This is a genomic window from Streptomyces sp. WAC00040, from assembly GCF_056835925.1.
Map to the genome: position 1 here is coordinate 852,165 of NZ_JAKQZE010000002.1, position 56,535 is coordinate 908,699.

The 56,535-nt window shown below is 70.8% G+C and carries 48 protein-coding genes and 6 pseudogenes (2 of these 54 running past the window's edge); 31 read left to right on the forward strand and 23 right to left on the reverse strand.

What is annotated here, in order from left to right; translation table 11 throughout:
- Positions 1-1,062, reverse strand: the 5' portion of a protein-coding gene (locus MDN94_RS23275) for a PP2C family protein-serine/threonine phosphatase (RefSeq protein ID WP_482727805.1). 279 nt of this gene lie to the left of the window's left edge; only the first 1,062 of its 1,341 coding nucleotides appear in the window; it begins with the start codon at positions 1,060-1,062; its stop codon lies beyond the left edge, outside the window.
- Positions 1,063-1,284: 222 nt separating this feature from the next.
- Between MDN94_RS23275 and MDN94_RS23280 the strand changes: the two genes are divergently transcribed.
- Entirely contained in the window at positions 1,285-1,530 is a 246-nt protein-coding gene (locus MDN94_RS23280; protein WP_482727806.1) for a DUF6332 family protein, read from the forward strand.
- Between the two features lie 66 nt (positions 1,531-1,596).
- Positions 1,597-1,995: pseudogene (locus MDN94_RS23285) on the forward strand (cellulose binding domain-containing protein); the annotation flags it as partial.
- Positions 1,996-2,070: 75 nt separating this feature from the next.
- Here MDN94_RS23285 and MDN94_RS23290 read toward each other — a convergent pair.
- Complete coding sequence (locus tag MDN94_RS23290; RefSeq protein ID WP_482727807.1) at positions 2,071-2,499, reverse strand: YybH family protein; 429 nt, start codon at positions 2,497-2,499, stop codon at positions 2,071-2,073.
- Between MDN94_RS23290 and MDN94_RS23295 the strand changes: the two genes are divergently transcribed.
- A complete protein-coding gene (locus MDN94_RS23295) occupies positions 2,491-3,009 on the forward strand; it encodes a winged helix-turn-helix transcriptional regulator (RefSeq protein ID WP_482727808.1) in 519 nt (172 codons plus the stop codon). The genes MDN94_RS23290 and MDN94_RS23295 overlap by 9 nt on opposite strands.
- Positions 3,010-3,067: 58 nt before the next feature.
- On the opposite strand, the pseudogene MDN94_RS23300 reads toward MDN94_RS23295, so the two are convergent.
- Positions 3,068-3,334 (reverse strand): annotated as a pseudogene (locus tag MDN94_RS23300) (type B 50S ribosomal protein L31); the annotation flags it as partial.
- A 162-nt stretch (positions 3,335-3,496) separates the two neighbouring features.
- Here MDN94_RS23300 and lpdA point away from each other — a divergent pair.
- On the forward strand, positions 3,497-4,897 hold the full coding sequence (gene lpdA, locus MDN94_RS23305) for a dihydrolipoyl dehydrogenase (protein ID WP_482727809.1): 1,401 nt from the start codon (positions 3,497-3,499) through the stop codon (positions 4,895-4,897).
- 82 nt (positions 4,898-4,979) lie between these two features.
- Here lpdA and MDN94_RS23310 read toward each other — a convergent pair whose 3' ends face one another.
- Together MDN94_RS23310 and MDN94_RS23315 are read right to left on the reverse strand one after the other, a co-directional pair.
- Positions 4,980-5,234: a helix-turn-helix domain-containing protein gene (locus tag MDN94_RS23310; protein ID WP_482727810.1), complete on the reverse strand. Its 255-nt coding sequence runs from the start codon at positions 5,232-5,234 to the stop codon at positions 4,980-4,982.
- The gene (locus MDN94_RS23315) at positions 5,234-5,731 is read right to left on the reverse strand and encodes a DUF2975 domain-containing protein (RefSeq protein WP_482727811.1); all 498 of its coding nucleotides are present in this window, start codon (positions 5,729-5,731) and stop codon (positions 5,234-5,236) included. Before MDN94_RS23315 ends, MDN94_RS23310 begins: the two co-directional genes overlap by 1 nt.
- 189 nt (positions 5,732-5,920) lie before the next feature.
- Here MDN94_RS23315 and MDN94_RS23320 point away from each other — a divergent pair, with 189 nt between their 5' ends.
- From MDN94_RS23320 to MDN94_RS23340, 5 genes and pseudogenes are all read left to right on the forward strand, one after another.
- A complete protein-coding gene (locus MDN94_RS23320) occupies positions 5,921-6,250 on the forward strand; it encodes a deoxyxylulose-5-phosphate synthase (RefSeq protein ID WP_482727812.1) in 330 nt (109 codons plus the stop codon).
- The gene (locus tag MDN94_RS23325; protein WP_482727813.1) at positions 6,247-7,080 is read left to right on the forward strand and encodes an SMI1/KNR4 family protein; all 834 of its coding nucleotides are present in this window, start codon (positions 6,247-6,249) and stop codon (positions 7,078-7,080) included. Before MDN94_RS23320 ends, MDN94_RS23325 begins: the two co-directional genes overlap by 4 nt.
- A 128-nt stretch (positions 7,081-7,208) precedes the next feature.
- Positions 7,209-8,057 (forward strand): GNAT family N-acetyltransferase, encoded by an 849-nt coding sequence (locus tag MDN94_RS23330; RefSeq protein WP_482727814.1) that lies wholly within the window; start codon positions 7,209-7,211, stop codon positions 8,055-8,057.
- 219 nt (positions 8,058-8,276) lie between these two features.
- Positions 8,277-8,671: pseudogene (locus MDN94_RS23335) on the forward strand (pectate lyase); the annotation flags it as partial.
- 148 nt (positions 8,672-8,819) lie between these two features.
- Complete coding sequence (locus tag MDN94_RS23340; protein ID WP_482727815.1) at positions 8,820-9,419, forward strand: DUF998 domain-containing protein; 600 nt, start codon at positions 8,820-8,822, stop codon at positions 9,417-9,419.
- A gap of 75 nt (positions 9,420-9,494) precedes the next feature.
- Here MDN94_RS23340 and polX read toward each other — a convergent pair whose 3' ends face one another.
- From polX to MDN94_RS23365, 5 genes are all read right to left on the reverse strand, one after another.
- Positions 9,495-11,222, reverse strand: a complete 1,728-nt coding sequence (polX, locus tag MDN94_RS23345; protein ID WP_482727816.1) for a DNA polymerase/3'-5' exonuclease PolX — start codon at positions 11,220-11,222, stop codon at positions 9,495-9,497.
- A gap of 268 nt (positions 11,223-11,490) precedes the next feature.
- Positions 11,491-12,843, reverse strand: coding sequence for a hypothetical protein (locus MDN94_RS23350; RefSeq protein ID WP_482727817.1), 1,353 nt, complete (start codon positions 12,841-12,843; stop codon positions 11,491-11,493).
- Complete coding sequence (locus tag MDN94_RS23355) at positions 12,843-17,972, reverse strand: AAA family ATPase (protein WP_482727818.1); 5,130 nt, start codon at positions 17,970-17,972, stop codon at positions 12,843-12,845. Before MDN94_RS23355 ends, MDN94_RS23350 begins: the two co-directional genes overlap by 1 nt.
- Positions 17,969-20,008, reverse strand: a complete 2,040-nt coding sequence (locus tag MDN94_RS23360) for a CHAT domain-containing protein (RefSeq protein ID WP_482727819.1) — start codon at positions 20,006-20,008, stop codon at positions 17,969-17,971. Before MDN94_RS23360 ends, MDN94_RS23355 begins: the two co-directional genes overlap by 4 nt.
- 18 nt (positions 20,009-20,026) lie before the next feature.
- Positions 20,027-20,842 (reverse strand): hypothetical protein, encoded by an 816-nt coding sequence (locus MDN94_RS23365; protein WP_482727820.1) that lies wholly within the window; start codon positions 20,840-20,842, stop codon positions 20,027-20,029.
- Positions 20,843-21,412: 570 nt separating this feature from the next.
- Here MDN94_RS23365 and panD point away from each other — a divergent pair.
- From panD to MDN94_RS23380, 3 genes are all read left to right on the forward strand, one after another.
- Complete coding sequence (panD, locus tag MDN94_RS23370; RefSeq protein WP_482727821.1) at positions 21,413-21,835, forward strand: aspartate 1-decarboxylase; 423 nt, start codon at positions 21,413-21,415, stop codon at positions 21,833-21,835.
- Positions 21,836-22,004: 169 nt separating this feature from the next.
- Complete coding sequence (locus MDN94_RS23375; protein WP_482727822.1) at positions 22,005-22,835, forward strand: MBL fold metallo-hydrolase; 831 nt, start codon at positions 22,005-22,007, stop codon at positions 22,833-22,835.
- A gap of 51 nt (positions 22,836-22,886) precedes the next feature.
- Positions 22,887-23,534 (forward strand): aspartate/glutamate racemase family protein, encoded by a 648-nt coding sequence (locus MDN94_RS23380; RefSeq protein WP_482727823.1) that lies wholly within the window; start codon positions 22,887-22,889, stop codon positions 23,532-23,534.
- Positions 23,535-23,901: 367 nt separating this feature from the next.
- Here the strand turns inward: MDN94_RS23380 and gndA are convergent, their stop codons facing one another.
- Positions 23,902-25,344: an NADP-dependent phosphogluconate dehydrogenase gene (gene gndA / locus MDN94_RS23385; protein ID WP_482727824.1), complete on the reverse strand. Its 1,443-nt coding sequence runs from the start codon at positions 25,342-25,344 to the stop codon at positions 23,902-23,904.
- Positions 25,345-25,704: 360 nt separating this feature from the next.
- On the opposite strand from gndA, the pseudogene MDN94_RS23390 reads away from it, so the two are divergent.
- From MDN94_RS23390 to MDN94_RS23400, 3 genes and pseudogenes are all read left to right on the forward strand, one after another.
- Positions 25,705-25,842 (forward strand): annotated as a pseudogene (locus tag MDN94_RS23390) (DeoR family transcriptional regulator); the annotation flags it as partial.
- A gap of 265 nt (positions 25,843-26,107) precedes the next feature.
- Positions 26,108-27,376, forward strand: a complete 1,269-nt coding sequence (locus MDN94_RS23395) for an ROK family transcriptional regulator (protein ID WP_482727825.1) — start codon at positions 26,108-26,110, stop codon at positions 27,374-27,376.
- A gap of 704 nt (positions 27,377-28,080) precedes the next feature.
- Entirely contained in the window at positions 28,081-29,310 is a 1,230-nt protein-coding gene (locus MDN94_RS23400) for a peptidoglycan DD-metalloendopeptidase family protein (protein ID WP_482727826.1), read from the forward strand.
- On the opposite strand, the gene MDN94_RS23405 is transcribed toward MDN94_RS23400, so the two are convergent.
- Complete coding sequence (locus MDN94_RS23405) at positions 29,191-30,150, reverse strand: DMT family transporter (RefSeq protein WP_482727827.1); 960 nt, start codon at positions 30,148-30,150, stop codon at positions 29,191-29,193. The genes MDN94_RS23400 and MDN94_RS23405 overlap by 120 nt on opposite strands.
- Before the next feature lie 727 nt (positions 30,151-30,877).
- Between MDN94_RS23405 and MDN94_RS23410 the strand changes: the two genes are divergently transcribed.
- On the forward strand, positions 30,878-32,344 hold the full coding sequence (locus MDN94_RS23410) for an SDR family NAD(P)-dependent oxidoreductase (RefSeq protein WP_482727828.1): 1,467 nt from the start codon (positions 30,878-30,880) through the stop codon (positions 32,342-32,344).
- Positions 32,345-32,664: 320 nt separating this feature from the next.
- Entirely contained in the window at positions 32,665-32,835 is a 171-nt protein-coding gene (locus tag MDN94_RS23415; protein WP_482727829.1) for a hypothetical protein, read from the forward strand.
- 80 nt (positions 32,836-32,915) lie between these two features.
- On the opposite strand, the gene MDN94_RS23420 is transcribed toward MDN94_RS23415, so the two are convergent.
- The 3 genes from MDN94_RS23420 to MDN94_RS23430 are packed head-to-tail and all read right to left on the reverse strand — an operon-like array spanning position 32,916 to position 35,685.
- Positions 32,916-34,322: a lipase maturation factor family protein gene (locus MDN94_RS23420; RefSeq protein ID WP_482727830.1), complete on the reverse strand. Its 1,407-nt coding sequence runs from the start codon at positions 34,320-34,322 to the stop codon at positions 32,916-32,918.
- 11 nt (positions 34,323-34,333) lie between these two features.
- Positions 34,334-34,861, reverse strand: coding sequence for a DUF1990 family protein (locus MDN94_RS23425; protein ID WP_482727831.1), 528 nt, complete (start codon positions 34,859-34,861; stop codon positions 34,334-34,336).
- On the reverse strand, positions 34,858-35,685 hold the full coding sequence (locus MDN94_RS23430; RefSeq protein ID WP_482727832.1) for a YndJ family protein: 828 nt from the start codon (positions 35,683-35,685) through the stop codon (positions 34,858-34,860). The genes MDN94_RS23425 and MDN94_RS23430 overlap by 4 nt, the downstream gene beginning before the upstream one ends.
- 143 nt (positions 35,686-35,828) lie before the next feature.
- Here MDN94_RS23430 and MDN94_RS23435 point away from each other — a divergent pair, with 143 nt between their 5' ends.
- Positions 35,829-36,965, forward strand: a complete 1,137-nt coding sequence (locus MDN94_RS23435) for a DUF6777 domain-containing protein (protein WP_482727833.1) — start codon at positions 35,829-35,831, stop codon at positions 36,963-36,965.
- Positions 36,966-37,017: 52 nt separating this feature from the next.
- Entirely contained in the window at positions 37,018-39,090 is a 2,073-nt protein-coding gene (locus tag MDN94_RS23440; RefSeq protein ID WP_482727834.1) for a SpoIIE family protein phosphatase, read from the forward strand.
- A gap of 25 nt (positions 39,091-39,115) precedes the next feature.
- Here the strand turns inward: MDN94_RS23440 and MDN94_RS23445 are convergent.
- Both MDN94_RS23445 and MDN94_RS23450 read right to left on the reverse strand, forming a co-directional pair.
- A pseudogene (locus MDN94_RS23445) lies at positions 39,116-39,853 on the reverse strand (cation:proton antiporter domain-containing protein); the annotation flags it as partial.
- 69 nt (positions 39,854-39,922) lie between these two features.
- On the reverse strand, positions 39,923-40,543 hold the full coding sequence (locus MDN94_RS23450) for a DNA polymerase ligase N-terminal domain-containing protein (protein WP_482727835.1): 621 nt from the start codon (positions 40,541-40,543) through the stop codon (positions 39,923-39,925).
- Between the two features lie 100 nt (positions 40,544-40,643).
- Here MDN94_RS23450 and MDN94_RS23455 point away from each other — a divergent pair.
- Both MDN94_RS23455 and MDN94_RS23460 read left to right on the forward strand, forming a co-directional pair.
- Positions 40,644-41,357 (forward strand): annotated as a pseudogene (locus MDN94_RS23455) (amidohydrolase family protein); the annotation flags it as partial.
- 109 nt (positions 41,358-41,466) lie between these two features.
- The gene (locus MDN94_RS23460; protein WP_482727836.1) at positions 41,467-42,327 is read left to right on the forward strand and encodes an Fpg/Nei family DNA glycosylase; all 861 of its coding nucleotides are present in this window, start codon (positions 41,467-41,469) and stop codon (positions 42,325-42,327) included.
- Positions 42,328-42,372: 45 nt separating this feature from the next.
- Here MDN94_RS23460 and MDN94_RS23465 read toward each other — a convergent pair whose 3' ends face one another.
- A complete protein-coding gene (locus tag MDN94_RS23465; RefSeq protein WP_482727837.1) occupies positions 42,373-43,041 on the reverse strand; it encodes a zf-HC2 domain-containing protein in 669 nt (222 codons plus the stop codon).
- Positions 43,042-43,225: 184 nt separating this feature from the next.
- Here MDN94_RS23465 and MDN94_RS23470 point away from each other — a divergent pair, with 184 nt between their 5' ends.
- The 5 genes from MDN94_RS23470 (at position 43,226) to MDN94_RS23490 (ending at position 47,915) form a co-directional block, all read left to right on the forward strand.
- Complete coding sequence (locus tag MDN94_RS23470; protein WP_482727838.1) at positions 43,226-44,041, forward strand: LytR/AlgR family response regulator transcription factor; 816 nt, start codon at positions 43,226-43,228, stop codon at positions 44,039-44,041.
- Between the two features lie 130 nt (positions 44,042-44,171).
- Complete coding sequence (locus MDN94_RS23475) at positions 44,172-44,441, forward strand: hypothetical protein (RefSeq protein ID WP_482727839.1); 270 nt, start codon at positions 44,172-44,174, stop codon at positions 44,439-44,441.
- Positions 44,442-44,567: 126 nt separating this feature from the next.
- Positions 44,568-44,948 (forward strand): DUF485 domain-containing protein, encoded by a 381-nt coding sequence (locus MDN94_RS23480; RefSeq protein ID WP_482727840.1) that lies wholly within the window; start codon positions 44,568-44,570, stop codon positions 44,946-44,948.
- Between the two features lie 22 nt (positions 44,949-44,970).
- Positions 44,971-46,704 (forward strand): sodium/solute symporter, encoded by a 1,734-nt coding sequence (locus MDN94_RS23485; protein ID WP_482727841.1) that lies wholly within the window; start codon positions 44,971-44,973, stop codon positions 46,702-46,704.
- Positions 46,701-47,915, forward strand: coding sequence for a sensor histidine kinase (locus MDN94_RS23490; protein ID WP_482727842.1), 1,215 nt, complete (start codon positions 46,701-46,703; stop codon positions 47,913-47,915). The genes MDN94_RS23485 and MDN94_RS23490 overlap by 4 nt, the downstream gene beginning before the upstream one ends.
- 12 nt (positions 47,916-47,927) lie before the next feature.
- Here MDN94_RS23490 and MDN94_RS23495 read toward each other — a convergent pair whose 3' ends face one another.
- Positions 47,928-48,443 carry a hypothetical protein gene (locus tag MDN94_RS23495; protein WP_482727843.1) on the reverse strand — a complete coding sequence of 172 codons (516 nt, stop codon included), beginning with the start codon at positions 48,441-48,443 and terminating at the stop codon, positions 47,928-47,930.
- A gap of 84 nt (positions 48,444-48,527) precedes the next feature.
- Entirely contained in the window at positions 48,528-49,145 is a 618-nt protein-coding gene (locus MDN94_RS23500) for a sigma-70 family RNA polymerase sigma factor (protein WP_482727844.1), read from the reverse strand.
- 269 nt (positions 49,146-49,414) lie between these two features.
- Between MDN94_RS23500 and MDN94_RS23505 the strand changes: the two genes are divergently transcribed.
- Complete coding sequence (locus MDN94_RS23505) at positions 49,415-50,617, forward strand: CapA family protein (protein ID WP_482727845.1); 1,203 nt, start codon at positions 49,415-49,417, stop codon at positions 50,615-50,617.
- Between the two features lie 25 nt (positions 50,618-50,642).
- Here MDN94_RS23505 and MDN94_RS23510 read toward each other — a convergent pair whose 3' ends face one another.
- Complete coding sequence (locus MDN94_RS23510) at positions 50,643-51,104, reverse strand: universal stress protein (protein WP_482727846.1); 462 nt, start codon at positions 51,102-51,104, stop codon at positions 50,643-50,645.
- Between the two features lie 150 nt (positions 51,105-51,254).
- Here MDN94_RS23510 and MDN94_RS23515 point away from each other — a divergent pair, with 150 nt between their 5' ends.
- Complete coding sequence (locus MDN94_RS23515; protein WP_482727847.1) at positions 51,255-52,130, forward strand: polysaccharide deacetylase family protein; 876 nt, start codon at positions 51,255-51,257, stop codon at positions 52,128-52,130.
- Here MDN94_RS23515 and MDN94_RS23520 read toward each other — a convergent pair.
- Positions 52,117-52,770 (reverse strand): class F sortase, encoded by a 654-nt coding sequence (locus MDN94_RS23520; protein ID WP_482727848.1) that lies wholly within the window; start codon positions 52,768-52,770, stop codon positions 52,117-52,119. The genes MDN94_RS23515 and MDN94_RS23520 overlap by 14 nt on opposite strands.
- 311 nt (positions 52,771-53,081) lie before the next feature.
- Between MDN94_RS23520 and MDN94_RS23525 the strand changes: the two genes are divergently transcribed.
- The gene (locus MDN94_RS23525) at positions 53,082-53,870 is read left to right on the forward strand and encodes a hypothetical protein (RefSeq protein ID WP_482727849.1); all 789 of its coding nucleotides are present in this window, start codon (positions 53,082-53,084) and stop codon (positions 53,868-53,870) included.
- A gap of 141 nt (positions 53,871-54,011) precedes the next feature.
- Here MDN94_RS23525 and MDN94_RS23530 read toward each other — a convergent pair whose 3' ends face one another.
- Entirely contained in the window at positions 54,012-54,533 is a 522-nt protein-coding gene (locus MDN94_RS23530; RefSeq protein ID WP_482727850.1) for a hypothetical protein, read from the reverse strand.
- Positions 54,534-55,271: 738 nt separating this feature from the next.
- On the opposite strand from MDN94_RS23530, the gene pip reads away from it, so the two are divergent.
- Both pip and MDN94_RS23540 read left to right on the forward strand, forming a co-directional pair.
- Entirely contained in the window at positions 55,272-56,234 is a 963-nt protein-coding gene (pip, locus tag MDN94_RS23535; protein WP_482727851.1) for a prolyl aminopeptidase, read from the forward strand.
- 216 nt (positions 56,235-56,450) lie between these two features.
- Positions 56,451-56,535, forward strand: partial view of an SCO0930 family lipoprotein gene (locus MDN94_RS23540; RefSeq protein WP_482727852.1) — the 5' end (the start) only. 884 nt of this gene lie beyond the right edge of the window; the window shows 85 of its 969 coding nt (coding positions 1-85); it begins with the start codon at positions 56,451-56,453; its stop codon lies off the right edge, out of view.

Consider the following 56,535-nt stretch of genomic DNA (forward strand, 5'->3'; position numbering starts at 1 on the left):
CAGTCCCGGCTCCGCGAGCAGGTACTCGGGCCGGCCGTCGGGGTGCAGCAGCAGGGGAGCGACATGGCCGGCCGAACTCCAGTGCAGCCTGTACCCGTCGTCCCGCGTCTCGATGCGCGCCAGGCAGGCGGTCGTGAGCGGGAGGTCGGTGATGGCTTCGAGGGTCTCGTCCAGCTGTCTGAAGATCTCGCTCGGCGGTGTGCGGCGGTCGTACAGCAGGGCGCGAAGCATGTTACGGGTCTGGGCCATGGCGGCGGCGGCCTGTATGTCGTGCCCGAGTACGTCTCCGATGACCGCGGCGCAGGTGTCGTCGGGCAGCATGATCGCGTCGTACCAGTCCCCGCCCAGCCGGCCCGGGTCGGCCGCGGGCCGGTAGACGGCCGCGCCCTGGAAGGGGCCGAGGTCGGGCAGCGTGGGCAGGAGCAGGCGCTGGAAGTGTTCGGCGGAGTCGCGGACACTCCCGTACGGGCGGGCGTTCTCGATCGCGATGCCCGCGGCGCCGGCGAGCGAGACGATGACGGCCTCGTCCTCGGGGTCGAACGGTCGGCCGTCGCGGCGTTCCGAAAGGTACAGGTCGCCGTAGATCTTCCCCCGGACGCTGACGGCCACCCCGAGGAGCGTGCCCATGTGGGGATGCCCCGGCGGGAAGCCGACCGATGAGGGGTGTGCGGCGATGTTCTCGACCCGCAGCGGCTCGGGATGGTGGATCAGGTGGCCGAGCACCCCGCGGCCGCGCGGGAAGTCGATCCCGGCGAGCCGTGCGCGCTCCTCGTCGGAGAGACCGGCGGTGATGAACTGCTCAAGGGAGCGGCCGGACCGGTGCAGCACGCCCAGCGCGCCGTAGCGGGCACCGACCAGTTCCATGGCGGTGGTGACGATGCGGTGCAGCACCTCCGACAGCTCCAGCTCCCGGCTGATCGAGAGCACAGCGTCCAAGAGACCCTGCATCCGGTCCCTCACGCGCGAGAACTCGCGGAGCTGCGCGGCGATCTCCTCCCCCTGGGCATCCAGCCGGCCCCGCAGCTCGCGCTCCGTCCCCGAGGCTCCCTCGCCTGCCGACATGACGGTCTTCCCTCGCTCCGTACGCCACCACCGGCCGCCGCACCGTGACCGGCAGGATTCCCTCGTCGGGCCCGTCCCTCGGGGCGGCGCCGGCGCCGATGGTCACCGACTCACCCGGTGCGCCACCTCGACCCTCGCACATCCCCGCCGGAAACCGGGGCAAGTGCGGCCGGGCGGGCCGAACTCATGGACCGCGGCGGGACGCAGTGCCATTGTGGACCCATGGCAGCAGGACGGCGGAGCCAGGCCGAACGGGACGACATCACGGTGGAGATCGGCTACGCGCTGCTCAGCGCCTGCTTCCTCGGCGGCGTGGTGTTCGCGGCGGTCGCCGGCCCTGCCGCTGTCTGGTCCTTCCCTCCGGCGGTCGAGAGGTTCTTGTCGGTCACGGGAGCTACGGTCGCCGGCGCCCTCGCGGTGATCCGTGTCGTCCATGTTCTGTGGCGACACGCGGCTCTGCGCCGCTGATTCGACCCGGCAGGCACGGAGCGGCCGCCCCTGCATCCGCCCAACGGCTCTTGACGTGCCCCTGACGTCCTGGCTCGTGGGAGCGCTCCCTCGGCCCGCTCGGCGACGGTTACCTTCACCACCGACGAGTCCGGCACCCCCGGCGCCGGCTGCGCCGTCGGGTACCGCGTCGTCAACGAGTGGCCAGGCGGCTTCCAGGACGAGATCTCCGTACGCAACACGGGCGCTGCCGCGATCAGCGGCTGGACGTTGGTGTTCCGCTTCGCGGACGGCCAGCGCGTCTCCCGCATGTGGGGCGGGACCCCGGCCCAGGACGGCGGCACGGTGAGCGTCACGCCCGCCTCCTACAACTTTGACATCGCTGCCGGCGGTTCGGTGACCGTCGGCTTCACGGCCACCAAGGGCGGCGCCAATTCCGTCCCGACCGCCTTCACGGTCGACGGCACCACGTGCGCCACCGCGTGACCTGACCGTTCGGCCACCGCCGGGTCCGGCTTCCCCGACTGCCGAGCTGAGCGAGCCCTGTTGCCGGGGGGGCGCTCAGCTTCGGGCGGGGTCCCGGACCGGTTCGGTGCTTCGTGCCACCCCGAACGGGTTGTCGATCGCATAGCGCCAGTATCCGTCCGCGCCGCGGCGGGCCACGTCGGTCGCGGTGCCCTCGATACGAACGGGGTCCCCGTCGGGCGTGATGCCGGCGATGACGAAGTCCACGATCAGCAGCGCCAGATCACCGACGACGTATGTGTGACGTGGCGCCACCCGGATCGGGACGCGCAGCCGGAGGAAGTCCCCGTTGGCACGAAGACGACCCGCCCCGGTGACCATGTGTCCGGGCGTCGGCACAAAACCGGCGCCGGGCTCGTAGAGCTGGTCGAGTACCTCTGGATCGAAGGTGTTGAAAGCTCGCTCGAAGGCGTACGGGTGCTCGGCGGCGCTGGTCGCCGGCTGCACACTGGTGGAATGCGTCATGTGGCAAGCGAACAGCCCGCGGAAACAGGTAACCAAACGGAAACCCACGCCGCGTGGGACGTGGAGCTGGTACCCGGCCCGCGCGGCCGTACCCGGCGGCCGGAGGCCGACTGCCCCGTCGAGGTCGCCCTGGCGGCGGTCTCCGGCCGCTGGACCACGCTGCTGCTGCGGGAATTGATGGGCGGCCCTCACGGCTTCATGGAGCTGCGGGCCCTGCTCCCGGAGCTGTCGGCGAAGGTGCTGACCGACCGGCTCCGAGCACTCCAGGACAGCGGCTTGGTGGAGGTGGAACGCAGGCGCGGCTTCCCCGTGCGCACACGGTATGACCTGACGGCCACCGGCCGGGCGCTGCGGCCGCTGCTCATCGAGCTGTACTCCACAGGGGAGGAACTGCTGCGCCTGAGCGGGCAGCGGACGGAGAGCGGACCGGGCCCCGGCCGACCTGCTCGTCGCACCGCGTCCGCCGCCTCTGGCGCGTACCGGTCAGGGAGTCCGCCGGCTCCGGCGTAGTGGTCCGCCTCGGGGCCGCGGCAGGCGGCAACCAAGGGTCTGCGCGACAGGCGCCGTTTCCGCAGGCGCCGTTCTTCTTCCCGGCGCCGCCGTACCGCTGATCGAACTTGGCGATCTGCCCCTGAGGGTCCACGGCGCGGGCCTTGCCCGTATGGAAGGGATGACTCTCCGAGGAGATCTCGACATCGATGACCGGATACGTCTCGCCGTCGTCCCACACGATGGTCTCGTCGCTGCGCGCGGTCGACCTGGTCAGGAACGCGTAACCGGCGGCCCGGTCACGGAAGACCACGGGACCGTAATCAGGGTGCTTGTCCTGCTGCATCGCATCTCCAGCCGTGTCGGGACGCCCCCTGTCACCGTCGCACACGAGCGCCGGGGGTGCAGTGCGACCACTGGTGCGGTGGTGAACGGGGCCCGCAGTGCCCTGCCACAATGCCGCACGGCGATGCGCCGCTCGCGACGCCGACGCCCCTATGGTGCTGGTATGAGTGCACACTTCGATGTCGTGGTTCTCGGGGCAGGTCCTGGCGGCTACACGGCGGCGGTCCGCTGCGCCCAACTCGGAATGTCGGTCGCGGTGGTGGAGGAGCGGTACTGGGGCGGCGTGTGCCTCAACGTGGGCTGCATTCCCTCGAAGGCGCTTCTGCGCAATGCCGAGTTGGCCCATCTGTTCACCCATGAGGCGAAGACCTTCGGTATCCGCGTCGAGGGCCAGGTCTCCTTCGACTACGGGGAGGCGTTCCGGCGCAGCCGGAAGGTGGCCGAGGGACGCGTCAAAGGCGTGCACTACCTGATGAAGAAGAACGGCATCACGGAGTTCGACGGGACGGGTGTCTTCACCGACGCCCACACCATGCGGGTCCGGGGCTCCGACGGGACGGAGCAGACCGTCGATTTCGATCATTGCATCCTCGCCACCGGCGCGACGACGAGACTGCTCCCGGGCACGAGCCTGAGCGAGCGGGTGGTGACGTACGAGGAGCAGATCCTCAGCGACCGGTTGCCTGGGAGCGTCATCATCGCCGGCGCGGGCGCCATCGGCGTCGAGTTCGCGTACGTGCTGCACAACTACGGCGTGCAGGTCACGCTGGTCGAGTTCATGGACCGGGTCGTCCCCCTGGAGGACGAGGAGGTCTCGGCGGAACTGGCCCGCCGCTACCGCAAGCTGGGCGTCAATGTGCTGACGTCCACGAGGGTCGAGGCGATCAACGACGAGGGCCCGCAGGTGCGGGTGCACGTGACGACGGGCGGGCAGCGTCAGGTCCTGGAAGCCGACAAGGTGCTTCAGGCCATCGGCTTCCAGCCGCGGGTGACCGGTTACGGCTTGGAGAGCACGGGCGTACGCCTGACGGATCGCGGGGCGGTCGAGGTCGACGGGCGATGCCGCACGAACGTTCCTCACATCTTCGCGATCGGCGATGTGACGGCACGGCTCATGCTCGCGCACGCGGCCGAGGCCATGGGCATGGTCGCCGCCGAGACCATCGCGGACGCGGAGACGATGGAGCTCGACTACACCATGATCCCCCGCGCCACCTACTGCCAGCCGCAGATCGCCAGCTTCGGCTGGACCGAGGCGCAGGCGCGCGAGCGCGGCTTCGACGTGCAGGTGCAGAAGTTCCCGTACACCGCCAACGGAAAGGCCCACGGACTCGGTGATCCCTCCGGCTTCGTGAAGATCCTCAGCGACGGCCGGCACGGGGAGCTGCTGGGCGCCCACCTCATCGGCCCGGAGGTCACCGAACTGCTGCCTGAACTGACCCTGGCCCAGCAGTGGGACCTGACGGTGCACGAGGTCGCCCGGAACGTGCACGCGCACCCCACACTGGGCGAGGCCGTGAAGGAAGCGGTCCACGGACTGGCCGGTCACATGATCAACATGTAGCCGGCCGTCGAGTCGGGCGTTCCGCTGGCGCCGGCGGTCCCTTCCGCGTCAGCCGCCCGTCGCGTCCGTGCTCCGTTCCGCGTCAGCCGCCCGTCGCGTCGGCGGTCCGCTCCACGCCGGCCGTCGGCGGCGCGTCGGCCTCCCAGCGCAGCAGGTCGCCCGGTTGGCAGTCGAGCGCCTCGCAGAGCGCGGCGAGTGTCGCGAAGCGCACCGCCTTGGCGCGGCCGTTCTTGAGTACCGCCAGGTTGGCGGGAGTGATCCCGACGCGTTCCGCCAACTCGCCCACGGACATCTTGCGTTTGGCGAGCATCACGTCGATGTCGACGGCGATCGGCATCAGATCACCTCGTCCAGCTCGGCCTGCATCCGGGACGCCTCGACATCGCGCGCCACGGCCTGGGCGAGCAGCATCCGCATCACGAGCACGACGAGCGCGACCCCCAGGACCGCCAGGCCGGCTCCGCCCACCAGAAGGACGATGCCGGGGGCGACGGCTTCCCCCGGCGCCAGGACGGCCCCGAACGTGAACACCAGCAGGGCGGCCGCCACGACAGCGGCGATCACTATGTCCACGTATCGGAAGGCGGCATGGGAGAACAGAGTGCCGCGCCGCACCATGGTCACCAGCCGCCAGACGCAGACCAGCACGACTTCGACCGTCACGATACCGAGGACCATGATCACCAGGACCGGGGTGCGCAGGTGTGCGACGTCCGCGTCGAGCTCCCTCATGTCGATGGCCAGCAGGGGCACCATCACCGCCTGCACGAACACCGAACCGGCGAGCAGCGCCACAATCACGGCGCGGAGCGCCAGCACTGTCAACTTTCCCATCGCTTCCCCTTCAATCGAACCGCGATGGAAATCTATCGATAATCGATAGGCGTGACAAGCTGCTCAGGCGTGTTCGGAGTCTTGCGGCTCCTGAGCGCCCCCGGTGCCCCGTCGAGCCCGGCCGGCGGTCACCTTCGCCGGGCCCGGAAAGCTGTCGATCCGACCGGCGCGGACGCCTACTGTGCCTGCATGGCACATGCGAAGACCTCGTACGTCTGCCTGCCCTGCCGCGCTTCGTACAAGCAGCACCACGGCAGTGACCGGCGGCGGATCTGCCCGCGGTGTGCGGAAGAGATGGTCCATGTGGGGTCGGCCTTCGCCACACCGCGACGGCGCGACACCGCGGCGTGGCGGACGCTCGCGGTGCTGCTGAACGCGGGCGTGCGCTTCCACATGAGTTGCTGCGGGGGGCCCGGTTACCGGCCCCGTACCCTGCGCGAGGTACAAGAGCGCACAGCGTTCGCGCAGCGATCCGGCACGACCTTCGCCGAGGCACTCGTACTGCGGGACCTGCCATGACCGGGTGCGGCAGCCTGACGCGGCTCGTGACGCCGCCGGCCGCACCCGTCGACGCCCGTGGCGACTGGACCGCCGCCGAGACCGCGCTGGGCGTTCGGCTTCCCGACGACTACAAGTGGTTGGTCGACACCTACGGACGCGGGGAGTTCTGCGATTTCCTCCACCTCCGGACACCCTTCGGTACCAGCCGCCACAACGGCATCGAGTGGCAGCGCGGTCACCTCTCCGGATCGCCCCGGGACCGAGAGTGTTACCCGTATCCGCTGCACCCCGCTCCGGGGGCGCTGCTGATCTGGGGCGCCACGATCGACGCCGACAGGCTGTGCTGGCTCACCGACGGGCCCTTCGAGGAATGGCCTGTCGTGGTCTGGGACAGGGACGGCCGCTACGAGACGCATCCCCTGGGAGCGGCCGGATTCATCGAGGGCTGGGCCGGCGGACACGTCAGCTCGCGCCTCCTTGGAGAGATGGAGCCGGACCTCGCGCCGTGGTTCAACGCCTCCCGTCGCCGCATCCATCGGTGTCTGCGCCTGTCGGAGGGCCGCTTGCCCCATCCCGAACGCCTGCGTCTCCTGCGTGAGTCGCTGGCTCCGACCACCGACCGGGGCACATGGCGGTCGCAGGCCGACGGGACGGGACAGGACCACTTCGCGACCGTCGACACCGACTGGCTGCTGACCTACGACATGTCCCATCCGCACCAGATCCGGATCGGCTTCCCGCCCGAGGACAGCGAGCAGGTCCGCCGGCGTCTCTTCGCCGCCATCGGGCTCATGGGGTGTCAGGTGCTCGAGATCACGACCGCGTACGGAACTTCCTTGCCGGAATGAGGCGCTGTCACGGCAGAGGAGCAGTTGTAAGAGCCGGCCGGGCACGGCGCGGCCGAACGCGCCGCGCCGTGCCCTCGAGCGTCCCGCCCGCGGAACGTGCCCTGACGTCCCGTGATGGGATACGCCGCATGAGCGAGTCGTCCCTGCGTGACCGTATAGAGCGGTACTACGCCACTGCCCCACTCCTGTTCGCGGAAGCCGAGGAATTCGGTCCCCTGCGCCTCTTCGTGCGAAGGGAGCCAGGCGCGCCCTATTACGGCGGCCCCGGTCATGCCCGCCCCGCCTGGGCGAACTCCGCCGTCACCGCCGCCGACATCGCCCTGGTGCGCGCCCGGCAGCGGGAGCTCGGAGTGCCGGAAGCGTTCGAGTGGCTCGCCGAGGTGACGCCCGCGCTGCGTGTACGCATCGAGGAAGCGGGACTCCCGGTCGCGGAACGCCCGCTGATGGTCCTCGATCCGCACCGCCCGCTGCCCCCGCAGCCCCTCCCCGATGGCGTCACGATCCGTGCCCTGGACGCCGACGATCCCGCTCTGCCCGCCGTACTCGCCCTCCCCGGGCTGGCCTTCGCGGCAGAGGGCACCTCGCGAGGGGAGGCCGGTCCCACGGAGTTGGCGACAGCGGCCGAAAAGCTGGCGGCCGACGACACGCCGGCAACGATCCGCCCGTCCCTTCGTGCAGGTCACAAGGCGCTGGTCGCCGCCTTCGCACCGGATGGCACCCCGCTGGCCGCCGGCCACTACCACCCGGCCGACGGCACCACCGAGATCGGTGGAATCGGCACTCTTCCCACTGCCCGCCGTCAGGGTCTCGGCGCCGCTTGCATGGCGGCCCTCGCCACTCACGCCCGGGACCACGGGGTACGCACGGTCTTCCTCGCCTACGCGGAGGAGGCGGTCGCCCGCATCTACGCCCGCCTCGGCTTCCGTGCGGCCGGTACGACCCTGTTGATCGCCAACCAGCCGGCGCGCGGGCAGTGAGGCCGGCTGTCTGAGACAGGCCCGCGGGCGGCGACTTCGCTGCCTGAGGGCCGCGCGGGCGGTGATGTCGGCCGCCCGGGAACAGGGCGCGGACCCGCAAGACGGGCATGCGCCACAGCACTCCCGGCCGGGTCGCGGAAGGCCCGGCCGGGCGTCGGGCGGTGAGTCGGAGGGCTAACGACGGCCTGTTCGACATGAAGGACAACACCATGTACGTGACCCTGTCCGCCCACCCCGACCCGGCCCAGCGGGACCAACCTCAGCGTCGGAGCCGGCTCCGACGCACGAGCAAGGCCGATGGGACGAGCTACGGCAATGTGCGGGACGGTGACATGAGCACCTACTGGTCGCCGGCCGGTTCGACCGGTTCCGTCTCGGTCAAGTGGGGCTCCGCCACCACCGTCTCGAAGATCAACATCCGGGAGGCGTCGGGCTCCGTGGGCAGCACCGGATCGTGGAGGGTCGTCAACCACGACACCGGCGTCGTACTGGCCTCCGGCAGCGGCGCGGGCGTGATCACCTTCCACCCGACGTCGCTGCAGAAGATCACCTTCGAGATCACCGGCTCGACGGGGACGCCGCGGATTGCGGAGTTCGAGACCTACGCCGGTTGACGGGGGCGCGCTGCCGTCGGCCGGTCCGGGGAGCCGGATCCGCCGGACGGCAACGTCGGCGCGCAGTCGCGGCCGGCCCGGACCCGATCGGACTGTGCCGCCTGCGTGTTCGGGGCGCACGGAAGATCGTTCGCCTTACGGTGGGCTGATGCGATCTGTTCCAAGGTGGACCCTGATCTCGTCGGGGTGCGCCCCTGTCGTCCTGGTCGGAGGCTGGACGGTAGCCGCACTGCTGCAAGGCCCTGCCTATGACCCCGCCACTCAGACGATCAGCGTTCTGGCGGCCTACGGGACCGAGGGATTCTGGGTGATGACCGGAGCGCTCCTCGCCCTGGGCGTCTGCCATCTGTTCACCGCCTGGGGACTGCGCCCGGCCGCGCTGGCCGGACGTGTGGCACTGGCCGGAGGGGGAGTGGCGGCCTTCGCGGTGGTTCTGATCCCCGCGCCGAGCAGCGGCCGATCCTTGCGGCACGGGTCGGTCGCCGCGGTGGGCTTCGCGCTCCTCGCGGTGTGGCCGGTGCTGGCCACCGATCGCGGCGGAGCCGCGCCATGGGGGCTAAGGCCCCTGCCTTCGCTCGTGGTGACCGTCCTGATGGGCGTCGGTGCGGTCTGGTTCCTCATCGAGACGAACCGCCACGGTGTCGCAGGCATCGCCGAACGCCTGGTGACGTGCATGCAGTCCGCATGGCCTTTGGTGGTCGTCGCTTCCTGCCTTCTGTATCCCGACGACGACGGACCCTCGAGATGACCGCGGCCGGCCGTCGGACTCGACGGGGGCCGGCCGGGACCGGTGTCTGCGCCACAGTGCGGCGTCCGAGGCTCGTCAGGCGCCCTTCTTGCCCAGGAACCGGCGCAGCCTGGTCAGCGGCCACGTGTTGATGACGTCTTCCTTCGTCAGCCAGCCACGCTGCGCCGTCGCCACCCCGTAGCGCATGTACGGCAGATGTGTGATCGCGTGCGCGTCGGAGTCCACGGCGAACTTCACGCCGTACCGCTTCGCGCGCAGGATGTCCTCGTCGCACAGGTCGAGGCGCTCGGGATGAGCGTTGATCTCCAGAGCGGTGTCCGTCCGCGCGCAGGCGGCGAAGACGGCGTCGAAGTCGGCGTCGATGCCCGGGCGCTTGCCGATCCGGCGGGTCGTGGGGTGTCCGATGACGGCGACGTGCGGGTTCTCGCAGGCGCGGACGAGACGACGGGTGAGTTCCCGCCTGCTCTGGTTGAAGTGCGAGTGGACCGAGGCCACACAGATGTCGAGATCCGCGAGGAACTCGTCGGGCCAGTCCAGGGTGCCGTCCGGACCGATGTTGAGTTCGGTGCCGTGCAGCAGCCGCATCCTGTGGTGCGTGCCGTCGAGCGCGCGGACCCGCTCGCGCTGGGCGAGGATCTTCTCCTTGGTCATGCGCTGCATGTACAGGTTGGGGGCGTGGTCGGTGACGGCGTAGTACGCGTAACCGCGGGCGGCAGCGGCGGCGACCATGTCTTCCAGCGGGGCCAGCCCGTCGGTGAAGTCGGTGTGCGTGTGCAGATCCCCGCGGATGTCCTTCTCCGACAGGAGGTCCGGCAACTCGCCGTTCAGTCCGGCCGCGATCTCACCGCGGTCCTCGCGCAGCGTCGGCGGGATCCAGGGCAGACCCAGCCGGGCGTAGATCTCCTCCTCCGTCTCGGACGTGATCCTTTCCCCGCTCTCGGCGTCGAAGAGCCCGTACTCGGACAGCTTGAGCCCTCGACGCACCGCGATCTCACGCGTGCGGATGTTGTGGGCCTTGGAGCCGGTGAAGTACTGCAGCCCCGCGCCCCACGAGGCCGGAGGGAGGACCCGTAGATCCACCTGAAGCCCTGTGGTGGTGCGCACCGACGTCTTCTTCTCCCCGTGTGCGATGACCTCGGCCGTGTGGGGCAGGGCCGTGAGTGCTTCCATGAACGGGGCCGACCGGTGCGCCGCCACCAGGATGTCGACGTCCCCGATCGTCTCCTTCATACGGCGCAGGGACCCCGCGTACGCGCACCGGACACAGCCGCGGACGTCCGACAGCTCGGCGACGAGCTGTTCGGCGACGTCCATCGCGGCGTTGACGAGCATCCGGCCCTCACCGGCCTTCTGGAGCACCGATATGCCGTGCAGGAGGTTGCTCTCCGTACGCTCTCCGAAGCCCTTGAGATCGCGCAGCCGTTCCTGGTGAATGGCGTCGAGCAACTGGTCGACGGAGGCGACCTCGAGCTCCTCGTACAGGACCAGCGCCTTGCGGGGCCCGAGTCCCGGAATCGTGATCAGCTCCCGCACCCCGGCCGGCACGGACGCCCGGGCCTCCTCGACGACGGACATACGGCCGGTCCGCAGGTACTCCATGATCTTGTCGGCGACGGACCTGCCGACGTTCGGGATCTCGCGCAGCCCCTCGGCATCGAGGTTCGAGACGTCCTCCGGGTGGCCCCCGACGGCGCGGGCGGCCTTCTCGTAGGCGCGCGCCTTGAAGGCCTCCCCGCCGCGGATGGCGATGAGGTCGGCGTACTCCTGGAGCAGCGCCTCGACCTGGTCGTTGGCTCGGGCCATGTCTCCAGGGTGCCCCCGGCCGCCCTCGGTGGGCACGCCGGCAGACGGGGCGAGGGCCCGTGACATCGGAAGCACCTACCGACACGTGGGTCGATGCGACCGGCACATGGCATCCCGGCGGACCTTCGGGACCCGTCGGCGGCGTTTGCGCTCGATGCCACCAGCATCAAGCGCTCCGCACCGGTGGACCCCCGCACATGGGACTGAGAGGGCGAACCCAGGTGATCAGGCGCTCGGATTCTGGACCCGAGGGGGCGGTTCGCGTTGATCAAGTCGCGCCGGTGGCGCGGAATCGGCGGGCGGCGGGCACGTCGGCACGCTGAGCGCTCAGCGTTCCGGCTGCCGCTTCCGATGCCAGTAGGCCTGCGAGTTCCCGGCCGAGGGCCGAATCCCGCCTGACGGCCAGGTCCGTCGCACCGGCACCCCCACGCGGGCCTTTGGGCACGAGAGCCAGTATGTCGCGCATCGCCCGTTCCCCGACTGCCGCCTTCTTGTAGGCGTCCGGGTCATGGACAAAGGCGAGGGTTGCTGCGGCGAATACGCCGGGCACGTCCCGCCGGCCGGACGAGAGGCGGCTGCGGAGCCTGTCCCGGGAGTCCGCGAGCCCGTTGGGCCGACGGAGACCGATCAAGGAGGCCAGTGTCCGGCCCCCCAGTTCTGCGAAGCCCTTGCCGAGCAGGGCCGCAACCACGGCTTCCGCCTCCGAATCGGTGGGCTGCGGCCGGCCAGGGAGGGCGGGCAGCGGGCCGGGCTCGTCCGCGGTGAGGCAGGCCCGGCAGACCAGTGCCCGCATCCGGGGTGACGGATACTCTCCGGCACCGGCGTGGGGGTCGGCCCCTGCGGTGGTGAGCGCGTCCGTCAGCGTCCACACGTAGGCCGTCCCGCAGGCGAGTGCCGCGCACATGTCGGCGAATGCCTCCCCGATCCACGGTTCCCACACAGCGATGCGCCCCTGCGCCAGTCCCGTGTCCTCACGCAGTCGTGTCACGAGGGTCGCGGTGAGACCGAAGTCGTCCTCGATGTGGTGGCCCGTTTCGTGGGCGACAGCCAGCAGGGACGGGATGTGGCGACTTGTCGACCAGGGAATCCCGATGACCGGAAAGGGCAGATGCCGACTGGCCCGGCGGCCTGCGCCGGTCCGTTGCCTGCCAGGGGCCAGCAGGGCCTCGAAGTCGCTACCACGTGCGGAGGCGAACGGAACCGGCTGCCGGTTCAGGAAGGTCAGCGGCGGCTCTTTGCACACAGCCCCCGCTGTTCCCGTCGCTGTGTCCCGGACGGGGCGGTAGAGGGCCCAGGCCAACTCGTCGGCGACGGTCAGCCACGCCCGGTACGGGTCGTGGTGGCGCAGCATCAGTTTGCCGCGGAAGAAGTCCCACACATGGTGCAGGTCCAGGACGATCTCGGCCCCCTTCGTGTCCTGATCGGCAGGCAGCATGGCGGACACGTGTTCCAGCGCGGTTGCCACGACCCTGGCGGCGCTCTCTACCTGCGATCGGTGCGTTGCCATCGGGGCACTCTGCGCGATCTTCCGCCAGTCGTCGAGTTCGGACGTCAGCGCTTCCATGGCCTGACGGACCTCGAACCGGCGCCGAGCGGCGTAGCCGGGGTCCGGGTCTTCCATCAGGTCCGCTCCGGGGTACGCAGGGCGGCCGGGGTGGCGAAGAGCGCGGCGCCGAGGGTCTCGATGACGTCTTGGCCCCAGTCCACTTCGGCCGGAAGCGTGATGGGGCTCGTTGGTGGGCTGCCGCCGGTGGGCGCCGATCTCAGGGCGCGGTGCAGTTCGTGCAGCGGTTGCTCTTCCGCGACTGCTTGCGCGAGGAGCGTGGTCTGGTGGAGCGGTTTGCGGATCAGTCCGCATCCGACTACCGCCGGGGCGATACCCGAGGCGAAGAGGGTGGCGGCGAAGAGATTGCGGAGCACGAGCTGGAGGGGGATGTCGGCCGGTGAGGCGGGGCGTGGCGGATCGAGCACGATCAGGGGTTGTGTGCCGGGTGCGAATCCCGCAAGCCACTCCACGAGACGGCTGGGTTCCAGATCTGATCCGGACGCCTTGCTCTTCAGGCGGTCACCATGGCTGAGTCCGGCGGGCGACAGATCGAAGTAGGGAATGGAGCCGCTCTTGAGTCGCAGGGGTGCGCTGACGTGCAGCAGGGCCGGGGGGCCCTTGCGTGGGGGTGGAAGGGCTGCAGGCGCCCGCAGTCGCCGCACTGTGCAGCCGTGATTTTCGAAGACCTTGGCCGGTGCCCGTCCGAGTGCTGAGTGCGCCGATGCATCGCCGGCGTCGCAGTGGAGCATGAGGACCGACTTCGCCCCGTACTCCGACCTCGCCGTTTCGCGCAGTGTCCACAAGGCCGTGGCGACGGCGACCGATACAAGTGTCTTGGACGTACTGCTCATGTTCTTCGGCAGCGCTGCGACCACTCCTGCGGTAATGGCCGCGTCGGTGAGAGCACCGAACACTCCGTCGATCACCAGGTCGACTCCGTGCCCAACCTTCAGCGCCGTCTGGAGAACGCGCGTGTCTGCCGACTCCGCTGCGTCAGGCAGTGTCCGGTAGAACACTGCGGCCCTTGCCTCGCTCGGCAGATCGACCAGTTCCCAGGGGAATGCGTGCAGAGCCGTGTCGTCGGACTGGAGCTGCAGGGCCGACAGCGGGGGGCGGCCTCGGTGAAGGACCTGAAGGCGTCCGCAGCCGGCTGCTGAAGCGTGACGCCAATCGTCCAACAGCGAGCGCGCGATCAGTACGGGGTCGGAGTCACCGTCCCGCTTGAGGGTGGGAGAGACGACGCGTTCGGTCTCGGACGGAACACGGAGAGGGGTGTGCCGTTCGATTTCCGGGGAGTCGACGGGATGACCGAGATGGAATGCCATCCGGTTGGCGATCTGCTGGGTCGACGTGTCACCGAGCAGGGCGGCGCTGGAGTGCAGGATACGAGCGGTCCACGCCGAAGGACGGTGCACCTGGCTGAGGAACTCGGTCGCGGCTCGCAAAGGATTCTCTCTACTGTCGGCCGGCTCGGCAGAAGCATGCAGCCAGTGCGCCACCGCCGTCAGCAATGGAGCGTCCTGGGGGCTTGCTGAGCAGAGGAGCCGGGTGAGTTCCCGGCCGGGCACGAGTTCGAGGCGCGAGTGGGCACGTGCCTGCCGCCATGCTTGCAGCGGCTCACCGGCAGGTGTTCGGCTGAGCTCTTGGTCGGCCTGGACGGTGAGCTGGAGCGCCTGGTTGAACTGCCCGCGGACGCGCGCGAACTCGGCGAGGTACCTGCATTGCATCAGTTCGTCGGAGTTCAGTGGTTCAGGCCTGATGATGTCGTCGAAGAGGGGCTGGAGCAGCTCGAGCCCGGCGCGTTCACCGTCGGCCGTGCCGGGGGAGGGACACCAGGCGAGGTCTTCCAGGACGGCGAGGCGTGCCGCCGGTGGCTGCATCTTCGCGAGCGCAACAGCGAGGTCACTCACCCGCTCGGGGGCGGTGAGTACGGCGGCCACACCCCCTTGGAGCAGGTCCTGTGGTGATGTAAGGGGTACCGCACGCAGCGCATGGTCCACTTCGTATCCCTGACGGTGGAGTTCGGACCACAGCAGGGCACGTTGTACGGCCCATGTGCCGGACACATCGGCGGTTCTCAGGAGGGTGAGTGCGGTGGCGGCCTGATTCAGATCACCGAGATCGCGGGCGAGGAAGCGGGCATACAGCAGCAGGCACTCGGGGTGGCCGTGGGGAAAGCCGAGGTCGCTCCACAGGCCTGCCGCACGATCGAAGGCGGCTTGGGCGGTGTCCACGGCGAGGAGTTCACCGGCCAGAACGCCTCGGGCCATGAGGTTCCTCGCCAGGTGACGGTACTTGGCCGGGCCGCCGGCTTTCGCCAGAGCTGTGTCGGCTTCGTCCAGGGATGCGAGTGCAGCACGGGAGCGGCCCAGCTGCCGATACGCCTGGGACAGTGAGAGGCAGGCTTCGGCCTGTTCGAGTGGAGAGGCGGCGTCCGGGTCCAGTCCGGTGAGGGTGGCGATGGCTCCGGTCGGTGTGAACGTGCGGAGTTGGTTGCGGGCCTTGCCCAGGAGGGCCCGTCGCTGCAACGCCGTCAGTTGGACGTTCTCGGCGGCAGGATCCGTTCCGGCGGCGGCCCCGAGGTTCACCGGGGCGGCGTCCATGGCGAGCACCGAGTCCTGCAATGCGAAGGCCTGGTCGAGACGGGTACCGCGTTCCAGTTCCTGAGCCAGCTCGAGGGCGATCAGTGCCTCACTGGTCGCGGCTCCGCGTTCTCGAGCGGTTACACGTGCTCGTCGGTACGTGGATTCTGCGCCCGGGTCCGCGAGCGCCGTCTGGATACGGGCGAGAATCGTCAGCAGCCGCTCACGCCACTTCCCGTCGGCCTCGATGTCCAGTCCCGACCGGACAAGTGCCGCGGCCTCGACGTGCATGCCCTGGCTGCTTTGCAGGCCGGCGCGGAGAATGACTTCGGCGCTGCCGGTGGGGACCGGGTCGGGTGCGTGCTCCCGGAGCGTGTCGACGAGGGCGAGGCGGTGTTCGATCTCGTTCCACATAGGGTCGGCTGAGTTGAACGTCGGATTGTCGGCCTGCTTCAGGGCCAGGGACATGGCAATGGCCAGATGCGCCTGTACCAAGGTCGCATGGCTGATGAGCGGTTCTCCGTCCAGACGGAGTCGCGGTCGCCCGCCGTCCACGTACTCGGGTCCGAGGATCTCCTCGCTCAGCTCCCGCACGGCCTCGACGCGGTGATGATCCTGCATTCGTTCCACCGCGGCCTGCCACACCTGGGCGGCGTTGCCGGCGTCGATCTGGAACCGGTGATACAGCGCCTCCTTCGTACAGGCCACCCATTGCTCGGCATCCGTCTCTGCCAGGGCCTCGAAATGCTCGATGAACGCCTGGTGCAGGTGTTGGGAGACAGGCTGGTCTGCCACCAGTTGGCGCATGGGGGCGAGTACGTTGGTGTGGAAGACCACCACGGAGTCGTCGCCCGCGTGACGGGAGACCCAGGAAGACGTGCTCGCATAGTCGAGCAGTCGCCGCCATGCCTGGCGGAGATCCTGCTCCGTCGGCGCTGTCGCCGCGGTCGGGAAGATGTCGGCGCTTCCTTGCCGGTGATGGCGGTCGTTGCGCGGATTGTCGGCGCCGCTCCTGCCACTGATCCCCGCTGCCAGCCAGGGCTCCATGACAGTGAGTGCCTCCTCCAGCCGTAGTCGGCGGGGCACGACTCCGTAGCGCAGCAGCCACCGCACAGCCGGGTCGTCGATGCGCTGGACCACGCGGTCGATGAGGTAGCGCAGATGGGGCTCGTCGTGACCGCGTAGCTCCTTCTCCGTGATCGTGGGTTCTTGATCGATGGCATCGGCGTACAGGGCCAACTTCAGGGGGAGACCGCCTGCCATGTCGGCCGCCGCGTGAGCTAGCTTGTTGTCGCGAATCCCACGGAGACGGAGGTATCTCATCGCCTGCTTTACGCTCAGCGGTGCTACTTCGCTGTGCTTGGTCTGGCGTTTACCGAGCGCGTCCATGGCGTGCGGCAGCGTCTCGCGCAGATCGTTCCGGCTGGCGAGCGCGAGCCGCAGTCCCGGGCAGCTTTCCAGCAGCCGTCCGAGCAGTCGCAGAAACCGATCAGCCTCCTGCCGGCCGTGCAGGAGCAGCTCCTCCATGGTGTCGACGACCAGCACCACCGGGCCTTGTGGACGTGCGCGGTTCAGCCTCTCGGCGAAGGCGGTGACCAGCTCCTCCTCGACGGCGGCGGAGTCCAGGGATGCGATGTTCTGAGCTGCTTCCCTGGCTGGTGGGGAGGGTCGCCGTGCCAAGAGGATCCGGTAGGCGGCGTAGTCGTCCAGCCGTTCGAACGGCCGACCCGGGAGCCGTCTGTCGAACTGGTCGGCGATCTCCAACAGGACAAGCCATGGGTGCCGTCCCACGGCACGGGCGCTGATGACGTCGAAGTCGATCCGGGCACACGGTACGTCATGCGGTTTCGGTACGCAGTACCGGGCGACGAGCCAGCGCAACTGCATGGTCTTCCCGGCCCCGCCCTGGCCGTAGAGCTGCCAGACGCGCCGCCGGCCGCCCAGCCACCGTTCGATGTTCTTCTCGAGTCCTCTGGGCAGCAGGAACTGTGCCGAGCGTGCGTAGTCCGCCGCCCAGTACGAACGTGCTCGAACGTAGCCTGCCCGATCCGCAAGGACTTCCTGCAGTGCGTTAGGAAGTCGGGGACGGCGGTCGGCGTCGCCCAGGACGTCGATGAGGTCCTGGCAGGCAGGGAAGTCTCGCAACCGGTCGGCTTCGGTGAACAGCCGCTCGAACGTCGAGCGGGCGGTATCCGGTAAGGGGAGCAACAGGTGGCGTAGCTCTTCGGTTTCGTCGCCGGTGGTTCGTAGATGGTCGGCGATGCGTTCTTCGAGCTGGTGCAGTCTGCCGGTGAGCTCGGGGCGGCCGGGGTCGAACCACTGGTGGAAGTAGCCGCTGCGCACCTCGTCAGCGAGCGCATAACTTCCGGGTTCGCCGGCGACCGGGTGCACCGTGCTGGTCGAGAGCAGGTCGTCCAGGGAAGGAGTGGCGGTCTCTTCCGCCGCTGCCCAGGGGTGCAGCACCTCGTCGTAGAGGACGGAGGTGAAGGTACGGGCGACGGCGCAGGCCCGTAGGACGGGTGCCCAGGAAGGAGGCACGAGGGAACGGCAGATCGTACTGGGACTTTCCCCCGTGGCCAGCCTGCGTGCGATCTCCAGCAACGTGTCCGTGCCGTTGGTCATCGGCGCACCCCCAGGGCGTTGGCCGCTTCGAGCCACTGCGGCACATGCGGAGTCAACGTGTGGAACAGGTCGACGGCGAAGAACTCGCCCGCGGTCTCCTGGTAACTCTGCAAGAAGTTGAGGACCTTTTCATCAGGGACATACCCGAGTCGGCTGCTGTAGGCCCGCGCCAGCCGTATGAGCTCTGATGTTCTGAAATCGCCGACCTGGACTCGGCCGATCATGTGTGCGTCGGACTCGCGCAGGGCGGGGCTCACGTTCTCCTCGCGAGCGACGATGACGAGTCGCACCAATGGCGGCTTGCCGTACGCAATGGGCTGGATCAGGCCCTCGTAGAGTTCGCCCGCGAGAGAGTCCGGCATGATGCACTCCGTGTGGTCGAGAGCCAGCACCAGCCGCTGGGCACCCGCGGCAGCGGACAGAGTGTCGAGGAATGCGGCGAAGATGCCGGCCTTCCGCTCGTCGGCCCGCGCCGCGTCGTCGTTGAACCCCCGCCCCTCGTCGACTTCGGGTTGATGCCCGTTCGGAGCCGTTCTCGCACTGCCGAGGACGAGCTGGTTGAGCTCCGCATTGAACTTCGCGAAGGCGTCCTTGGGGATCGGGCACAGCTGATCGGGAGAGGTGGCCTGGTCACGGATCATCCGTAATACGGTCAGCCAGTCCTTGTTCCTCACGCCGCCCCCCGGCCGCCCCCCGGCCGGACCCGACCTACCGGCCAGGTCCACGGAAACAATGTGATGTCCCCTCAGGAACCAGGTCAAGAGGCACCAATGAGCCAGCCATGTCTTGCCTGTCCTGTGATGACCGGTCTGCGAATGGCCGCTGATGACGAGCACTGAGCGATCCATGGCGGCGGGCGAGGCGTGCGGGGCGTCCACCGCCCACCAGGCCTGCCTCCGCTCCTCGGAACGGCCCACGAATCGGCGCAGCTCGGCGTACGGCCTGCTCCGCAGAATGTCGCGGAGGACGCCGGCCGCGGGGCGGAACGCGACGGGCAGTACGGCATCGGGTTCGCAGCAGGTCAGGAGCACCGGCAGCGCCCATACGCCGGTCCTCACGGGCATCCGGGCGAGCGCTGCACGAGCCGCGGCCACGCACATGTCCACGGGGCTCGACTCCGCCAGGCGTGCATAGAACGTGTCCGAAAACACCACCGCGGCATCCGACTCGATGTCAGCTTGCATGGACACGACGGCCCGTGACCCGGCGTCGAGAAAGGCCCTGGCCACACCACCGACCCAGTCGGCAGGGTCCGCTGCTGAACGGCATGCGTTGAGCACCACCAGTCGAGGCTGATGGTTGGCCAGAGCGGGTACATCGTCGGCCGTGAGGGACCAGGGTTCGCCGCACGTAGGGGTGAAGACCAGTTCGGGACCGCCGATACCCGGGCGTGGCATGCCGTGAGCGATGAAGTGGAGGATGTGGGGTCGCAAGCGGTCGATGGCGTCCGACAGCGCGGCGGCGCTCGCCGGATCGTCGAGCACTTCCAGGTGAACGCGTGCCGGAGCGCTCTCCAGAGCCCCGGACATGGCCGCGAGCTCCTGCTCCGCCAGCAGCTCCTCATCGTGCGCGGGAGTGCCGATGACGACCAACACCCGCAGCGGCCCCAGCTCCTCCGGGCCGGCCTCGACCGTTGCAGCCGTCCCACGTCTGATCAGCAGTTCAGGCCTGTTCCACAGCCACCATCCGTGCTGCCGCATCAGTTCCCACGGCAGCCCTCGCAGCTCGGGGGGCTCGACCTCGAGCACCACGCGAACGGGGTCCTGCCGTGTTGCGCCGCCGCGGAGTTGGTCCCATTGCGCCGCCAGACCTCCGTCGAACAACGCACGGCACAGGACGTCTCCGGCATCCCGGCGGAGACCCTCATCGGCGTCACGATCGAAGACCGTGTCGAACCCATGCTCAAATTCGATACTTCCCAGCGAACAAAAGCTCTCATGACCCCCGTCCACCGACAAATGAACCGTGTAGTCGCCCTCCCTGCCTCGCCCTGAGCCGAACGAGCCGGCGATTCGCAGAACAGCCTTGCTTGCCATCGTTTCTCTCGCGCAGCGCTACTGGTCGGTGGTGAAAGGCTGATCGTCCGCATCGAGAAAATCGATGACTGATCGGGGGTCTTCGTGTGCGTCTTCGACCAGCGCAGGAGGAACCGGAACCGGGCCTGCGCCGCGTCCCGGCTGCCGTGGACCGTAGTCCTGCTTCACCTTGCCGAACCAGCCCTTCTTGAGGCCGACGACACGGAAGAACGGAGTGCACCCCTCGTGGTTCGTCCAGTGCAGGCCGAGGCCTTTCGCCCGCGCCACCGAGACGCGGCCGGCAACGTCGGCGAGGCCGAGCTGCGCCTGTCCGGCCCCCGCCTGCAGACGCAGTTCGGCGGCGGCGCCGGTACCTGCGGCCGTCAGGACCGTGCCCGACTCCGCGGCGATCACGTGCGTCACCGCGAGCAAGGTGTCGTCCCACGCCTCCCACGTGAGGCGCACGAGTGCTGCAGCGATGGCGCGCTCGTCGGTCACGCCGTTCTCGACCAGCCCGCGGTAGACGATGAGAGCGGACTCGTCCTTCTCGAAGGTGACCAGGGCCCCGAGATCCGCAACAGCCAGCGCGGTGACCCCGTCCATTGCGACGCCGGCCGTTTTGAACCGCACAGACGCGGAGCCCTGCGTGGCGTACATGTAGTCGTTGTGCGGAGTGCCGCCGCGTCCAGTAAATGTCACGCCGCGATCGGAGAGGGTCCCGGCCGGTCGGACACGGCTGTCCGAAAGATGAAACACATCCCCCAGGTGAACCGGCTGCGACAAAGGCCACGTTGTCCACCAGCCCCGCCACACATCACGCACCGCGTCCCGATACACCTCGTACGACTTTTTCACCCGTCCCCCATCCCCATGCCGAACCGTGTGATGCACAGTACTGGCGTCAACACGCTGTGTGTCCGGACTTACGCCAAAAAGGAGGTGCCGGCGGTGCAGTGGCGCTGATGCCGCTCATGCCGGACCGGTGCGTTCCAGGCGTCAGAGCCCGCGTCGGCCCGGGATCCATCTGGGCGGGGGGCCTCGTCGCAGCCCTGCTGCGACAGATCGACTTGCGTGACGCGAGTGAACTTGACGGCGGCCTGATCGCAGAGCCGCGAAGCGGACCTGGTGCCGGTCGGTCCTGACCGGACGGAAGTTCGCCACGGGCTGCCGTAGTGACAGCGATCACTGCGAGCCTAGGAGGTGCGTTGCGTAGGCTGGCGACGTCGTCGCGGTGGAGGAGCGGTTGGGGGCGGCGCAGCCCTCCGAGCCCGACCTGGCGACGCGTCAGGAAAGTCAGCGCGTGGGCAGCATGAGGCCTGGGAAACCTGGGGATTGCTGCCCCGGCATGCGACTCGTTGTAGGGTAGGAAAACCGCCCTTGACCTGCATAAACGCAGGCAGGGAGCCTATATCCAGGAGTGCCTCGATGATGCGTACAATGTTCAAGTCCAAGATCCACCGCGCCACCGTCACCCAGGCCGACCTGCACTACGTCGGGTCCGTGACCGTCGACCGCGATCTCATGGACGCCGCCGACCTGCTGCCGGGCGAGCTGGTCCACATCGTCGACATCACCAACGGCGCGCGCCTGGAGACCTATGTCATCGAGGGGCAGCGCGGCTCCGGTGTGATCGGGATCAACGGGGCCGCCGCGCACCTGGTGCACCCCGGAGACCTGGTGATCCTCATCAGCTATGCCCAGGTCGAGGACGCGGAGGCCCGCACCCTCGTACCCAGCGTCGTGCACGTCGACGCGGAAAACCGGATCGTGGCGCTGGGCTCCGACGCCGCCGAGCCGGTCCCCGGCAGCGACACCTCGCGCAGTCCCCAGGCGGCAGCCGCCCTCTGAGCGCGCGGGCGAAGCCTGCCGCCGGGGAGCAGACTGGGAGCAGAAGTGTTCCGGCCCGGCGGTGGGCACGCGTGCAGCGTGGGGCGTGCGGTGACCGCGGCGCCTCCTGCGGCTTCGCGGCGCAGGACCGCGGCGCCGCCCCTGTGAAGCGGGGGTTTCGGAGACCGCCATGACTGTTCACAAGGTCGGTCAGGACATCAGCGTCATCAACGACTGCCTCGAAGTACCCGGCATCGGCTACCTGGCCGTCAACGCCTTCGTGCTCCACGCGGCGGAGCCCGTCGTCGTCGACACCGGCGTCGGACTGCCGGACCGCGACTTCCTCGGCGCGCTCGCATCGGTCGTCGATCCCGGGGACGTCCGGTGGATCTGGCTGACGCATCCCGACCGTGATCACACCGGAGGGCTGTTCGCGCTGCTTGACGCCGCGCCGCACGCCCGCCTCGTCACGACCTTCCTCGGCGTCGGCATCATGTCGACGGAGCGCCCGCTGCCGCAGGACCGTGTGTATCTGCTCAACCCCGGCCAGAGTCTCGACGTCGGCGACCGAACACTCAGGGCGTTCCGGCCGCCGCTGTTCGACAATCCGGCGACCACCGGGTTCTACGACGACACGTCGCGCGCCTGCTTCAGCTCCGACTGCTTCGGCGCCCCGATGCCGAACGCGGAGCTGGCGACCTCCGACCACGCCGGCGACGCCACGGACGACGAGCTGCGCGACGGGCAGCTGCTCTGGGCCACCGTGGACAGTCCGTGGATCCACAACGTCGACACCGCCAAATACCTGGCCACCGTCCAGGCAGTACGCGAGATGGCGCCGGAGGCGGTCCTCAGCACGCATCTCCCCCCGGCCGTGGGCATCGCACCGCGGATGATCGACACCATCTCCGGGGCCCCGAACGCCGACCCCTTCGTCGGGCCGGACCAGGCCGCGCTCGAGCAGATGCTTGCCTCGTTCGAGCCGGAGGGGACCCCGTCGGCCCCGGTCGTGCCCGGCTGAGGCCGTCCACCGCGTTCAGCGGCGGCATGTGACGGCGCTAGCATCGCGATCATGCTGGCGCTGCTGCACACATCCCCCGTCCACATACCCGTCTTCGACGCGCTGAGGGCCAGCGGCCACCCGTCCCTGGAACTACGGCACCTCGTCCACGCCGACCTGCTCGCCCGCGCGATGGCCGAAGGCCCGCAGGCCGTCGCCGCCGCGGTGGACGCGGTCCTCGCCGGGGTGGTCGCCGAAGGCGCCAACGCGGTGCTGTGCACCTGCTCGACCATCGGCCAGGTAGCGGAGGCCTGCGCGCCACGCCTCGGCGTCCCGGTGCTCCGGGTGGACCGCCCGATGGCCGCCGCCGCGGCCCGGTACCGACGGATCGTCGTCGTCGCGGCGGTGCGCAGCACCCTTGCACCGACGGCCGCCCTCATCAGGGAAGAAGCCGCCGGGCGCGACATCGACCTGAGCACGCGGCTCGTCGACGGCGCATGGGCGCGTTTCGAGGCGGGGGACCACGACGGCTACCTGGACGCCGTGGCCGGGACCCTCGACGTTGTGCGCGACGCGGACGTCATCGTGCTCGCCCAGGCCTCGATGGCGGGCGCCGCCGGCCGCGCCAGCAGCGCGGTGCCCGTCCTGTCCAGCCCCGGGACGGGCTTCCGTGCGGCCGCTGCCGCAGCCGGCACCCGATCCGCGGGCGCCGCGGCGTGACTGGATCGCGCCTGAACGGGAACGCGGTACGGGACCGCGGAACGAAACGATCCCTCACGCGGATCGGTCCCGCGGAACCGGAAGATCCATGACGTCCCCCGGGAGGCCGGCATGACGCACCCGAACCCCGTCCCCGCACCCCCGGTGCCCACGCCCGACCCCGGGCCGCCACCGGACCCGGGTCCGATGCCGGGTCCGGTGCCCACTCCGAGCCCGCCGCCGGTGCCGCCGCCGGATCCGATCCCGCAGCCGCCGGGGCCCGGCCCGCAGCCCGTTCCGGACCCGGAACCGGAGCCGGGACCGGCCGGCGTCTGACAGAACCGTCCGGAGCCGCCCCCCGAGCGGGGAGGGCGGCTCCGGACGTGTGTCAGTCGGCCGCCACCTCCGAGCGGTCGCCGCCCCAGAGGGTATGGAAGGACCCCGCCCGGTCGGTCCGCCGGTAGGTGTGCGCGCCGAAGAAGTCCCGCTGGCCCTGGGTGAGCGCGGCGGGCAGCCGCTCCGCGCGCAGCGCGTCGTAGTAGGCCAGCGCGGCGGCGAAGCCCGGTGTCGGCACGCCCTGCCGGGCGGCCGTCGCGACGACGTCCCGCCAGTCGTCCTGGGCCGCGCCGATCTCCTCGGCGAACTGCTTGTCGGCGAGCAGGCTCGGCAGGTCCCGCTGCTCGTCGTACGCCCCGCGGATACGGTCGAGGAACGCGGCCCTGATGATGCAGCCGGCACGCCAGATCGCGGCGACCGAGCCGGCGTCGACGCCCCAGCCGTACGCCTCGCTCCCGGCCTGCACCTGGTGGAAGCCCTGCGTATACGAAACGATCTTGGACGCGTACAGCGCCTGCTCCACACGGTCGGCGAAACGGCCCGCCTCCTCGGCGTCGAGGGGCTGCGGCCGAGGGCCGGGGAGCGAACGCGACACCTCCCGCAGATCCGCGTGACCCGACAGCGAACGCGCGAAGACGGCCTCGGCGATGCCGGAGACGGGCACGCCCAGGTCGAGTGCGATCTGCACCGTCCAGCGGCCGGTGCCCTTCTGCTCAGCCTGGTCCATGACGACGTCGACGAACGGCTTGTCCGTGGCAGCGTCCGTGTGCGCCAGCACCTCCGCCGTGATCTCGATCAGATACGAGTCCAGCCGCCCGGTGTTCCAGGTGCGGAAGGTCTGCGCGATCTGCGCGGGGGAGTAGCCCCCGACCGTACGCAGCAGGTGGTAGGCCTCCGCGATGAGCTGCATGTCGGCGTACTCGATGCCGTTGTGCACCATCTTCACGAAATGGCCGGCGCCGTCCGGCCCGACGTGCGTGACGCACGGTGTGCCGTCGGGGGCCTTCGCCGCGATCCTTTCCAGCAGCGGGCCGAGCGAGGCGTACGACTCGGCCGAGCCGCCCGGCATGATGCTCGGACCGTGCAGGGCGCCCTCCTCGCCGCCGGAGATCCCGACGCCCACGAAATGGATGCCGCGCTCCCGCAACTCCTTCTCGCGGCGCCTGGTGTCGGCGAAGTGGGCGTTGCCGCCGTCGATGATGACGTCGCCCTCCTCCAGCAGCGGCGCGAACTCCTCGATCACCGCGTCCGTGGCGTCACCGGCCTTGACCATGATGACCAGACGGCGTGGCCGCTCCAGCGCGGCGACGAACTCCTCCGGCGACTCGGCGGCGACGAACGTCCCTTCGCCCCCGAACTCGTCCACCAGTGCGCGCGTCCTGGCGGCGGTACGGTTGTGCACGGCCACCGTGAAGCCGTTGCGGGCGAAGTTACGAGCAAGGTTGCGGCCCATCACCGCGAGACCCGTGACGCCGATCTGAGCTGTTCCACTCATGCGTGTGCTCCTGGAAGTCCGTAGGAATATGCCGCCCCTACGCATACGCAGGGACACGGCAGGCCATTCATCGATCCTCGAGCCGTGCGGAGGCTTCCGCACGCGATCATTGTGGGCCCGCGGGCGCCGTTCGGGCAGCGTGTCGCCCCAAGCGGGCGGCGCCCGGCTCCGCTCCGGACCGCCGCACCCGCCTGACCAGCCGGGACGCGTTCTTGAAAACGGGCAGGAACGGGCACGGCGTGCGCCGTGGAGACGCTGGTCGAGCGGCCTCGATGGCTTGTACGAACGACACACGGGCCCGGACGGATGCCTGCGGACAAGCAGCAGAGCATCAGCACCACATGAGCAGGGATGTGTGCCGTGGACACCGAGGAACGCCGACGGGGAATTCTCGACACGGCCCGGCGTGACGGGTCGGTCGACGTCAACCGGCTGGCCGACCGGTTCCGGGTGACCAAGGAGACCATCCGCCGCGACCTCCACACCCTGGAGGAGCACGCGTGGCTCGCCGCCGTGGCCTGGAGTCTCGACCTGCCGGCGGACCGGGCAGAGGCGATGCCCGGCCACGCCTCCGAGGTCGGGGCGTCGGTCTGCGCGCAGGCCGGCACCGAACCGGTGGTGCCGGTCCGGGTACAGGTGCGGCTGTCGCGCTGACGCGCCCGCGCACTCCCGCCGGCCGGTGTCACAGCCGGCCGGCGGGGGTGCGCCCCTGTCCGTGGAGCAGCGACACCGCCGGGTATGTTGCGTCCAGGGAAGGAGCACCATGGCGGACGGCAAGAGACGGACAGTGCGCGACCTGCGACGCGGCAACCGCGCCCTTGTCCTGCAGCGGCTGTACTTCGACGGCCCGCTGAGCCGCCAGGAACTCGGACCGGCCACCGGGCTCAGCTCAGGATCCATCAGCAACGTCGTCTCCGAGCTCGTCACCGAAGGCCTCCTCGAAGAAGCCGGCATCGTCGACTCCGACGGCGGCAGGCCACGGACCCTCCTGCGCGTCGCCCCCGGCAGCGGCCTGCTGATCGGCATCGACATCGGCGAGACCCGCGTACGGGCCGAACTCTTCGACCTCTCGTTCACCGAGCTGGCCCGCACCGAGCGGCCGCTCGCCCAGCACGGCTACGACGTCGACCGCATCGTCTCCCACGTACACGCCGCCGTCGCCGATGTCCTGCAGGACGCCGACGCGGATCCCGGCCTGCTGCTCGGCATCGGCATCGGTGTACCCGGCATCGTCGAGCACTCCTCCGCCGAGGGTGCCGTCGTGCACGGCCAGACCATCGGCTGGAATGCCGTCCCCTTCGAGCAGTTGCTGCGCAAAGCCGTCGAAGTCCCGCCCGAGTCGCCGCTGTTCATCGACAACGGCGCGAAGACCCTCGGGCAGGCGGAGATGTGGTTCGGCGGCGGCCGGGGAGCGGCCTCCGCCGCGGTCGCCCTCATAGGCTCCGGAGTCGGCGCGTGCGTCGTGCACGCCGCGACCCCCGACGAGAGCGCCCGCACCGACGCCCTCGAATGGGGCCACACCGTGGTCCACATCCGGGGGCGGCGGTGCCGGTGCGGATCCCTCGGCTGCCTGGAGGCGTACGTGGGCGCGGAAGCACTCCGCGAACGCCGACGGGAGGCCGGCGGGGCCCCGACGGCGGGCGACGGGGGCGACACGTCCGGCACCGACGACGAGACCGCGCTGGCCGCGCTGCTTGCCGCCGCGTATCCCCCGGACGGGCCGGCCGACGCTGCGGCCCTCGCCCTCCTCGACGAGACGGCCGAGTACCTGGGCGCCGCGGTCGCCGACCTCATCAACCTTTTCCGGCCCGAACGCATCCTGCTCGGCGGCTGGGCCGGACTCCAGCTCGGCCCCCACCTCCTCCCCCAAGTGCGGCGCTACGCGGCCGAGTACGCACTGGAACACGCGGCCACCCGCACGACGATCGAACTGGGCCGCCTGGGCGCGGACGCGGTCACGGTGGGTGCGGCGACGCTGCCGCTCTCCGACTTCCTCACCCGCGGCGGCACCCGCCCGTCACGGATCCCTTAGCGGCACCACCCCCGCTGCGGTCGCCCTGCCGGGCGTGGCCCGGCTCCGGTGAGCGTTGCCCTGGGACGGGCCAGGCAGGCCCCGGTGGGGCGTGGCCTGATGGCCGGGCGTTGCGCCCCTGCGGGGCGTCCGGCACGAGGTGTGCCCCAGGGGGCGTGACTCGGCGTGGGTGGTGCGCCCTCGCGGGCGCGGCTCGGCCGCGTTGCGCCCTTGCGGGCGGGGCACCGGACGGGCGCGTCCTGTCTCAGGGGGTGTGGCGCCCCTTGCGGGGCCCCGCGCAGCGGCAAGGGCCGCGGCCACGACCGGGCCCCGCGGGGGCAGTTCGTGTGATGCGGGGGCGCCCCGGGGGAGGGGCTGGGGCGGCATCCCCTACGGGGGCCCGGGGCCTGCCCCGGTTCGGGAAGGGGCGGCGTAGGGGGTAGGGCCCCGCGCAGCGGCAAGAGCCGGGCCGCGCGTATGGGGTGTTCGTGGTGCGGGGGCGTCAGCCGATGGAGTCCTCCCCCCGACGGAGAGGGCGCGCCGGGGCGTCGGCTCCCCACGGGGCCCGGGGCCTGCCCCGGTTCGGGAAGGGGCGGGGACGGGGAAAGGCGTCGCCACCGTCCGGTATCGGCCAGCTCTCCGCTGAGACCTTGTCACTGTCCGTTTCCGCAGCCTAAGTTGGCCGACTGCGACATGACCTGAAATGCGTCCAGGGGGAGCCCGCCATGGCCGGAACCGGTCGACACCGCAGATATCAGCCGAGCCGCATCAACCGCGCCTCGCTGACCGTCACGGCCGGCGGCGCCGGCCTCGCCCTGCCCCTGGTCGGCGCGGGGTCGTCGCACGCCGCCTCCGTCGACGTGTGGGAGAAGGTCGCGGCCTGCGAGTCGACCGACAACTGGCGGATCAACAGCGGCAACGGCTACTACGGCGGTCTGCAGTTCAGCCAGGCAACCTGGGAGGCGTACGGCGGCCGCCAGTACGCCCCACGCGCCGATCTGGCCACCAAGGACCAGCAGATCGCAGTTGCGGAGAAGGTGCTCGAGGCGCAGGGGCCGCGCGCCTGGCCGACCTGCTCGGTGAAGGCGGGGCTGACCCGTGGCGGTGAAGCTCCGGAGATCACGCAGCCGCGGCCCCAGGACGCCGCCCCGCCGAAGCGGATCGCGCCGAAGGCCGCAGCGTCGCCCACGACCGTTCCGACGCAGCGCGAGGGCTACACGGTCGCCCGCGGCGACTCCCTCTCCCGGATCGCCCGCACCGAGCGGATCGAGGGCGGCTGGCAGCAGTTGTACGCGCAGAACCGCACGGTGATCGGTGACGACCCCGATCTGATCTTCCCCGGGCAGCGGCTCGCCCTGCGGGGCAAGACCGCACCGAAGGAGGATCGGCGCCCCGCTACCACCAGGCCGGACCGCCCGGCGGAGAAGGTGCGACCGGACGCGGCACCGAAGCCCGAGCCGAAGACGGCGCCGAAGCCGAAGCCCGCGCCCGCTCCGAAGCAGAAGACCGCCCCCAAGCCGGCGCCTGTACAGAAGCCCCGCACCGAGGCCGCCTCGTTCGCCGCGCCCGTCGCCGCCGGCCCGTCGACCGCCTATCGCAAGACGGGTTCGTCCTGGTCGAGCGGCTACCACACGGGCGTCGACTTCGCCGTGCCCACCGGAACGTCCGTGAAGGCGGTCGCCTCGGGCAAGGTCGTCTCGGCCGGCTGGGGCGGCGCCTACGGGTACGAGATCGTCATCCGGCACGGCGACGGCCGCTACAGCCAGTACGCGCACCTGTCCGCGCTGACCGTGCGTGCGGGCCAGCAGGTGAGTGCCGGTCAGCGGATCGCCCGTTCAGGATCCACCGGCAACAGCACGGGACCGCATCTCCACTTCGAGATCCGTACGGGCCCCGGGTACGGCTCGGACATCGACCCCCTCGCCTACCTGAGGGCGAGAGGTGTGTCGGTATGATCCCGCGCCCGGAGCCCCGCCCATACGCTCGAGCGTGAGAAGGATCAGGCCACCCGCCGCGACCACACCGCAGGCGAGCGCCAGCACCGTTCCCACCACGCCGTAGCGGAAGTCCTCGCCGAACATGGTGATGCCGACGACCGCCGCCACCACCGGATTGACGACGGTGACCGTCGCCAGGGGCGCCGCGAGGCCGGCGCCCCGGTAGGACGCCTGCGACAGGAGGAGGCCGCCCGTCGCCAGCGCGGCGATGACCGCCAGGCTCGGCCACTGACCGAGCGGTGAACCCCACTGCCAGTCCACGGCGACCGACTTGGTGAACACGGACGCGATCCCGAAGGCGACGCCCGCCGCGCCGGCCAGCAGGACGCTGCGCATGATCGGCCGGTGCATGCCCTGCGCCATCAGGAAGAGCAGCGCGACCGTGCCGAGGGTCGCCACCGTGAGGACGCCGCGGCCCGCGGTGCCCAGCGAGCGGGATTCCGCCTCCCCCGTGAGGGCGAGGAGCCCGGCGAGTCCGGCGGTGGCCATGATGGCCCCGCGCCACGCCGTGCGGCCGGCTCTGCGCCGGACGAAGAGCGCGGCCATCGGCAGCGCGAAGACGATGGTGAGGGCTCCCAGCGGCTGGACCAGGCTCAGCGGGCCGTACGCGAGGGCCACCACGTGCAGTACGGCTCCCACGCTGTTGAGGGCGACGGCGGCCCACCAGCGGCCCTGGTGCAGCGGGGCGTACGGCCTGGAGGGCGTCGTGGTCGCCACGTGTTCCTGAAGGATCGCCCCGGCCGCGTAGGCGACCGCCGAGACGAGTGACAGGAGCACGGACAGCGCGAGGGAACTCATGGTGTCCACCCTGTCCCGTGTCCGGCTTCACGTCGTCGTTCTTGAGCAGGCACTTGTGCGTACTACCGACGTAGTACGGGTGCAGTGCCGAAGTCCCCCTTCCGGCGGGGGCGCGCTTTCCCGGGACGACTGCCGGACCGGTCGGCGCGCACGCGGTTCACCCTCAAGTATCCGTTCGGGGACCGTCACCCGCATGCTTCTGCAACGTTGGAGAGGGCTCATGTCACCAAGAACCTGGTCCGCGTGTCGGCGGAAGGCCCCGACAGGGCATGCCGGACCCCCATCCGGCATGCCCTGTCCCCCCTGGAAGTGGCCGGAGCGCACACGGCGACCGCCACGTCGGACCTGACGGATCACATAGTGAGGCCCGTCCCCGCCGCTCTGTGTGGGAAATGTGAAACCTGTCGCAAAACGGATGTGCTGTGCGAGGGCTTCCACCGCCGCCACGTCGGCGCGAGGCGCGTCGCCGGGGCAGTGCGGCCGTGGGTGGTCGGGGCGAGGCGGCCCTTGGGGCGCCAGTGGTCCAGTCCGGTCCAGGCCCTCGACGATCATCTTCAGGATCGACGAGATTCGGCCATCCGGCGCACCGCGTCGCCGGTGGGCCGAAGGTCCGGCGAGTGGACGTGACGGCCGACGTGACGGCCGTCATTTGGCCGACCACTCGACTCTCAGTACAGTCGTGCTTTTGAAACGTGGCATTCGAGTGACCGAGGAACGGCAACCAGCAATGACGGTGACAGAGGACAGCCCGGTGGCGTACGGGCCGGGCATCGACCCGGAGCGGCTGGCCGTCTGCCTGAGCGTGCTCGAGGAGCTCGACAAGCTCGAGGTCGACCATCCGGACGCCATCGCGGTGCGCCGCGCCACGGCCGGGATCTACCGGACGGTGAAGCAGCGCCGCCGCCAGGAGCGGCGGGCCGCCAAGACGGCGCACGACAAGGCCGTGACGGAGGCGACCGCGACCGGCTCCGCCGCCCGGATCGACGACGAGACGCAGGGCCTGCTGCCGTCGTCGTCCGTCATGGGCGAGATCGCCGGGATACTCCGCCGCCCGCGCTCCTGCTACATCTGCAAGGCGCGCTACGTCGAGGTCGACGCCTTCTACCACCAGCTGTGCCAGTCGTGCGCCGCCGAGAACCGCGCCCGCCGCGACGCGCGGACGAACCTGAGCGGCAAGCGGGCCCTGCTCACCGGCGGCCGCGCCAAGATCGGCATGTACATCGCCCTGCGGTTGCTGCGGGACGGTGCGCACACGACCATCACCACCCGCTTCCCCAACGACGCGATCCGCCGCTTCAAGGCGATGCCGGACAGTGACGAGTGGATCCACCGTCTCAAGATCGTCGGTATCGACCTGCGCGACCCGGCGCAGGTCGTGGCCCTCGCCGACTCCGTCGCCGCGGAGGGCCCGCTGGACATCCTGATCAACAACGCGGCCCAGACGGTCCGCCGCTCCCCGCAGGCCTACCGGGAGCTGCTCGCCGCGGAGAGCGCGCCGCTCCCCGCGGGCGAGCTGCCGCCGGCCCAGGTCATCGGCACCTTCGGCAGCGGCGCGGTCGAGTCGGTGGCCGCCCTGCCGTCGTCCGTCGGGGACGGCCTGACGGCCCAGGACGTCACGGACCTCGCGCTGGTCAGCGGCTCCGCCTCGCTCGAGCGCATCGCGGCCGGGACGGCCATCGACGCGGGCGGCCTGGTGCCCGACCTGCACGACACGAACAGCTGGATCCAGACGGTTTCCGAGGTCGACCCCGTCGAGCTGCTCGAGGTGCAGCTCTGCAACTCGACCGCGCCGTTCATCCTCATCAGCAGGCTCCGCCCGGCCATGGCTGCGGCGTCCGGCAAGCGGAAGTACGTCGTCAACGTCTCAGCCATGGAAGGCGTCTTCAGCCGCGGCTACAAGGGAGCCGGTCACCCGCACACGAACATGGCCAAGGCGGCGCTGAACATGCTGACCCGTACCAGCGCCCAGGAGATGTTCGAGGCGGACGGCATTTTGATGACGGCCGTCGACACCGGCTGGATCACCGATGAGCGGCCGCACCCCGACAAGATGCGGCTGGCGGACGCCGGCTTCCACGCGCCGCTGGACCTCATCGACGGCGCCGCCCGCGTCTACGACCCGATCGTCCGCGGCGAGGGCGGCGAGGACCTCTACGGCTGCTTCCTCAAGGACTACGCCCCGGCGAACTGGTAGGCGTCCAGGCGCACATCGCGCCACTGTTCCAGGCGTGGATCGCACGGCGCTCGAGGCCGGTGCACCCGAAACGGGTGCACCGGCCTCTTGTTGCGGTTCGGACACGGTCTTGGCCTGATTCGAGCGGAACTGGAGGCCCCATCGAGCGCGGTGGTGCTCATTTGGTTAACCTGGGGTCAATGGACAGCCACCAAGGGATCCACGAAACCCCTTCGGCCGTCCTGGGACAGGTCTGCAACCAGGCTGCGGTCCCGCCCGAGTGACGGCGCCACCGCGACCGAACTGCCCTGTTCCAGTTACGCGACACAGAGGAGTGCGCGGTGACACAAGATGTGAAGCAAGACCAACGACCGCCGGAGCGCGGCGTCGAACGGGCCGGCAAGGCCGAGGAGATCCGCAATCTGGAGGTCTGGGCGCGCTCCGCCCCGATCCGGCTCGCCGGATACGAGGAGGACCTCGCCGAACCGCACATCCTGCAGGGTATCGACTGACCTGACCCGCGCTTCGATCCGTGTGCCCCCTGCCCGCTCCGGCCGGGGGCACACGGATGACGCCCCGTCGTCGCGGTCGTTCACGAAAGCCGTGTGGGCGCCAGGAATTCGCGGACGTATGTGCGGTGCCACCATGCCCCGGTGTCGCGGCGCTCTTGCCCCGTGGTGAACCGGTAGCGGTAGAGCCGCGCCCGCACATGGGCGGGCGGCCCGTCGGGGAAGGGGTTGCGGTGGAGCAGCCGCAGCGTGTCGCGGTCCCCTTCGAGCAGGCGTTCCACGAAGGGCAGGAACCACGACCGCGCGTAGGCGGGGGAGAGCGCGGCGAACCACATCAGCCAGTCCAGCCTCAGGTGGTAGGGCGCGAACTGGCGTGGTAGCCGGTGTACATCGCCCGGCTTGCCCTTGAACCCGTACTCCCGCCAGACGGTGTCCGCCTTGAGGGTTCTCTCGTCGGTGCCCTCGACGACCAGTTCCAGCCTGACCCGGCCCACCGTGCCGAACGCGCCGTAGGTGTTGACCAGGTGCAGCGGGTCGTACGAGCGGTTCATCGCCTGCCGTTTCGAGAGCAGGTTGCGCGCCGGGCGGTAGCTGAGGACCAGCAGCAGCGCGGTCACGGCGATCACTACGATCTCGAACCAGAGTGGTGCCCCGGGAAGTGCGTGGTCTCCCGTGACGAGCGAGCCGTCCAGCGCGGACAGGGCGAGGACGATGGTCAGCCAGTTGAGCCAGGCGAAGTTGCCCGACACGACGAGCCACAGTTGGGTCACCACGATCAGCCCGGCGGCCACGCTCGCCACCGGCTGCGGGGCGAAGAGCAGGACGGGGACCCCGAGTTGGACCACGTGGTTGGCCGCCGCCTCCACTCTGTGGGCGGCCTTGGGGAGATGGTGGAAGTACCAGCTCAGCGGGCCAGGCATCGGCTGGGTCTCGTGATGGAAGTACAGGCAGGTCAGGTTCCGCCAGCACAGGTCACCGCGGATCTTGATGAGCCCCGCTCCGAACTCCACCCGGAACAGCAGCCAGCGCAACAGCCACAGCACCAGTACCGGCGGCTGGATGTGCTCGTTGCCGAGGAAGACCGCGAGGAAGCCGGCCTCGAGCAGCAGCGTTTCCCAGCCGAATCCGTACCAGGTCTGGCCCACGTTGACGATCGAGAGGTACAGCAGCCACAGCACGGCCCACCAGGCCATCGCGACCGCGAGTGGCAACCGGTCGGCGGCACCGGCGACCAGGGCCGCGGAGAGCAGACAGCCGGTCCAGGCGACGAGTGCGAAGAAACGGTCGGAGTAGTGCAGCCTGAACAGGGTCGGCGTGTCCTTGGCGGGCACCCGGCGCAGGAATTCCGGCACAGGGAGCATGCCCCGCTCGCCGATCAGCGCCCGGAACTGCAGTGCGGCGGCGAGGAAGGCGACGAGATACACGGCGGCGAGAGCCCGCTGGAAGACCAGCCTGCTCAGCCAGTAAGTGTCGTCGCCGAACCATTCCATCACTTCCAGTATCAGGCCGCGGCGATCCGCCGCAGTGTGTGGCCGAGCCGCCGGGCGTACCAGTGCTGAAGCACGGGCACCACCGGACCGCCGAGCCTGCTGTACCAGGCGGCGGGCCTGCTGAACGCCAGGACGGTGAACCACACGGACCCGTCGTCGTGCAGGTCCACGACGAACGACTCCTCACCGGTCTCCGGGTGCCCGGCCAGGCTGCCGTAGGCGAAACCGGTGCGGTCCTTCTCGTACACCGTCCAGATCACCTCGCACGGGGCGGTGATGCGGAGCGGGCCGACGCCGACGGACACCTCGACCCGGGCCCCTGGTTCGGCGCGGCCGGCCGATGCCCGCAGCCCGGCGCCCGCCCCGCGGTGCATCCGCCAGGTCGTCACAGCGGTGCCCGCCGCCTCGAAGACGGCCCGGCCCCGGCCGATCCGGGTGGCGTGATGCAGGTGGTTGTAGCCGGCCGGGAGCGGCCCGTGCCGCGTGGCGCCGACCTCCCGGTAGGTGAGCCGTCCGGTGGCCCTGTCCGCGCCGCTCATACGGCACTCTCCTTCATGTCCTTGATCCTCCGCCAGGCGAGTACCGAGCAGAGGGCGAAGCCGAGGGCGTTGCCCAGCCCGTGGGTGGCGGCCATCCATGTCAGGCCGGGATGCGGGATGTCCGCGGCCCGGCCCACCGCCCAGCTCAGCGCGAGCAGCATCGTCACCACCAGTACGGCCGCCGAGACGGCCAGCAGTGCGCGTATGTACCGGTCGCGCTCCGCGCCCCGGACGTCACGCCAGGTCAGCAGCGCCACGGCCCACATCCCCGCGGTCAGCACCAGCGCGCCGGCCAGTTCGGCCCAGTCGTCGACGAAGTACCCCGCGAGGACGGTCAGCGTGCCGAGCGGCACGCTCAGGGCGGCGAAACGGGCGAGCCTGCCGGCGGCCGCGCCACACACCAGGCCCGCCACGAGCGCGGCGGCGAATCCGGCGAAGTGGAAGTGCGGCACCGTCAGCGCCAGGATCGGCAACGTGAAGCCGAACAACTCGTACCCGGCCCGCTCGGCGACCAGTGCGAGGGCCGCGACGGAGGGTGCGGCCAGCGCGGTGAGCACCGCGATCTCGCTGGGCGCCACGGAGCGGGTGCGCACCAGCCGCCGCGGCGCCTGGGCGGCGAGCAGCAGTGTGCCGAGCGCGTAGACGACGGCGAGCGCGGTGGCGAGGGAGCCCCGCGGCAGCCACAGCGCGACCGCGCCCGGCACGGCGAACAGTGGCCACGTCCGCCGAACGGGCGCGAGCCGTACGGGGTCCACAAGACGCAGCCCGGCAGGCACGACCACCAGCATCCCGAGCATGACGATCAGGTTGACCAGTACGAACATGCCGCACCCCCCATGGGTTGAACGTGTTCAAACCTTCTGGCGTCGACCTTATGCGCTGAACTGAACGCGTTCAAGTCGCGGCTACAGTGATGATCCGTCAGAAATTGAGGAACATCTCGAGTTGCGGGAGGCGGGAGATCTTGGTGCGCTCACCGATGCGTGGTCTGTACGCGGCGGCCACCGTGCTGTGCCTGGGGCCGCTGGCCGCCGGCTGCGGCGGCGACAGCGGGGCGGCGGAGCCGGGGGAGATCCTCCTCCAGTCGTTCGCAGCCCCGGGACCGGATCCCTTCACCGTGTCGACCGCCACGGCCGGGGCGCCTCCTGCGCTGCCGGGTGTCGCCAGTGCGCCGAAGAGCCCCTCCGGGGGCGGGGTGACCCTCCGTACGATGTCCGGGGCGACGCCGGGCCTCTATGCGGGCATCCAGGAGGAGGCCGCCTGCGACGTCGGACGCCAGGCCGGCCTGCTCGCTGCGGACAAGCGCAAGGCGCATGCCTTCGCCGAAGCGGTGGGCGTCGAACGGTCGGGCGTCGCCGCGTTCCTGCGCGGCCTCACCCCGGTCGTGCTCCGCGCCGACGTCCGGGTCACCGGCCACGGCTTCCGTGACGGTTCCGCAGTCGCCCGGCAGTCGGTGCTCCAGGCCGGTACCGCCGTACTGGTCGACGAGTTCGGGGCCCCGCGGGTGCGCTGCGCCTCCGGAGCGCCGCTGGAGCAGCCCGTGGCGATCAGGACCGCGCTGGTCAACAAGGGCGTGCCCTGGCCCGGATACCGGGCGGACCGGGTGATCGTGATCAAACCGGCGGCACAGGCGGTCAACAACCTCCTGCTCGTCAGCGTCGTCGACAGCGGCTGGATCGAGCGTCCCGGCGGCACGGAGGGCGAGGAAGACGCGAGACCCGCCGTGCTTCCGCCGGTCGACCCCGACGAGGTCTTCGTCGACCCCGGTCGCACGGATCCGGGGGGAGCGGCGGACTCGGCGGGTGCGGAGCCCGCCACCCCCGAGCTCGGGCCCTCCGTCGCCCCGCCGCAGCCGCCCGTGGAGCCGGCGCCTGTCCGGCCCGAAACTCCGGTGGTGCCCGAGGCGCCCGCAGCCCCCCAGCCCGACCTGCCCCCGGACCCGGACCAAGGGGTGCTCGACCATGCGGAGCCCGAACCTGTCGACCCTGGTCTTTTCGTGGGGTCTGAGGCCGGGGTGGATCAGGATCCGGTCGGCGCGGAGCCGTTCGGTCCTGCCGGTCCGGGTGAGGAATCCCTTCCGGAGGCGGGCGTGCTGCCGCACTGAGCGGTACGTCCGACGGCTCGTGGAAGACGACAAATCATGACAGAGTGGCTCCATGGTTGATCGGGCAGCGGGTGCCCTGTCGCTCCCCGACGACTGGCCGGCGCACGCGGACGTGAGCCTGCACCTCAACCGCATGGGCACCTTCGACTGGGACCTTTCAAGCGGGCTCATGCACATGGACGGGCCCGGCCTCGAGGTGTTCGACCTGCGTCCCGAGGAGTACGACGGCCGTCCGGAGAGCCTGGGCATGCGGGTACCGGCCGACGAGGCCGTCCGACTGGACACGATGGTGGCCCAGGCGCTCAAGAGTGGGAACGACAACTACGGCGCCTACTTCCGTATCCGGCGGCGTGACGGCACGCTGCGTTGGACCCACACCCAGGGGTTCGTGCGACGGGACGAGACGGGCCGCCCCGTGCGCATCATCGGCATCGTCCGGGACGCCACACAGGAGCTCGCCGACTCCACGGCCCATGTCGAGGTCGACCTCGAGCGCCGCAGGCAGACCAGCGTCGTCGAGAGCACCACGGCCGCCCTCGCGCACGCCAGGACCGTGCAGGACATCATCGAACTGCTCAAGAACACCCACGGGCTCGAGCACCTCGGCGCCACCAGCCTCGTCATGGGACTGCTCGAGTCGGGCCGGATCCACCTCGTGGCCGAAGGGCCGGAAGGCTCCTTCGTGCCCGGCACCCGCTACACACGGGTCGACGAGCAGTACCCGATGAGCGAAGTCGTGCGCACGCTCACCCCGCGTTTCATCGAGTCCAAGGCCGACTTCGCCCGGTCCTACCCGATCCTTTGGCCGCACATCCGCGGACTCGGCATCACCGCCGCGGCCTACCTGCCCCTGATCGCCCAGGCCCGCCCCATCGGAGCGCTCGGGCTCCTCTACAGCGACAAGACGGGCTTCAGCGCCGAGGAGCGCAATCTCCTCGTGGCGCTGGGCAGCAGCATCGCCCAGAGCCTCCAGCGGGCCATGCTCTACGAGCAGGAGCACGACCTCGCGGAGGGGCTCCAGCAGGCCATGCTCCCGCGCCGGATCCCCCAAGTGCCCGGAGCGCAGATCGCGGTGCGCTACCGTTCCGCCCGCTTCGGGCGGGACATCGGCGGCGACTGGTACGACATCATCGCGCTGCCTGGCGGCCGTGTCGGGGCGGTCATCGGGGACGTACAGGGCCACGACACCCACGCGGCCGCGGTGATGGGTCAGCTCCGCATCGTCCTGCGCGCCTACGCAGCGGAAGGCCACACACCGGCCACCGTCATGGCCCGGGCCTCCGTCTTCCTGCACGAACTGGACACCGACCGCTTCGCCACCTGCACCTACGCCGAGGTGGACCTGTCCACCGGGGTCGTGCAGGTCGTCAGGGCCGGGCATGTCGACCCGCTGATCAGGGAACTCAACGGCAGTTGCCGCAGGCTGGCGCTCCAGGGCGGGCTGCCGCTGGGGCTCTCCGCGGAGTTCGGCCGGCTCGAGTACCCGGTCAGCACCGTCGAACTCGACCCCGGACAGACGCTGGTGATGTACACGGACGGCCTGGTCGAACAACCCGGCGCCGACCTCGACGACGGGATGCAACTGCTCGCCCGGCTCGTGAACGGCGGCCCGCGCGACCTCCAGATGCTGGCGGACCGGCTCTGCGAAGTAGTGGATGAACGCGGGGGCGACGACGACGTGGCGCTCCTGCTGCTGCGCCGCAAGGGCGCCTACACCGCCCAGGCGGGCGGCCGCCTCCAGCAGCACGTCGGCCAGGGCGACCCGGAGGCGCTGCGCTCGGCCCGGCACATGGTCCGGGCGGCCGTACGCGCCTGGGGCGCCGGCGATCGGGCGGACGAGATCGAGCTGGCCGCCGACGAGATGATCACGAACGCGCTGATGCACACCGACGGCGGGGCGATCGTCACTGCGCGGGTCCTGGCCGGCGCGGAACGGCGGCTCCGGGTCGAGGTCGAGGACCGCTCCAGCGCGCTGCCGCGCCGGCGCGATGCCGGCGTGGCGGGCGTCTCCGGGCGGGGCCTGATGCTGGTGGACCGGCTCTCCGACAGCTGGGGCGTCGAATCCCGCGGCAGCGGAAAGTGCGTGTGGTGCGAATTCCGTATGCCGGACCGGCTCAGGCCCTGACGAAACGCTCCCGCGGGCCGTCGGGTCACGGCGGTGGGCCGGACCGGCCGCGGAGCCTGTCCAGGCGGCTGATGGCCGGGGTGGCCGCGACTCCGTGGAGCATGACGGACGCCAGCACGGTGAAGGCGACGACGGACCACAGCTCCTCGGCGTGCGCGGCGAAGTGGCCCTGGCCCAGGGCGTACGCGAGGTAGAACAGCGAGCCGATGCCGCGGATACCGAACGCGGAGGTGACGAGCCGCTCGCGGATGCCTGTACGGAAGCCCCACAGGGCGACCCAGCCCGTGACCGGGCGGATCACGAGAACGAGCAGCACACCGAGGAGCGCGCCCGGCCCGCCGAGCGCGCCGAGCCCGCCGGTGACCAGATAGCCGCCGAGGAGGAAGAGCAGGAAGGCGGTCAGCAGACGCTCGATCTGCTCGGTGAACTCGTGCAGGACCTTGTGATAGCCGTGACTGCGCTCGGCGGACCGGACGGCGCATGCGGTGACGAAGACCGCGAGAAAGCCGTAGCCGTGCAGCAGTTCGGCCACGCCGTACGACAGGAAGGTGGCGCCCAGGGCGACGAAGCCCTCCATGTGCTCGGACAGCCGCAGGGCCGGGACCTTGGCGCGGAAGAACATCCGTCCCAGCAGCATGCCGGCCGCCAGGCCCGTCAGGACCCCGATGGCGGTCTTTCCGAGCAGGTCGGTCCGCAGCCAGCCGCCGACCCACTCGAGGGGCCGGCCGGAAGCCGCCGCGGAGGCCCCCAAGGCCGCGAAGACGGCGTCCGAGAACATCATCCGCACCATCCTCACCCAGGGCTCCGGCGACGGGGCCGAGCGCGCGCCGACTCAGGAACCGCCGGACGACGCGTCCGCGGTCACCCCCTTGAGGGTCCGGCCGGTGCGGGCGGACCGGGCCCGGCGGGGCTCCGGCGCGTGGTGCGAGGAGGCGTGCCGGTCGTGTTTCTTCACCAGCAGCCACGTCTCGCGTGCGCCGTCCCGCCCCCCGCGTGTGCGCGTCAGCGCGTAGCCGCCGTGCAGCTTCCGGCCGTCGAGCCAGAACGAGGCGTGGCCCGCCGCCAGGGCGTCGGCGAAGGGCATCTCGTTGCCGCGCCGGTCTGTGGCGAGGCTGTGGTAGGTGCCCTCGTCCCAGATGATGACGGCGCCGGCACCGTACTCGCCGGGCGCGATCACCCCTTCGTAGTCCGCGTACTCCAGCGGATGGTCCTCGGTCGGCATGGCGAGGCGCTTCGCGCCGGGGTCGGCGGACGGGCCCTTCGGGACGGCCCAGCTCTTGAGGACGCCGTCCACCTCGAGGCGGAAGTCGAAGTGCATCGTGCTCGCGTCGTGGATCTGGACCACGAACGAGAGCGCCTCGCGGTCGCGGGGACCGCCTTGTCCCGAGGGCTCGCCGGTGCGGTGGAAATCGCGCTTGCGGCGGTACTCGGCCAAGGCGTCGCGGGCAGGCATGGGATCTCCTTCGGTGCGGCCCGGTGCGGATCGCGGGTACCCGGCCGCCGGGCGCTCAAGCACCGGCCTCGCGGTTCTCCGTCCGGGAAGGCGGTCGGCGGCCGCGGTCCGGCGTTCCTTCGGCATCGAGGAGCTCAGGCCCCTGGCCCCGTGCGGCGGGGGTGCGAGCCACCGTGCTCGTCCAGACGGTGTGCGCCGAGGAGGAGACCTCCGAGCTCCTCGCCCTCGCCGCCGTCGACAACCTTGTCGCCGAGGTAGTCGGATGGACCGACCTCACCGCTCCCGACGTGCCGGCCGCCTCGCCGCCCTTCGCGAACTCCCCGGAGGTGACCGGCTCGTCGGCGTCCGCCACCAGGTCCCGAGCGAACCGGCCCCCACTGGCTGCCGCGCCCCGACGTGCTGCGCCCCCTCGCCGCCGTCCCGAAGGCCCGACTCGCCTGCGACCTCGTGGCGCTGCCGCACCAACTGCCCGCGGCGGCCGGGGCGGCAGCGAGGGTGCCCGGCCTCACCTCCGTCCTCGACCACCTCGCCCGTCGCCTCGGCCGAACGCGGGCCCTGGGCCCGGGCGGTACGCGCTGTGGCGGCGCAGCCCAACACCGTCTGCAGGCTCTCCGGTCCGATGACCGAAGCCGCCTGGTCCCCCTGGAGCGTCGCCGGCCTTCGCCCCTGGGCGGACACGGTGCTGGAGGGCTTCGGACGAGACCGGCTGATGGTCGGCTCCGACTGGCCGGTGTGCAACCTCGCCACCGGCTACGCGGAGGTCCTCGGCGCGGCCCGGGCGCTGACCGCCCACCTCGGCGAGGAGGAGCGGCGAGGCGCACGGTGACGCGCGTGTACCGCCTCCGAGTCGCGGCCCGTGCAAAGGGCCACCGCGGGATCCGGTCCGGCGCGCGGCGCGCCGCCCGCTGCGGCAGGGTGGTGGTATGCCCGAACTGCCAGAGGTCGAAGCGCTACGGGAGTTCCTCGACGCCCGACTCGTGGGCCGGAGGATCGAACGTGTGCTGCCGGTGGCCATCAGTGTGCTCAAGACCTACGCCCCGCCGCTCTCCGCAGTCGAAGGAACGGAAGTCACCGCCGTTCAACGGCACGGCAAGTGGCTCGACATCACCGCGGGCGGCCTCCACCTCGTCGCCCATCTCGCCCGCGCCGGCTGGCTCCAGTGGAAGGACGAACTCCCCGCGCAGCCGCCCCGCCCCGGCAAGGGTCCGCTGGCGCTGCGAACGGTACTGGCCGGGGGCGGCGGCTTCGACCTGACGGAGGCGGGGACCACCAAGCGGCTCGCCGTGCACGTCGTCCGGGATCCCGCCGAGGTGCCGGGCGTGGCGCGGCTCGGACCCGACCCGCTCTCGGACGACTTCGACCGCGCCGCCTTCGCCAGGGTCCTCGAGGGCGAGCGACGCCAGATCAAGGGTGCGCTGCGCGACCAGAGTCTGATAGCCGGCATCGGCAACGCGTACAGCGACGAGATCCTGCACGCCGCCAAGATGTCGCCGTTCAAACCCGTGCAGAACCTCGGTGCCGAAGAGACCGAGACTCTGTACGAGGCGCTGCGGACCACCCTCGCCGACGCCGTGGAACGTTCACGGGGACTGGCGGCGGGCCGGCTGAAGTCGGAGAAGAAGAGCGGCATGCGCGTCCACGGCCGCACCGGTCAACCGTGCCCCGTGTGCGGTGACACCGTCCGTGAAGTGGACTTCAGCGACTCGTCGTTGCAGTACTGCCCCACCTGTCAGACCGGGGGCCGCCCGCTGGCGGACCGTCGGCTCTCGCGGCTGCTCAAGTGACGCCTGCCGCTCTCCCGCCGAACGGTTGACGCCCGGCGGGAAGCGTCAGCCGCCGATCGACAGCAGCCGCTCCCCGCTCTCCGCCCGGACCTCCCAGCGGCCGATCTCCGCCGTGTGCAGCCCGGTGCTCGCCTCGAGGTCCAGCGGCCCCTCCCGGCCGGGTCCTTCCCTTACGCCGTACCCTCCCTCCGGTACCCACCAGCTCAGGACCGGGTGCTCCACCCCGTCCTTGCCGATCGCAACGAGCCGGCAGGTGCGCGGTCCGGCGAGCCCGGTGAGCCGCATCGCGACCGCCGTGCCCCAGCCGTGGTCCTCCAACGCCACGGAGGCGGTTACGCCCGTCGCCGGATCCGACGCGACGACCCGCGGCGTCGCGGGCTCCCCGGTGCTCCGGACCGTCATCACCGCGGTGGGCAGCGCGACGATCAGCGACGCGGCCACGGCCACCAGCGCCAGCCGTCGCCGGCGGTCACGGCGACGCCGCACCGTGACCGCGCCGGTGAGCCGCTCGAGCAGTGCGGGACCGGGGCGGGCGTCGATCCGGCCGGGGCCGGCGAGCTCGGACAGAGCACCGGCGAGGGCGGTGAAGTCGGACAGCCCCACGGCACACGTGACACAACCGGCAAGGTGCTCCTCGAACCGGAACGCGTCGGCCGGTTCCAGGATGCCCAGCGCGTAGGCGGCCACATCCAGGTGCGGCTGCTGCCGGCTCATGGGCGGTCCTCGATTCCTCAGGTGTTACGGGCGGTCACCCTGGAATACGCAGCGGGAAGGCGATGCGCTCAACCCGTCGGCGAGGCGAGCGCGATCGCAAAGCCGGCCGTCCCTCCGCGGCCGCGCCGGCCACCCCTCCCGGGGCCGTGGCCTCATCGCGCGGACCATGCCTAGACTCCGCTGCATGCTGCGCGTACTGGCTGTCGACGACGAGAAACCGGCGCTCGAAGAGCTGCTCTACCTCCTGCGTGCCGACTCACGGATCCGTAGCGCCGAGGGCGCCACCGACGCCACGGAGGCGCTGCGCCGCATCGGCCGGGCCCTGGAGGCCGGACCGGACAGTGAGGACGCCATCGACGTCGTCTTCCTCGACATCCACATGGCGGGGCTGACCGGGCTCGACGTCGCCAGGCTGCTCGCGGGGTTCGCCAGGCCGCCGCTGATCGTCTTCGTCACGGCGCACGAGGGGTTCGCGGTCCAGGCGTTCGACCTCAAGGCCGTCGACTACGTCCTCAAGCCGGTCCGCAGGGAACGGCTCGCCGAAGCCGTGCGCCGGGTCCGCGACCTGGTCGTTCCGCTGCGGGAACCGCAGCGGCCGGTCGTGTCGGTCGCGCCGGCCCCCCTCCCGCCGGACGCGACCGCGCCGGCCGCGCCGAACGGCGGGGGAGCGGAGCAGATCCCCGTGGAACTCGGCGGAGTGACCCGCTTCGTCCCAGTGGACGACATCACCTATGTCGAGGCACAGGGCGACTACGCCAGGCTCCACACCGCCGCCGGCAGCCATCTGGTCCGTATCCCGCTTTCCGCCCTGGAGGAGCGCTGGGCCTCCCGCGGGTTCGTCCGCATACACCGCAGCCACCTGGTGGCCCTGGGCCGCATCGACGAACTGAGACTGGACGCCGGCACCACGACCGTACGCGTCGGGGACGCCGAGCTGGCGGTCAGCCGCCGTCACGCCCGTCAACTGCGTGACCTGCTGCTGCGGCACGCGCGGGGCTGAGGCGACCGTTCGGCGATCATCACCGACCGTTCGTCGCCCGGACCGGGCCGCACGGCGACGCGGCACCGTGACCGGCCACCGCGGAAGCGGCACGCGTCTAACGTTGAACGGGCCGGGAAGAAGGGGCCTGATGCGCGACATCGAAGCACTGCTGGACGAGCTCCGCAGGCTCCCGTCGAGCCGGCCGGCCGACGCCAAGGACCTCGAAGCGCTGCTCGCCACCACCAGGAGTGCCGCCGGCCGCTGGGCGGACGTGCTCTACGAGATCCGGGAGTCGGCGCGCGGCCTCGCGGGCCCGCGCGGGGAAGCGGCCCTCGAGGTCGCCTTCCGCAGGGCCGAGGAGTCCTACGTGGAGCTGGAGATCGCGCTGAGCGACTGCGCCCGGAACACCGGCCGCTGACGGGGCCGAGTACGGCCGGGACGCGTGCGCCAAGGGCGGGGCCGTTCCTCTCTACCGTCGGTAATCGTCCCTGCGTAGACTCCACCATCTCCCCGAGTTCGCCGAGAGACGCTGGAGCGGACATCCATGTCTGCAGACCAAACGCCACGCCGTGAGGTGGTCACCGGTGTGCCGCGCGGCGCCCGCCGCCCGCCGGGTCATGCCCCGGCCCGCTCCGAGATCAGCGAGCAGACCACTCTCGGCACCACCTACGTGCGGTCGCTGATGCGCAGCCAGCTCCGGGCGGCCCTCTACGCGCTGTGCACGCTCGCCCTGCTCGTCGGCACGCTGCCCCTGCTGTTCGCACTGCCCGCGGCACTCGGCGGTACCCCCGGGTCGCCGGAGCCCTTCGTGTGGATCGCGCTCGGCGTGGGGGTCTACCCCGTCATGTGGCTGATCGCCCGCTGGTACGTGCGCCGGGCCGAGCGCAACGAACGCGACTTCAGCAGGCTCGTCGAAGGCCGCTGACGGTGCCGGCGGGAGAAACCACGTGAACCAGACCTACGCGGTGACCGCCGTCACCGTCGTGGTGCTCGCCACCGTGCTCGTCGGCGCGCTGGGCCTGCGGATATCCCGCACCACCTCGGACTTCTACGTCGCCTCCCGCACCGTCAAGCCCGCCCTCAACGCGGCCGCCATCAGCGGCGAGTACCTCTCCGCCGCCTCGTTCCTCGGCATCGCGGGGCTCGTGCTCCTCCAGGGCCCGGACATGCTCTGGTACCCGGTCGGATACACGGCCGGCTATCTCGTTCTGCTGGTGCTCGTCGCCGCCCCGCTGCGCCGGTCCGGGGCGTACACCCTCTCCGACTTCGCGGAGGCACGCCTGGAGTCCGCCCCGGTGCGCAGGCTGGCGAGCCTCTTCGTCGTCGGCATCGGCTGGCTCTATCTGCTGCCGCAACTTCAGGGCGCGGGCCTGACCCTGCAGATCCTCACGGGCGCGCCCGACTGGGTCGGCGGCGTTGTCGTCGCGGTCGTCGTCACCGGGGCGGTGGCCGCCGGCGGCATGCGGAGCATCACCTTCGTGCAGGCCTTCCAGTACTGGCTGAAACTCACGGCGCTGCTGGTACCGGCGCTGTTCCTCGTCGCCGCGTGGGTCGGCGACGACGCCCCGCGGGCCCGGTTCGACGCACCCGCCGTCTTTCAGGAGCACACTGCCGTCCGCGTCGACGACACCGTCCGCGTCGACTTCGACGGGCCGCTGACACTCACCGTCTCCGGCACGGTCGACGGCGTGCGGCACGACGGCCGGCCCGTCGCACTCGACGAGGGGACCCACCGCATCGAATCAGGCACGACCCTCCAGTTCCCCGAAGGCGCCGAGGTGCCCCGGCGGACCACCGAGGGCTCAGACCCGCTGAGCTGGTCGCAGCCGCTGTCCGGCGGCCGTGACGGCTACCAGTTGTACGCCACGTACGGCCTGATCCTCGCCACGTTCCTCGGCACCATGGGCCTGCCGCACGTCGCCGTCCGCTTCTACACCAGCCCAAACGGACGTGCCGCCCGCCGCACCACCCTCGTCGTGCTGGGGCTGATCGGTGCCTTCTACCTGCTGCCCCCGATCTACGGCGCACTCGGCCGCGTCTACGCGCCCGAACTGGCACTCACCGGAGCGGCGGACGCCGCCGTGCTGGTGCTGCCGGAACGGATCATCGGCGGGCTCGCCGGCGAACTGCTGGGGGCACTGCTCGCCGGGGGCGCGTTCGCCGCGTTCCTCTCCACGGCCTCCGGCCTGACCATGTCGGTGGCCGGTGTGATCACCCAGGACGTGCTGCCCTCGCGGGGAGTACGGCACTTCCGGGTCGCGACACTGCTCGCGATGGCGGCGCCGCTGGCGCTGAGCGTGGTGGCGACCAATGTGCCCGTCGCCGACGCCGTCGGACTCGCGTTCGCCGTCTCCGCCTCCTCGTTCTGCCCGCTGCTGATCCTCGGCATCTGGTGGCGCCGGCTCACCCCGCCGGGAGCGGCCGCGGGTCTCGTCGTCGGAGGAGGCGCGGCGCTGACCGCGGTGATGGCCACGCGCACCGGAATGGCCCCGGAGGGCTGGACGCACACGCTGATGGCATGGCCCGCGGTCTGGTCGGTGCCGCTGGGCTTCCTGACCATGGTGGGCGTCTCCCTGGCCACCCCACGCCACATACCGGCCGGCGCCGCGGCCACCCTCGCCCGCCTGCATCTGCCGGAGGACCTCGTGGGCCGGCCGCAGACCGAAGGAGTACCGCGGTGACCGGGACAGGGGTCGCCGCGCTGGCCGCGGCGGGGATCGTGCTGCTGGCCGTGGGCGTGGTGCTCGGGCGGCTGACGGCCGGACGTGGCGGACGAGGGGACCTCGATCTCGGGACGCCCGTCGAACGGGCCACCTTCCACACGCTGCACACCGCGTCCCTCGCCGCGCCGCCGCTGCGGGCCGGCCTGACGGAGGACACGGCCCGCAAGGCGGCGCGGCGGCTGCGCCCGCTGCTCGGCACGGAGGCGCTGTGCCTCACCGACCGCGACGCGGTGCTCGCCTGGGACGGGCCCGGCGCCGACCGGCACCGGCAGCAGGTGATGGACCTGGTCGCGGAGATGCTCGACTCCGGACGCAGCCGATGTGTCCACACGGAGTGCGACGACCTGGAGTGCCCGCTGCGATGGGTCGTCATCGCGCCGCTGACGGGGGAGGAGGGGGTGCTCGGCGCGCTGGTCGCCTACGGCTCCCGGGAGTCGGCCGTACTGGTGCGGGCCGCCACAGAGGTGGCCCGGTGGGTCTCCGTACAGCTGGAACTCGCCGAACTCGACCGGTCCCGAACCCGTCTGATCGAGGCCGAGATCCGGGCCCTGCGCGCGCAGATCTCGCCGCACTTCATCTTCAACTCGCTCGCGGCGATCGCGTCCTTCGTCCGTACCGATCCCGAGCGTGCCCGTGAGCTGCTGCTCGAGTTCGCCGACTTCACGCGCTACTCGTTCCGGCGGCACGGCGAGTTCACCCAGCTCGCCGACGAACTGCGCTCCATCGAGCGGTACCTGGCGCTCGCCGGGGCACGCTTCGGCGACCGGCTCAAGGTCACGCTCCAGGTCGCCCCTGAGGTCCTGCCGGTCACCCTGCCGTTCCTGTGCCTTCAGCCTCTGGTCGAGAACGCCGTCAAGCACGGTCTCGAGGACTCGAGGAACGAGTGCCGCATCATGATCGCCGCGCAGGACGCGGGCGCGGAGGCGATGGTGACCATCGAGGACGACGGCGTCGGCATGGACCCGGAGGTGCTGCGCGGCATCCTCGCGGGAGAGCGCTCCACCGCGTCGGGAATCGGCCTGAGCAATGTCGACGAACGGCTGCGCCAGGTGTACGGGGACGACTACGGCCTGGTCATCGAGACCGCCGTCGGCGCCGGTATGAAGATCACCGTCCGGATCCCGAAGTACCGTGCGGGGGTCCACTCCTCGGCGGGCCCGCGGCCCTGACCATGGCCGGGCTCACCACAGATGGACGGCCAGGTGCCCGAGGGGGAGGCCCAACTCCCAAGAAGGCAGCCACACCTGGGCCGCCTCGTCCGGTATCGCGTCCGGAGGGCGGGAGGGATGCCACGGCTCGAGGCCGCCGAGATCGGTGGCCAGCAGTTCGGTGTCGCACAGCCGGCGCCAGGCGTCCGCGGCGAGCGCCAGGTCCGGGTCCTCGCCGCCGTGCCGGACCCGTTCGGTCCGCACCCCGAGCTGTTCCCGTACCCACTGCGGCCAGGGGTACCCGTAGGACGTGACCATCAGCCAGTGGTCGATACGGGCCGCCGTGGACCCGCCGGACAGCGGTTCCCCGCCGTCGCACAGATGGATCGTGAGTGCGAGCGTCTGCCGCCCGGCCCGGAACTCGAGCGAGTCCGCCTCCACGAGGGCGCCGGTGCGCAGCATCTCGTCGGCGGTGTATTCGGCGCAGAGCCACGCCATGGGGACCGCGAGCCCGCCTCCACTGGTTCCGTTCGTGCTACCGGGCTGCACGCTGCTTCACCTTCTCCCGTACGACCGCGCCGCCGTCCGACCAAGAGCCTCCACCGTCAGACACGGCAGCGAGGGCGGGTTTGCTCAACTGGCGCGTGACGTTTTACATATGGCCGTCCGGCTCCCGTGACCGGTGGGGGCGGCGGCCATCACCGAGGCGTCCGGGTCGGAAGTGGTGCCGCGCCTGCTGTACCCGGGCAGGCAGCGGGCGAGCGCACGGAGCGCGTAGTGCGAGCGTGACTTGACGGTGCCCGGCGGGATGCCGAGCGCCTGGGCGGCCTCGTTGACGCTCAGCCCGTGGAAGTAGATCTGGACGAGGACGGCGCGGTGTTCGGGGCTCAGCTCACCGACCGCGGCGCGTACGTCCAGAGCGGCCACCGCGCTCTCGGTGACGTCGGCCGGGTCCGGCGTCATGGCGAGCACGCCGTCGCCGATCTCCGTGGGGCGTGCCAACCGTGAGCGCCGGGCGTCGATGGCGAGGCGGCGCCCCACGGTGAAGAGCCAGGGCCGCATCGACTCGTACGGTGCGTCGAAGGCCTCGGGGTGCTGCCATGCCCGTACGAGCGTCTCCTGCAACAGGTCCTCGGCGCGCTGCTGGTCCCCGTAGGTCAGTCCCAGCAGGAAGCTCAGCAGTGCGGGGCCGTGTTCGCGCTGGAGCTCCGTCATCGCCTGTTCGTCGGTTGTCGCGGTCGCCGTCGCCATTGCCTTCACCCTTCTGCACCGAGGTCCGCTGCCACGTGGCGTATACGAACGCATCCCGCCACGCGGCGACAGACGGCGTGCGGCGGTCTGTCGGCGAACGGTCGCACCGAGCGGCGAGTGGTGCGATGAACGGTCGACCGGGCCGACGGAATGCGCAGGTCCGTTGAGGCGACCACGTCGGCTGTGTCGCTTGACTCGGCAGTTCCTCCCCTGTGGATTCAATTCGTCGGATAAGCCGTTAATCACACAAATTGGGAGGTCGGTCGACGATGACACGCGCGCGACCCGCACCACGGGCCACGGCGGCCCTATGTGCCGTGCTGCTCGCGGGAGCCGCCGGGTGTGCCGGACAGCAGGACCCCGGTCCGTCGGCACCCCGGAAGGACCCGGACCGCCCCCCGCCCTCGGCCGCGGCCGGCGCCCCCTCCGCCCCGCGCGGCTTCATCCTCGTGGCCACCGGGGACGTCCTCCCGCACGCCTCGATCATCCAGCAGGCGCAACGGGACGCCGACGGCGCCGGCTACGACTTCCGCCCCATGCTCGCGGGCGTCGGCCCGGTCGTCTCTCGCGCCGACATCGCCCTCTGCCACATGGAGACCGTCTACGGCGAGAACGGGAACTACACCGGCTACCCCAACTTCAAATCGCCCCCGGAGATCGCCACGGCGCTCGCCGGCGTCGGTTACGACTCGTGCTCCACGGCCTCCAACCACACCCTCGACGACGGCGTTGCCGGTGTGCGCCGCACCCTGGACGTACTCGACCGCGCGGGCGTCAAGCACGCCGGCTCCGCACGCACCCCGCAGGAGGCGGACGAACCGGCGTGGCTGACGGCCCGCGGCGCCAAAGTCGCCCACCTGGCCTACACGTACGGGACCAATGCCGAACCGCTGCCCGACGAGGAGTCCTGGGCGGTCGACCTCATCGACGAGCAGCGCATCGTCGACGACGCCCGTGCGGCGAGAAGCGCCGGAGCCGACGTCGTGGTCGTCAGTCTGCACTGGGGCACCGAATGGCAGACCGACCCCGATCAGCAACAGCTCGACCTCGGACGCTCCCTCACCGCCTCCACCACAGACGGACGCCCCGACATCGACCTGATCCTCGGCACCCACGCACACGTCCCCCAGGCGTACGAGAAGGTCAACGGCACCTGGATCGTCTACGGCATGGGCGACCAGATCGCGGGTGACATGATCAACAACGACGGGGTGCAGGACCCGCGCGGGAACCAGGGCACCATCGCCCGCTTCTCCTTCGCGCCGCCCGCCACCACCGGCGGGCGCTGGGAGGTCATGAAGGCCGAGTACATCCCGCAGTGGATGGACACCGGCGCCGGTCGCGTCGTCAATCTGCCCGAGGTGCTGCGTCGTGAAGGGCCGCGCGGCGACCGGCTCGAGGCCCAGGCCGCCATCACCTCCGCCGTGCTCAGCCGCGGAGCCGCCCAGGACGGTCTCACCATGGGCCGCTGACCGCGGTGCGAAGGGGCCGGGCGGTTCAGGGGACGACGGTCACCGGCCACCGCCCGGCCTTCACCAGCCGGACCGCGACCGAGCCGATGAACCGGTGGCCGGCCGACTCGGAGGCGCCCACCACCACCGCGTCCGCCTTGAGCTCGTCCGCGGCCGTCAACAGACCGGTGTACGGGTCCCCGCGCACCGTGTGGAACTCCCAGCGCACGTCCCAGATGCCCCGCACCCGCTCGGCGGCGGCCCGGACCTCCGCGACCAGCTCCTCCGCGATCTCCCCGGTCGTCTCCGCGACCGGCACGCCGAAAGCGGCGCCCGCCGGCATCACCGGCTGCACGTACACGACCGCGAGCAGCGCGCCCTGCCGCCGCGCGAGGCCGCTCGCGTACGCCGCCGCACGAAGCGAGGAGTCCGAGCCGTCGAGGCCCGCGACGATCACCTTCGGGCCGTCGGTGCCGCGTTCGAACCGGTGGAGCGGGTGCTCTGTCACACCTACGAGGTTATCGGCTCCGGCCCGCCGCCCTGCGGCCCGCCCGGACCGGCCGCAGCACCCCTCCGCGGCTGCTCCCATCGAGTGCTTTCCCCGCTGGAACCGGTGTTGATCAGGTTGTGGCCGCATGAGCCGTGCGAGCAGTTGGCCATGAAGATGGATCAGCCGCTTCCTGGTCGCCGCGTGATGCTCCGCATCGCCGCATGCCTCGGCGCCGCCGCCGTCGGCGGACTCCTCGTCAGCGAGCGGGCCGAGACCCCGGCACGCGTCCCGGCCGGCGCCGGACCGGTCGGCGAGGGGCCCGCCGCGGGCCCGTCGGCCGCCGCCGGTCCGCAGACGGCCACGTCCTACCGGTTGCAGCCCATGACGGCCTTCGCCCCGCCGGTCCTGTGGCGGGCGAAGCCGCCCGTGCGCAAGCGGCCCTTCCTCGAGATCCCGGACACGGGCCGCGCCATGGTGCTCACCTTCGACGACGGCCCGGACCCCCGCTACACCCCCGACATCCTCGCCATCCTGCGGAAGCACGAGGTGCGGGCCATGTTCTTCGTCTGCGGCGAGATGGCGACCGACAATCGCGACCTGCTCCGCGAGATGGCGGCCGACGGCCACGTGGTCGGCAACCACACCTGGTCGCACCCGATGATCCCGAATCTGCCGCCGTCCAGGATCCGCGACCAGCTGGGGCGCACCAGCGAGGTGATCGAGAAGACGCTCGGCGAGGCGCCGCTCTGGTACCGCGCGCCCTACGGCGCCTGGAACAGGCACTCGTTCGAGATCGGCGCCGATCTCGGCATGGAGCCGCTGGGCTGGACCCTCGACACCCTCGACTGGATGCCGCCGGGCACCTCGACCATCGTCCGACGGGTCCTGCGGGGCGCGGCGCCCGGCGTGATCGTCCTCTCGCACGACGCGGGCGGCAACCGGTCGCAGACAGTGTCGGCGCTGCGCCGCTATCTGCCGGAACTGCTCGGCGACGGCTACCTGATCACGGTGCCGCACCGCTCATTCTTCCTCAGACGACCTTGACCTTGACCATACGGGCGAAGACGACGACGTTGCCGTCGTACCCGCCGGCCTTGGAATAACCGCCGCCGCAGGTGATCACCCGCAGTTCCGGCTGGCCGGTGTCCGCGTACACCCGCACGCCGGGGAAGTCGTTCTTGGCGAACACCTCGACGCCGTACACCTCGAAGACGGCGACGCGGCCGTCGAAGCGCGGTACGTCGATCAGCTGGCCCGTCTTGACGGACCCGAGGCCGTAGAAGACGGCGGGGCCGGCATGGTTGTCGACGTGGCCCACGATGACGGCGGTGCCGCGCTGCCCGGGGGAGATGCCGTTCTGGTACCAGCCGGCGAGGTTGGGGTCGTGCGGCTCGGGAGCGGCCACCCAGCCGTCCTGGTCCAGTCCGACGTGCACGATCGGGGCGTCCACCTTGATGGAGGGGATACGCACCCGGGCCGCGGCGGCGTACGGCAGCGGCTCGAGCGGCACGGGCAGGAACGTCTCGCCCGCCCGGTCCTGCGACGCGGCGGCCGCCGGCTGAGGCGGTCCGAGGCCCACGTCCACACCGTTCTTCACCATCGCGATTCCGGTGAGCATCACGAGAGCCAGTACGCCCCAGGGCGAGCGTCTCCTCTGTTCCCTGCCGTACCTGTCCTGGCCCATGGTTCTCCCTTCGCGCGCTTGTGGGCACGCTAAGCGGGGCGCCGCACTCCGGCGAGGGGGGAAGCGCGAACGGGTGGCCGGTGCCACTCGTGATGGCCCATCCGGGTACTCGGCCCGCAAAAACTTCTGACGGTCTGTGACCTGCGACTCCGTCAGACCAAGGTGTTCACCGTCGGCGTGTCGTCTCACCGGGGTGGACCAAGGCCGAAATGCGATGAAAGCACCATCCGGTGATCGTTCGTCATGGAAGACGTACTCGTCGAATATCCCGGAGCACGGCTTTGGGGCGTCTTTCCTCTGGAGGTTCAACGATGCGTGCCTCACGCGCTCTCGCAGCGACGGTGACCGCCTTCGCGACCGTCGGACTGTGCGCTCCCATGGCCGCCGCCGGTGGCGGCGACGGCCCGAGGAACGTGCAGGTCCACCCGTCGTCCGTCTTCCCGGGCGGCATTCTGACCATCACCGTCGACGGTTGCCGGCGCGGTGGCGTGGTCAGTTCGAACGCTTTCCCCGACGCTCCGCTCTCCAGTGCCGGCAGGGACCACGGCGGTGACCGGGGGGCGGGTGGCAGCGGTGGCGACGGTGGTGACCGCGGCGCCGGTGGCGACGGCGGTGACCGGGGCAACGGTGGCGTGGGTGGTGACCGGGGCGATGGCGGCGTGGGTGGTGACCGCGGCGCCGGTGGCGACGGTGGTGACCGGCGCAACGGTGGCAGCGGTGGCGACGGCGGTGACCGGGGGGCCGGTGGCGACGGTGGTGACCGGGGGGCCGGTGGCGACGGCGGTGACCGGGGCAACGGTGGCGTGGGTGGTGACCGGGGCGCGGGTGGTAACGGCGGTGAGTCGGTCGCCACCGCCCGGGTCCGCAACAACGCGACGCCCGGCAACTACAGTCTGACCGTCCGGTGCAACGACTCCCGGGAGACCGCCAGCGCGTCCTTCCGGGTTCTCCCGGCGCGCGGTGCGCAGGGCGGTCTCGGCGGATCGATCGGGCCGACCGACGTCGAGATGGCGATCGGCGCGGGTCTGGTGGCCACGGCGGTCGTCGGCGGCACCCTCTTCATCGTCCGCCGCCGTCGTTCGGTCGGCGGTCCGGCCTGACCGGTTGAACCTCCCGGTCCGGGCGCAACCGCCCTTCGCCCCGAGTCCTTCAGAAGGACTCGGGGCGAAGGGCGGTCGGCGCCTGTTGCGTTGGGGCGAGCAGGGGCGCCCGGGACCGGCCGGGCCGGGGCGGTGCCGTCATTAGTGCTGGCGGTTCGTCGATCGCCTGCGCACGACGAGCACGGTCGCTGTGGCGGCTGCCGCGACGAGAGCGCCGCCCGCCGCGATCTCCGCGATGTTCATGCCGTCGAAGCTGCCGCCCTCGCCGCCGCGCACACCCTGTGGCGGTGCGGTGGTGGCGGCCCTGGTGGAGCCGGTAGTGGGGCTCGAGGTCCCGCCGGCGATGGTGAGGTCGAGGGTGCCGATCCGGCCGATGCAGTTGAACTGCACCGAATACACGGCACCCGGCCTGGCGTCCCAGTCGACGGTGGCCGTCGCCGAGGTGTTGCGCTCGATCGTGACGGTGTCGAAGACACCGGAGGTGACGGTGGTGTCCCCGGGGCAGCCGCCCGCGGTCAGGGTGACACGACCGCCCGCCACGACGGTTGAGGGCGTGACGTTGAAATCGTACGGAGTGTCGTTGACGGCCGCGGCTGTAGGGGCCGTCAGGGCGAGTGCGGCCGCTCCGAGCAGAGCGGCGGATGCGGCACGTATCGCGCGCATGGTGGTCCTCCGGTTCCGAGGAGCAGTCGCGGAACGATTTCCGCGTGGGTCGGAAGTGCACCTCGATCACCGAAACGCTAAGAGCGGTGTTTGTCCCCCGCGATCGCTGTAGGGCAAACGGGTCATTTCTGGCTCCAGCGGATGCGGTTCTCCGGTGATGTGCTGGCGCTCGGTCATCGTCGGCGCGTTCCCGGCGCGGCAGGAATGGGCGCCGCGTCCGCGATGCGCCCGCATGGGGCGCCGGCGCAGCGCCTCGAGCACCTCGCCGATCAGCGGCTCACCGGGAACGGGAGCTCCGCCTCGAAAGCGGCGGCGGCCGCCGCGGTGGCCTGACGCTCGGCGTCCGGTGCGGGCATGAGGGGTCCGGCCTCGGCGGTGAGCGTCGCGATGCGCCGGCGCCCGTCGCTGCCGGGACCGACGATGGTGAGCCCCTCCTTGAGGAGTCGGGCGACCGTCCGGCCCCCGCCGAGTGCGTCACGCCGGTCGTCCGGGCGAGGTCATGTAACGAGCTCTGGCCGTGGGTGGACAGTGTGCGCCGGGGGTGCAGGCGCCCCGGGCCCAAGTCCGCGGAGACCGCCGCGCCATCGGGGTCGAGGAGGTTCAACAGGAGGCGCGGGCGGGTGCCGAGGAGTTCGGGGCCGGGGAGGGGGTGGCGGCGGTGTCTTGGTCGGGCGATGCACATGAGGCTAATGTAACAGCGCTGTTGTAATCGTAGGGAGCCGGGAGGGGTGTCGGGCCATGGCAGAGCTGTTCTTGCCGATCGAGCCGTACGAGCAGGGGATGCTCGACGTGGGGGACGGGAATCTCGTCCACTGGGAGGTGTGCGGCAATCCGCGGGGAAAGCCCGCGCTCGTCGTGCACGGGGGGCCGGGCTCCGGGTGCAATCCCCGTATGCGCCGGTACTTCGACCCGGAGGCCTACCGGGTCGTGCTCTTCGACCAGCGCGGCTGCGGGCGCAGCACCCCGCACGCTGCGGACCCGACCGCCGACATGCGGCACAACACAACCGGTCATCTGCTCGCCGACATGGAGCAGTTGCGTGCCCACCTAGGCATCGAGCGGTGGTTGCTGTTCGGCGGGTCATGGGGGTCCACACTGCTCCTCGCCTACGCCGAGCGGCACCCGGAGCGGGTCTCCGAGATCGTCGTCAACGGCGTCACGACCACGCGCCGCCGCGAGATCGACTGGCTCTACCGGGGCGTCGGCCGGTTGTTCCCGGAGCAGTGGCACCGCTTCCGGCTGGGTGTGCCGGAGGCCGACCGTGCCGGTGACCTCGTGGCCGCGTACGCCGGGCTCATGGAGAGCGAGGACCGGGCGGTGCGGGAGAAGGCGGCCGTCGACTGGTGTCGTTGGGAGGACGCCGTGGTGTCGCTCGAGCCGAACGGGGGACCCGACCCGTACGGTGGCCGGCCCTCGAAGGCACGGATCGCGCTGGTGCGGATCGCCGCGCATTACTTCGCGCACGGCGCATGGCTCGAGGAAGGAGTGCTGCTGCGTGAGGCCGGCCGACTGAATGGAATTCCCGGTGCGCTCTTCCACGGCCGTCTGGATCTCAGCACGCCGCTCGAGACGCCTTGGGAACTCAGTCGCATCTGGACCGACGCCGAACTCGTGGTGGTGGACGACTCGGGCCACAAGGGGAGTGCCACGATGCGGGACCGGGTGATCGGCGCTCTGGAGCGATTCAAGTACACCGAGTGACTGGTGTGCCGCAGGGGGCAGTTGAGATCCGGCCAATTCCACGGAGGCTCCACATGGGGTGAATTCACCTGTTGGAAGCGGGATTTCAACCATTCGCGGTTGCGACTCACAAGATTTTTTCGAAGACGTTGAACAGACGCCGCCCTCCCGTCCGTACCTAAGGCCATGAACGGCGCTCCGGGCGCCGGAACCGGATGGATGAACACGGGAGTGGACATGAACACCTGGCGGAACGCCTCGCTCGCGGTGACTGCGGCGGCCGTACTCGCGCTGACGACGGCGTGCGGTCAGGAGACGGGCA

Bases quoted from the DNA above. Each gene is read 5' to 3' on its own strand.
- polX (WP_482727816.1), bottom strand. From the start codon at position 11,222: ATGGCCCGAGCCAACGACCAGGTCGAGGCGCTGCTCCAGGAGTACGCC.
- MDN94_RS23405 (WP_482727827.1), bottom strand. From the start codon at position 30,150: ATGAGTTCCCTCGCGCTGTCCGTGCTCCTGTCACTCGTCTCGGCGGTC.
- MDN94_RS23320 (WP_482727812.1), top strand. From the start codon at position 5,921: ATGGCACATGCGAAGACCTCGTACGTCTGCCTGCCCTGCCGCGCTTCG.
- MDN94_RS23515 (WP_482727847.1), top strand. From the start codon at position 51,255: ATGAAGATGGATCAGCCGCTTCCTGGTCGCCGCGTGATGCTCCGCATC.
- MDN94_RS23295 (WP_482727808.1), top strand. From the start codon at position 2,491: ATGCGTCATGTGGCAAGCGAACAGCCCGCGGAAACAGGTAACCAAACG.
- lpdA (WP_482727809.1), top strand. From the start codon at position 3,497: ATGAGTGCACACTTCGATGTCGTGGTTCTCGGGGCAGGTCCTGGCGGC.
- MDN94_RS23290 (WP_482727807.1), bottom strand. From the start codon at position 2,499: ATGACGCATTCCACCAGTGTGCAGCCGGCGACCAGCGCCGCCGAGCAC.
- MDN94_RS23450 (WP_482727835.1), bottom strand. From the start codon at position 40,543: ATGCCTGCCCGCGACGCCTTGGCCGAGTACCGCCGCAAGCGCGATTTC.
- MDN94_RS23430 (WP_482727832.1), bottom strand. From the start codon at position 35,685: ATGTTCGTACTGGTCAACCTGATCGTCATGCTCGGGATGCTGGTGGTC.
- MDN94_RS23465 (WP_482727837.1), bottom strand. From the start codon at position 43,041: ATGAGCCGGCAGCAGCCGCACCTGGATGTGGCCGCCTACGCGCTGGGC.
- MDN94_RS23400 (WP_482727826.1), top strand. From the start codon at position 28,081: ATGGCCGGAACCGGTCGACACCGCAGATATCAGCCGAGCCGCATCAAC.
- MDN94_RS23375 (WP_482727822.1), top strand. From the start codon at position 22,005: ATGACTGTTCACAAGGTCGGTCAGGACATCAGCGTCATCAACGACTGC.
- MDN94_RS23460 (WP_482727836.1), top strand. From the start codon at position 41,467: ATGCCCGAACTGCCAGAGGTCGAAGCGCTACGGGAGTTCCTCGACGCC.
- MDN94_RS23360 (WP_482727819.1), bottom strand. From the start codon at position 20,008: ATGGCAAGCAAGGCTGTTCTGCGAATCGCCGGCTCGTTCGGCTCAGGG.
- MDN94_RS23440 (WP_482727834.1), top strand. From the start codon at position 37,018: ATGGTTGATCGGGCAGCGGGTGCCCTGTCGCTCCCCGACGACTGGCCG.
- MDN94_RS23410 (WP_482727828.1), top strand. From the start codon at position 30,878: ATGACGGTGACAGAGGACAGCCCGGTGGCGTACGGGCCGGGCATCGAC.
- MDN94_RS23425 (WP_482727831.1), bottom strand. From the start codon at position 34,861: ATGAGCGGCGCGGACAGGGCCACCGGACGGCTCACCTACCGGGAGGTC.
- MDN94_RS23310 (WP_482727810.1), bottom strand. From the start codon at position 5,234: ATGCCGATCGCCGTCGACATCGACGTGATGCTCGCCAAACGCAAGATG.
- gndA (WP_482727824.1), bottom strand. From the start codon at position 25,344: ATGAGTGGAACAGCTCAGATCGGCGTCACGGGTCTCGCGGTGATGGGC.
- MDN94_RS23325 (WP_482727813.1), top strand. From the start codon at position 6,247: ATGACCGGGTGCGGCAGCCTGACGCGGCTCGTGACGCCGCCGGCCGCA.
- MDN94_RS23525 (WP_482727849.1), top strand. From the start codon at position 53,082: ATGCGTGCCTCACGCGCTCTCGCAGCGACGGTGACCGCCTTCGCGACC.
- MDN94_RS23395 (WP_482727825.1), top strand. From the start codon at position 26,108: ATGGCGGACGGCAAGAGACGGACAGTGCGCGACCTGCGACGCGGCAAC.
- MDN94_RS23500 (WP_482727844.1), bottom strand. From the start codon at position 49,145: ATGGCGACGGCGACCGCGACAACCGACGAACAGGCGATGACGGAGCTC.
- MDN94_RS23330 (WP_482727814.1), top strand. From the start codon at position 7,209: ATGAGCGAGTCGTCCCTGCGTGACCGTATAGAGCGGTACTACGCCACT.
- panD (WP_482727821.1), top strand. From the start codon at position 21,413: ATGATGCGTACAATGTTCAAGTCCAAGATCCACCGCGCCACCGTCACC.
- MDN94_RS23505 (WP_482727845.1), top strand. From the start codon at position 49,415: ATGACACGCGCGCGACCCGCACCACGGGCCACGGCGGCCCTATGTGCC.
- MDN94_RS23520 (WP_482727848.1), bottom strand. From the start codon at position 52,770: ATGGGCCAGGACAGGTACGGCAGGGAACAGAGGAGACGCTCGCCCTGG.
- MDN94_RS23480 (WP_482727840.1), top strand. From the start codon at position 44,568: ATGTCTGCAGACCAAACGCCACGCCGTGAGGTGGTCACCGGTGTGCCG.
- MDN94_RS23340 (WP_482727815.1), top strand. From the start codon at position 8,820: ATGCGATCTGTTCCAAGGTGGACCCTGATCTCGTCGGGGTGCGCCCCT.
- MDN94_RS23315 (WP_482727811.1), bottom strand. From the start codon at position 5,731: ATGGGAAAGTTGACAGTGCTGGCGCTCCGCGCCGTGATTGTGGCGCTG.
- pip (WP_482727851.1), top strand. From the start codon at position 55,272: ATGGCAGAGCTGTTCTTGCCGATCGAGCCGTACGAGCAGGGGATGCTC.
- MDN94_RS23530 (WP_482727850.1), bottom strand. From the start codon at position 54,533: ATGCGCGCGATACGTGCCGCATCCGCCGCTCTGCTCGGAGCGGCCGCA.
- MDN94_RS23470 (WP_482727838.1), top strand. From the start codon at position 43,226: ATGCTGCGCGTACTGGCTGTCGACGACGAGAAACCGGCGCTCGAAGAG.
- MDN94_RS23350 (WP_482727817.1), bottom strand. From the start codon at position 12,843: ATGGAAGACCCGGACCCCGGCTACGCCGCTCGGCGCCGGTTCGAGGTC.
- MDN94_RS23380 (WP_482727823.1), top strand. From the start codon at position 22,887: ATGCTGGCGCTGCTGCACACATCCCCCGTCCACATACCCGTCTTCGAC.
- MDN94_RS23420 (WP_482727830.1), bottom strand. From the start codon at position 34,322: ATGGAATGGTTCGGCGACGACACTTACTGGCTGAGCAGGCTGGTCTTC.
- MDN94_RS23475 (WP_482727839.1), top strand. From the start codon at position 44,172: ATGCGCGACATCGAAGCACTGCTGGACGAGCTCCGCAGGCTCCCGTCG.
- MDN94_RS23355 (WP_482727818.1), bottom strand. From the start codon at position 17,972: ATGACCAACGGCACGGACACGTTGCTGGAGATCGCACGCAGGCTGGCC.
- MDN94_RS23280 (WP_482727806.1), top strand. From the start codon at position 1,285: ATGGCAGCAGGACGGCGGAGCCAGGCCGAACGGGACGACATCACGGTG.